This is a genomic window from Syntrophorhabdaceae bacterium (genome assembly GCA_028713955.1).
Lineage (GTDB): Bacteria > Desulfobacterota > Syntrophorhabdia > Syntrophorhabdales > Syntrophorhabdaceae > UBA5609.
In genome coordinates this window covers 1-50,518 of record JAQTNJ010000003.1, presented here as the reverse complement: position 1 = coordinate 50,518, position 50,518 = coordinate 1, and the positions used below count along the sequence as shown (strand labels likewise).

Annotated in this window: 39 protein-coding genes and 1 tRNA gene; 11 read left to right on the top strand and 29 right to left on the bottom strand. The window is 49.6% G+C overall.

Annotation, left to right across the window (positions count from 1 at the left end):
• A partial coding sequence (locus PHU49_00760; GenBank protein MDD5242522.1) for a CoA-binding protein occupies positions 1–2,000 on the bottom strand: 2,000 nt, incomplete at its 3' end.
• 160 nt (positions 2,001–2,160) lie between these two features.
• Here PHU49_00760 and ssb point away from each other — a divergent pair.
• Positions 2,161–2,586: a single-stranded DNA-binding protein gene (gene ssb / locus PHU49_00755; GenBank protein ID MDD5242521.1), complete on the top strand. Its 426-nt coding sequence runs from the start codon at positions 2,161–2,163 to the stop codon at positions 2,584–2,586.
• A gap of 318 nt (positions 2,587–2,904) precedes the next feature.
• Here ssb and mtgA read toward each other — a convergent pair whose 3' ends face one another.
• Positions 2,905–3,741 (bottom strand): monofunctional biosynthetic peptidoglycan transglycosylase, encoded by an 837-nt coding sequence (mtgA, locus tag PHU49_00750; GenBank protein MDD5242520.1) that lies wholly within the window; start codon positions 3,739–3,741, stop codon positions 2,905–2,907.
• 226 nt (positions 3,742–3,967) lie between these two features.
• On the opposite strand from mtgA, the gene gatB reads away from it, so the two are divergent.
• The 3 genes from gatB to PHU49_00735 all read left to right on the top strand — a co-directional run bounded on the left by gatB (position 3,968) and on the right by PHU49_00735 (position 7,604).
• A complete protein-coding gene (gatB, locus tag PHU49_00745) occupies positions 3,968–5,416 on the top strand; it encodes an Asp-tRNA(Asn)/Glu-tRNA(Gln) amidotransferase subunit GatB (protein MDD5242519.1) in 1,449 nt (482 codons plus the stop codon).
• 110 nt (positions 5,417–5,526) lie between these two features.
• Positions 5,527–6,555, top strand: coding sequence for an S-methyl-5-thioribose-1-phosphate isomerase (gene mtnA / locus PHU49_00740; protein MDD5242518.1), 1,029 nt, complete (start codon positions 5,527–5,529; stop codon positions 6,553–6,555).
• 197 nt (positions 6,556–6,752) lie between these two features.
• The gene (locus PHU49_00735; protein MDD5242517.1) at positions 6,753–7,604 is read left to right on the top strand and encodes an SAM-dependent chlorinase/fluorinase; all 852 of its coding nucleotides are present in this window, start codon (positions 6,753–6,755) and stop codon (positions 7,602–7,604) included.
• Between the two features lie 12 nt (positions 7,605–7,616).
• Here PHU49_00735 and rmuC read toward each other — a convergent pair whose 3' ends face one another.
• Positions 7,617–9,002, bottom strand: coding sequence for a DNA recombination protein RmuC (gene rmuC / locus PHU49_00730; protein MDD5242516.1), 1,386 nt, complete (start codon positions 9,000–9,002; stop codon positions 7,617–7,619).
• Between the two features lie 190 nt (positions 9,003–9,192).
• On the opposite strand from rmuC, the gene PHU49_00725 reads away from it, so the two are divergent.
• Positions 9,193–9,268 (top strand) — tRNA-Ala (locus PHU49_00725).
• 254 nt (positions 9,269–9,522) lie between these two features.
• Here PHU49_00725 and PHU49_00720 read toward each other — a convergent pair.
• From PHU49_00720 to PHU49_00610, 23 genes are all read right to left on the bottom strand, one after another.
• The gene (locus tag PHU49_00720) at positions 9,523–10,530 is read right to left on the bottom strand and encodes a (Fe-S)-binding protein (GenBank protein ID MDD5242515.1); all 1,008 of its coding nucleotides are present in this window, start codon (positions 10,528–10,530) and stop codon (positions 9,523–9,525) included.
• Positions 10,531–10,769: 239 nt separating this feature from the next.
• Complete coding sequence (locus PHU49_00715; GenBank protein ID MDD5242514.1) at positions 10,770–12,629, bottom strand: ASKHA domain-containing protein; 1,860 nt, start codon at positions 12,627–12,629, stop codon at positions 10,770–10,772.
• Positions 12,616–13,503 carry a uroporphyrinogen decarboxylase family protein gene (locus PHU49_00710; protein MDD5242513.1) on the bottom strand — a complete coding sequence of 296 codons (888 nt, stop codon included), beginning with the start codon at positions 13,501–13,503 and terminating at the stop codon, positions 12,616–12,618. The genes PHU49_00715 and PHU49_00710 overlap by 14 nt, the downstream gene beginning before the upstream one ends.
• Before the next feature lie 30 nt (positions 13,504–13,533).
• Positions 13,534–14,592: a uroporphyrinogen decarboxylase family protein gene (locus PHU49_00705; protein MDD5242512.1), complete on the bottom strand. Its 1,059-nt coding sequence runs from the start codon at positions 14,590–14,592 to the stop codon at positions 13,534–13,536.
• A 47-nt stretch (positions 14,593–14,639) separates the two neighbouring features.
• A complete protein-coding gene (locus PHU49_00700) occupies positions 14,640–15,299 on the bottom strand; it encodes a corrinoid protein (protein ID MDD5242511.1) in 660 nt (219 codons plus the stop codon).
• A gap of 52 nt (positions 15,300–15,351) precedes the next feature.
• Complete coding sequence (locus PHU49_00695) at positions 15,352–16,464, bottom strand: uroporphyrinogen decarboxylase family protein (protein ID MDD5242510.1); 1,113 nt, start codon at positions 16,462–16,464, stop codon at positions 15,352–15,354.
• 70 nt (positions 16,465–16,534) lie between these two features.
• Complete coding sequence (locus tag PHU49_00690) at positions 16,535–17,251, bottom strand: hypothetical protein (protein MDD5242509.1); 717 nt, start codon at positions 17,249–17,251, stop codon at positions 16,535–16,537.
• A 323-nt stretch (positions 17,252–17,574) separates the two neighbouring features.
• On the bottom strand, positions 17,575–18,918 hold the full coding sequence (locus tag PHU49_00685; GenBank protein ID MDD5242508.1) for a DUF1329 domain-containing protein: 1,344 nt from the start codon (positions 18,916–18,918) through the stop codon (positions 17,575–17,577).
• Between the two features lie 144 nt (positions 18,919–19,062).
• Positions 19,063–20,628 carry a hypothetical protein gene (locus tag PHU49_00680; protein MDD5242507.1) on the bottom strand — a complete coding sequence of 522 codons (1,566 nt, stop codon included), beginning with the start codon at positions 20,626–20,628 and terminating at the stop codon, positions 19,063–19,065.
• Positions 20,629–20,804: 176 nt separating this feature from the next.
• Positions 20,805–23,270, bottom strand: coding sequence for an MMPL family transporter (locus tag PHU49_00675; GenBank protein ID MDD5242506.1), 2,466 nt, complete (start codon positions 23,268–23,270; stop codon positions 20,805–20,807).
• A 34-nt stretch (positions 23,271–23,304) separates the two neighbouring features.
• The gene (locus PHU49_00670; protein MDD5242505.1) at positions 23,305–24,318 is read right to left on the bottom strand and encodes a YCF48-related protein; all 1,014 of its coding nucleotides are present in this window, start codon (positions 24,316–24,318) and stop codon (positions 23,305–23,307) included.
• Positions 24,319–24,608: 290 nt separating this feature from the next.
• Positions 24,609–25,256, bottom strand: coding sequence for a hypothetical protein (locus tag PHU49_00665; protein ID MDD5242504.1), 648 nt, complete (start codon positions 25,254–25,256; stop codon positions 24,609–24,611).
• A 39-nt stretch (positions 25,257–25,295) separates the two neighbouring features.
• On the bottom strand, positions 25,296–26,312 hold the full coding sequence (locus tag PHU49_00660) for a uroporphyrinogen decarboxylase family protein (protein MDD5242503.1): 1,017 nt from the start codon (positions 26,310–26,312) through the stop codon (positions 25,296–25,298).
• Between the two features lie 15 nt (positions 26,313–26,327).
• Complete coding sequence (locus PHU49_00655; protein ID MDD5242502.1) at positions 26,328–27,479, bottom strand: thiolase family protein; 1,152 nt, start codon at positions 27,477–27,479, stop codon at positions 26,328–26,330.
• A gap of 11 nt (positions 27,480–27,490) precedes the next feature.
• Positions 27,491–27,889, bottom strand: a complete 399-nt coding sequence (locus tag PHU49_00650; protein MDD5242501.1) for an OB-fold domain-containing protein — start codon at positions 27,887–27,889, stop codon at positions 27,491–27,493.
• A 20-nt stretch (positions 27,890–27,909) separates the two neighbouring features.
• On the bottom strand, positions 27,910–28,497 hold the full coding sequence (locus tag PHU49_00645) for a TetR/AcrR family transcriptional regulator (GenBank protein ID MDD5242500.1): 588 nt from the start codon (positions 28,495–28,497) through the stop codon (positions 27,910–27,912).
• Between the two features lie 133 nt (positions 28,498–28,630).
• Complete coding sequence (locus PHU49_00640) at positions 28,631–29,674, bottom strand: alcohol dehydrogenase catalytic domain-containing protein (GenBank protein MDD5242499.1); 1,044 nt, start codon at positions 29,672–29,674, stop codon at positions 28,631–28,633.
• Positions 29,675–29,710: 36 nt separating this feature from the next.
• Positions 29,711–31,315, bottom strand: coding sequence for an AMP-binding protein (locus tag PHU49_00635; protein MDD5242498.1), 1,605 nt, complete (start codon positions 31,313–31,315; stop codon positions 29,711–29,713).
• Positions 31,312–31,440, bottom strand: coding sequence for a hypothetical protein (locus PHU49_00630; protein ID MDD5242497.1), 129 nt, complete (start codon positions 31,438–31,440; stop codon positions 31,312–31,314). Before PHU49_00630 ends, PHU49_00635 begins: the two co-directional genes overlap by 4 nt.
• A gap of 40 nt (positions 31,441–31,480) precedes the next feature.
• Positions 31,481–33,523: a hydantoinase B/oxoprolinase family protein gene (locus tag PHU49_00625; GenBank protein ID MDD5242496.1), complete on the bottom strand. Its 2,043-nt coding sequence runs from the start codon at positions 33,521–33,523 to the stop codon at positions 31,481–31,483.
• Between the two features lie 9 nt (positions 33,524–33,532).
• Complete coding sequence (locus tag PHU49_00620; protein MDD5242495.1) at positions 33,533–35,692, bottom strand: hydantoinase/oxoprolinase family protein; 2,160 nt, start codon at positions 35,690–35,692, stop codon at positions 33,533–33,535.
• 8 nt (positions 35,693–35,700) lie between these two features.
• On the bottom strand, positions 35,701–36,084 hold the full coding sequence (locus PHU49_00615) for an acetone carboxylase subunit gamma (protein MDD5242494.1): 384 nt from the start codon (positions 36,082–36,084) through the stop codon (positions 35,701–35,703).
• A gap of 2 nt (positions 36,085–36,086) precedes the next feature.
• On the bottom strand, positions 36,087–38,111 hold the full coding sequence (locus PHU49_00610; GenBank protein ID MDD5242493.1) for a hydantoinase/oxoprolinase family protein: 2,025 nt from the start codon (positions 38,109–38,111) through the stop codon (positions 36,087–36,089).
• 315 nt (positions 38,112–38,426) lie between these two features.
• Between PHU49_00610 and PHU49_00605 the strand changes: the two genes are divergently transcribed.
• From PHU49_00605 to PHU49_00580, 6 genes are all read left to right on the top strand, one after another.
• Positions 38,427–39,404 carry an MBL fold metallo-hydrolase gene (locus PHU49_00605; GenBank protein ID MDD5242492.1) on the top strand — a complete coding sequence of 326 codons (978 nt, stop codon included), beginning with the start codon at positions 38,427–38,429 and terminating at the stop codon, positions 39,402–39,404.
• Between the two features lie 136 nt (positions 39,405–39,540).
• Positions 39,541–40,137: a TetR family transcriptional regulator gene (locus PHU49_00600; GenBank protein ID MDD5242491.1), complete on the top strand. Its 597-nt coding sequence runs from the start codon at positions 39,541–39,543 to the stop codon at positions 40,135–40,137.
• Positions 40,138–40,371: 234 nt separating this feature from the next.
• The gene (locus PHU49_00595) at positions 40,372–42,387 is read left to right on the top strand and encodes an FAD-dependent oxidoreductase (GenBank protein ID MDD5242490.1); all 2,016 of its coding nucleotides are present in this window, start codon (positions 40,372–40,374) and stop codon (positions 42,385–42,387) included.
• A gap of 69 nt (positions 42,388–42,456) precedes the next feature.
• Positions 42,457–43,434 (top strand): electron transfer flavoprotein subunit alpha/FixB family protein, encoded by a 978-nt coding sequence (locus PHU49_00590; GenBank protein ID MDD5242489.1) that lies wholly within the window; start codon positions 42,457–42,459, stop codon positions 43,432–43,434.
• Positions 43,431–44,267, top strand: a complete 837-nt coding sequence (locus PHU49_00585; GenBank protein MDD5242488.1) for a hypothetical protein — start codon at positions 43,431–43,433, stop codon at positions 44,265–44,267. The genes PHU49_00590 and PHU49_00585 overlap by 4 nt, the downstream gene beginning before the upstream one ends.
• A gap of 93 nt (positions 44,268–44,360) precedes the next feature.
• Positions 44,361–46,310, top strand: a complete 1,950-nt coding sequence (locus PHU49_00580) for a heterodisulfide reductase-related iron-sulfur binding cluster (protein ID MDD5242487.1) — start codon at positions 44,361–44,363, stop codon at positions 46,308–46,310.
• A 608-nt stretch (positions 46,311–46,918) separates the two neighbouring features.
• Here PHU49_00580 and PHU49_00575 read toward each other — a convergent pair.
• The 3 genes from PHU49_00575 to PHU49_00565 all read right to left on the bottom strand — a co-directional run.
• Positions 46,919–47,281 carry a PAS domain-containing protein gene (locus PHU49_00575; GenBank protein MDD5242486.1) on the bottom strand — a complete coding sequence of 121 codons (363 nt, stop codon included), beginning with the start codon at positions 47,279–47,281 and terminating at the stop codon, positions 46,919–46,921.
• Positions 47,282–47,335: 54 nt separating this feature from the next.
• A complete protein-coding gene (locus PHU49_00570) occupies positions 47,336–49,402 on the bottom strand; it encodes a molybdopterin-dependent oxidoreductase (protein ID MDD5242485.1) in 2,067 nt (688 codons plus the stop codon).
• A 52-nt stretch (positions 49,403–49,454) separates the two neighbouring features.
• A partial coding sequence (locus tag PHU49_00565) for a TRAP transporter large permease (GenBank protein ID MDD5242484.1) occupies positions 49,455–50,518 on the bottom strand: 1,064 nt, incomplete at its 5' end.

Genomic DNA, 50,518 nt, shown 5'->3' with positions numbered 1-50,518 from the left:
CTGCCGTCGCGGATCTTCCAGGGCATGGTATACCGCGCCGGATAGGGCATGATGACAAGGTGCGGGTATTGAACGATGCCTTTCCGGTAGTCTTTGTCGACCTGGATCGTTGCATGCCTCGCGTAGACCTCCCCGCCGTCCGTCACAACACATTCTATTTCTATCTCGGCGATCTCAGGAAAGTCGCCGATGAGCTTTGCAAAATTTATCAGGACCTCCTCCATGCGTCTCGCCGCGGACCCGCCGGTCGTGGAAAATTCCGCCTCCTCTATCAGGTGCCTTGCAAGCACCCGGTTCAGCGGAGGCAATCCTACGGCAAAACCGCTTCTACCCTTTATCCTGCCGGTCATGGATATCAGGAGGATAGCCGCCCCGAAATCAATGTCTCTCATTGATCTCAATGCCCATTCATCGACAACGTGTCCCTGTGCCGCGGCCTTGTCTCCATGGCCGGTGCCTGTCAGGACGGAGATGCCGTAATCCTTGAGAAGATTGACGGACTCCTCCGGGGTCAGGACGTCCCTCTGCTCCCCGATAGCATTGCGGAGCACGTCTCTCAGGTGGCTGGTCAACATCATCGCGTTTTCAGGCGCCTCCTCCGGCGTCTCATACAAAAGCTCGATGCCCCTGTGGTATCTGAGCATATAGAGGTAGGCCCTGACCGCGTCTTCCGGCGACTCATAGACCGGCACGTTTGCCTCCCTGAAGACCTCAATACCCTCCCGGGAGTATTGACCGCCCATCCAGACGGCGACAACCGGCCTGGCTGTCTTCAACGCACCCTCCACCAGCCTCCTTGCCAGCTCACCGGGGTCGCTGTGGGAAGTGGGTGCATATACGATGAGGACGCCGTCCACACCGTCGTCCTGCAAACATACATCGGTTACCTGTACATATCTCTCCACGTCTGCGTCCCCTGACAGGTCAAGGGGATTGCTCCTGCTCCAGAAGCGGGGCATGATCCGGTCGAGCTTCTCCATGCCGGTCTCCGAGAACCCGGCAAGCCGCCCTTTCTGTTCCGCAAGGGTATCAAGGGCGATGATGCCGATGCCGCTCGAATTGGTGATCACCGCAAGGTTCGGCCCCCTGGGGAGAGACCTCGAAACAAGCACCTTGGCCGTGTCGAAGAAATCATCGGTCTCTTTTACCCTTACTACGCCGGCCCGCCTGAAGGCCGCGTCATAGACCGCGTCGTTTCCCACCTTAAGGCCCGTGTGGGCAATGAGCGCCTCTGTGCTCTCAGGATACCTTCCCGGTTTCAGGACCACGATAGGCTTGTCCCGCGCGAAATAGCGCGAGGCGCTTATGAACTTCTTTGCGTCCTTTATGCGCTCCACGTAGAGCATGATGCTTTTCGTGAAATAATCTTCCTGGAGAAGGTCGATGAGGTCCGGGAAATCCACATCCACCATGGAGCCGAGGGACGCGAACATGCTGAAGCCTATCCGGCTGCCGATCCCCCAATATAACATGGCATTTCCGATGGTGCCGCTCTGGGAGATAAAGGCCGTGCTGCCCGGCAGAGGATTCGCCTTGAGGAACGTGGCGTTGAGGCCGATGTGCGGCAGAATGACGCCGTTGCTGTTTGGTCCGATCACCCTCATGCCGCAACCTTTTCTTATCTCCCATATCCTCCCCTCAAACCCCTTCCTTTCCTCCATGGAACCCTCAGGGCCTGGAGAGACTATGATTGCGCCTTCCACGCCTTTATTTCCGCATTCTTCTGTTACAGAGAGGAGCAGGCCATCGGGTGCGACGATCACGGCAAGATCGATATGCTCATCTATGTCGGATATGGAGGATAAACAATCGAGGTGCAGTACTTTTCTTTTATGCGGGTTGACTGCCCATACCCGCCTCGCGCCTGACGAGAGGAGGTTGTCAAGTATCGATCTTTCGCGAGAACCTTCCCGGTCATCTGCGCCAATAAAGGCAACGGTCTTAGGATCAAGCATCTTTCTCAGGTCACCCATGTTCGCTCCGCAGCGCTTTTCATCCATTCTCCCGTAATTACAGGTATTCTGCAACTGTTTTTCTTTATTTTATCCCCTGGCGGGCACTGCGGAACGTTGACATTTTCCAAGACATACTATATTGTTTAGCAACACAAAAACATTTCGAGAAAATTCTTTATAATGAAAGAATAGGAGGGGGGCAAAGATGTCAAGTTTGAACAAGGTCATTCTCATCGGAAGGCTCGGGGCAGACCCTGAAATGCGGTATACCGCAGACGGTGCGCCTGTCGCCACCTTTAATATGGCTACCTCTGAATCATGGAAAGATAAAAACAGCGGGGCCTGGCAGGAAAAGACCGAGTGGCACAGGGTCGTTGCGTGGAGAAACCTCGCGGAGAGGGCAGAACAGTTAAAGAAAGGGAACCTCGTCTACGTTGAGGGGAAGATCCAGTCCCGCGAATTTGAAGGCAGGGACGGCAATAAACGCAAGATCGTCGAGATCGTTGCCAACACCATGAAGGTCATCATCGGCGAGAGGGGCGAGAGGGACGACCGGAGGTCCTCAGGAGGCCCCCGTGGAGAGGTTGAGGAAGATTTTCCTTCGGAAAAAGATGACGACGTACCTCTTTAGAGGCAGCTCATAGTTCATGGCTGATAGCTGATAGCAATGTATCCGTTAGGCGTAAGGCGTTAGGCGTAAAGAGAATACCCAGACACCTAATAACCAAGCTCCAGATAATATCATAATTCAAATATCGAATGTTCAAAGTGTGTTGTCATCGCGAGGAGCGAAGCAACGTGGCGATCTGTGGTGACCCCTATTGTATGAGATTGCCGCGCTTGCGCTCGCAATGACATGGTTATTTTGTACATTGGAACATTCGTGCTTGTTTAGAATTTAGATATTAGAATTTAGGATTTGGTTTTGCTATGAGCTATGAGCCATGGGCTACTGTGCCGGGTTATCTTCTATCACCGGCAGATTTTCTCCGTTGTCCTTCTGTTGCAGCACCTCATCGTATTCAGGCACCGCTATCCCCCGTCTCACCATGATGTTATAAATGATCTGTGCTCGCTTCTCCACGTACTGCGAAGAACCATCCAACCGGTACTTTCTTGGGTTCGGCAGGATGACTACCAGTTTGGCTGCTTCCTGTGCCGTCAGGAGGGCCGCGGGTTTGCCGAAATAATGGAGTGACGCCGTCTCGGCGCCGAAGATGCCCTCACCCCATTCGACGACATTGAGGTAGAGCTCAAGTATCCTCCGCTTTGAGAGCGTCCGCTCGATCCTCCAGGTGATGACCGCCTCCTTGAATTTCCGTATTGGGTTCTTGTCAGGCGTGAGGTAGAGGTTTTTCGTAAGCTGCTGGCTGATGGTGCTCCCCCCGAACTTGAATTTCCCCTTTTCAACGTTCTTTTCCAGCGCCTTCTGGATGGCGTCGAGATCAAAACCGTGGTGTGACCAGAACTTGTCATCCTCTGATATGATCACCGCCTTGACGAGGTAGGGGGAGATGTCCCTGAGGGAGACCCACTTTTTCTGTATCTTTATCTTCTTGCCCTTCTGTTTCCATTCCTTTTCGCGGTATTCCATAAAGGAGGTCTTGCCCGGGTTCTGCTTTTTCATCTTCGCCACGTTCGGGTACATAAAGTAAAAACCCACAAAACCGATTGCCGCAAGCACTGCAAGGACAAAGATGGTTTTTATAAATCTGCCGAAAAATTCTTTCTTCTTTTTTTGTCTCATAAAAAAATACCGTTCATTGTATATGGTCGTGTCCTGCATATTACCTATAACCTATTTGACCGCCTCTCGACAATTCTTTTGAAAAGGCACGATTCTTGTTGTATATTTCTTGATAACCCGGTGCTCGGTACTGGATGCTCGATACTGGAGGGGGCAAACCCCGAGCCCTTATATTTTGTAGCGAGTTCACGAGCGCGAGGGGGAGGCTCCACGGACTCTGTTCGTGGAGGGGGCGACGTGAGCCCCGGAAAATGAGGTGTATATAATGGATTATGGTGATTACGAAGGCGTCATGGGTCTTGAGGTCCATGCCCATCTTTTAACGGACAGCAAGCTCTTTTGCGGGTGCTCTACAAAATTCGGCGCTGAACCGAACAGTCATACCTGCCCGACATGCATGGGGCTGCCGGGTGCGCTGCCCGTGCTCAACAAAAAGGTGGTAGATTTTGCGATCAAGGTTGGGATCGCGCTCCACTGCGATGTCAACCGGAAGAGCATCTTCGCCCGGAAGAACTACTATTACCCGGACCTTCCAAAAGGTTACCAGATATCCCAATACGAGGAACCCATCTGTGAGAACGGTTACCTCGATGTCTTCATCAACGGCGACAAAAAGAGGATGAGAATAAAGAGGGTCCACATGGAAGAGGACGCGGGGAAGCTCGTTCATGAAGCGACCATTGAAACAAGCACATATAGCCTCGTCGATTACAACCGCTCCAGCATCCCCCTGCTGGAGATCGTCAGTGAGCCTGATATGAGGACACCCGAAGAGGCTGTCCAGTACCTCAAGACGCTCAGGGACATCCTCGTCTACCTTGAGATCTGCGACGGGAACATGGAAGAGGGAAGTTTCAGATGCGACGCCAACGTGTCGGTCAGAAAAAAAGGGGCTCAGGAACTCGGCACAAGGGCAGAGTTGAAAAACCTCAACTCCTTCAAATTTATTGAGAGGTCCCTCGACTACGAGATACAGCGGCAGATCGATGTCATAGGGAAAGGCGGCACAATTGTCCAGGAGACCAGGCTCTTTAATGTCGATGAAGGCATCACCTATTCGATGCGCGGCAAGGAAGAGGCACACGATTACCGGTACTTTCCTGAACCGGACCTCCTTCCCCTTATGGTTGACGATGCATGGATAGAAGAGGTCAGGCAATCCCTGCCTGAACTGCCCGTGGAAAAGACGGAGCGGTTCATGAAGGAATACGGCCTGCCCAGATATGACGTGGAGATCCTCGTCTCTGACAAGGGCCTCGCCCGTTACTTTGAAGAGACCATCGGGCTCTTCCCTGAACCAAAGACAGTGAGCAACTGGATCATGACGGAGCTCCTCCGCGAATTAAAGGATGGGAACGCATCGGCGAAGGATTCGCCGTTGTCTCCGGCTCACCTCGCGGAGCTGCTGTCGCTCATCAAGGACAATACGATAAGCGCCAAAATAGCAAAGGACATCTTCCCGGAACTATACAAAAGCGGTGTCTCCCCGAAACATCTCGTTGAGGAAAAGGGGATGGTCCAGATCTCCGATGAAGACGCGATCATCGCAACCATTGACCAGGTGATCGCCCGCTCCCCGAAAGAGGTGGCAGAGTTTAAGGCGGGCAAAGAGAAGCTCCTCGGGTTCTTCGTCGGCCAGGTCATGAAGGAAACAAAAGGCAAGGCGAACCCGAAACTGCTCAACGAACTGATGCTGAAGAGGCTGAAGGGCTGATGATAGAGGCAGTCGATAGTCGTCAGTAGATAGTCGTCAGTAGACAGTGAAAACAAAAAAGGCTTTGTGCTGATCGCTGATGGCTGACAGCTTTCTTTAAGGGGTTTATCATGACTGACCACATTTACTGGAAAGATGGCTCGCTGTATCTCCTCGACCAGAGGGAGCTGCCGTTCAAGAAGACCTACGTCCGCTGCAGGACTGTAAAGGACGTCGCGGTCGCCATCCGGAATATGACGGTGCGAGGCGCTCCGCTTATCGGGATCGTTGCCGCATACGGCGTGGTCCTGGGAATCCGTGAGGTTATCGTATCGAAAAGGCGCTTCACCAGCAAGGATATGGACAGGATATATCAAAAGCTAAGCGCCACGAGGCCAACGGCCGTGAACCTTTCCTGGGCGTTGAAGAGAATGAAGGACGCATATGGCAGGTCTCACGATGACCTCGATATGCCGGACAGCATGCTCCAGGAGGCCATCTCGGTCCACGTTGAAGACATCGAGAATAACAGGATGCTCTCTCTTTACGGCGCTGAGCTGATCGATGACGGCGACACCATACTCACTCACTGCAACGCAGGCGCCCTCGCAACCGGCGGCTACGGCACTGCCCTCGGTGTCATACGGGCAGCACATGAGTCAGGAAAAAAGATCAAGGTCATCGCGACAGAGACAAGGCCTTACCTCCAGGGCGCCCGCCTCACGGTCTGGGAACTATACCAGGAAGGAATCCCGGTTGAGCTTATCCCCGATAACAACGTGGGGTTTCTCGCCTCCAATAAGGGTATAGATAAGGTCATCACCGGCGCTGACAGGATAGCCTTAAACGGCGACACGGCAAACAAGGTCGGCACCTTCATGATAGCCCTGGCAGCGCACCGGTTCAGGATCCCCTTCTTTATCGCCGCGCCGGTCTCCACCTTCGATCCCAACATCGGAAACGGCACATACATCCCCATAGAAGAGCGGGGCGGGGAAGAGGTCAAGTACCTGAAGAAACAGTTGCTCACTGTCAAGGACGTGAAGGCGCGGTATTATTCTTTCGACATCACCCCCGCGCAGTTGATCACGAACTTCATCACCGAGAAGGGCATCATTGAAAAACCCTTCAAAAAATATATCAGGATGCTTTTTGATTAGGTCAAACCAGGATTTTCCATTAGGACGAGTAACGGTGCCGGAATATCCCCGGCAAACCGTCGTGAGGCGAGGAAGCTCGGTCTTTTGCGCAGCAAAAGTTCCGAAGCCGAACGCGAGCGATTGGAGCCGCTGGAGCGGAATGAGCGTGTTTGCGGGGGATATTCCGGCACCGTTTTTCACAGCGTATCTTATTTAAAATGAAGATCATAACCCTCTTAACCGATTTCGGGACGAAAGACCCCTATGCCGGCATCATGAAAGGGGTCATCCTTTCCATCAATCCCGGCGTGACGATCGTGGATATCACCCACGAGGTGGATCCCCAGGACATCAGGGAAGGCGCGTTCATCGTTGAAGAGTATTACCGGTATTTCCCGGACGACACGGTCCACCTCTGCGTCGTTGACCCTACTGTCGGGAGCAACAGGCGTCCCATTATCGTCACGAAGGACAATCATTTCTTCGTCGGTCCCGACAACGGCATCTTCACCCTCCTTTATAAAAGCGGATACGAGGCATATGAAATCGATACTGTGAGTATAGCGAACATGAGGGGGAGGCTCTGGCAGCTTCCGCTGACGGAGGGGGCGACGCAAGCCCCAGTAATAGAAAGTCCGGAGTTCATGCGCAGGGAGGTTAGCTCCACCTTTCATGGACGGGACATCTTCGCGCCTGCCGCTGCCTACCTGTCAACGGGATTCCATCCATCTGCCTTCGGGAGGATGATACCCGATACGGTTCGGTTTGCAGACATATCCCCTGTCATTGAAGATAACTGCCTTGTCGGCGAGGTTGTACGCTTCGACCGTTTCGGGAACGCGATCACGAACATCCACGTCGACACCCTCGAGCGATTCATCCAGGGCAGATCATTTACGATCAGCATCAATGACCTGTCGTTTACAACCATCTGCAAAAGTTATTACGAAAATGATTATACGTGCCTGACCGGAAGCTCCGGGTATCTTGAGTTCGGGTATTACCGCGGCAATCTCAGAGAGAAGAAGGGGATCCTAAAGGGGCAGGCTGTAACTGTCATTCCAGCATGATAATGCATCTGTTTACACTTTATCATCCTTAATATCTGATGATATTTCTTCGAGGCTTCTTGGCGTGTGGTCTATCTGTTCCAGTGCCGGCACCTCACCGGTTCCCGTTATGCCGAGCTCCTTGAACCTCCTCGCAGAGGGCAGGACCCTTGATTCCAGCGAACCGATGGTCCTGTTATACGCATCGGTAGTCTTTTTAATGGCAGACCCAACATCGTCAAAATGTTTCATCATGGTGCTGATCCGTTCATACAGTTCCTTGCCGAGCTTGCTGATCTCCTGAGCATTTTTTGTTATGCTTTCCTGCTGCCAGCCATATGCTATTGCACGGAGCAATGCAATGAAGGTTGTCGGTGTCGCGATAATAACCTTCCTCTGAATACCATCTTCAATGAGGCTGGCGTCAATATCAAGGGCCGCGCTTAGGAATGATTCTCCCGGGATAAAGAGCACAACAAACTCAGGAGATTTATCGAACTGATTCCAGTACTCCTTCGATGAAAGATTTATCATGTGGGTCCTTACCTGCTGGGCGTGCCTTTCTATTTTTACCCTTTTCTCTTCGTCTGTCTGGACAGATATTGCATCGAGGTATGCCTCGAGGGATACCTTGGAATCAACAACGATCTCCCTCTCCATTGGCAGATGGACTACCATATCAGGCCTGATCCTCCCTTTTTCTGTGTCCACCGATAGCTGTTCGGTAAAATCGCAATGTCCGGACATGCCCGAGAGCTCTGCAACCCGTTTTAGCTGCATCTCGCCCCAGCGACCCCTCACCTGCGGCTTCCTCAACGCGGTAACAAGGTTGCTCGTCTCTTTTTTCAGGTTTTCATTCGTTGCCGCCAGAGTTCTCAATTGCTCCTCAAGGGTACCATACGCCTTTTTTCTCTCCCCCTCCATTACGTTGATCTGATCTTCATACCTCTTCAGTGTTTCCTGGAGCGGTTTTATCATTCCGTCCATTGCTGCCTGATGTTCCCCGAGCTTCCCTTTGGTAGTTTCGATAACCTTACCCATGTGCTCTGCGGCAAGCCTCAGGAAATCCTCACTGCTGCTTTTCAGCGCTGCAGCGGATAGCGCATTAAAGGTGTCGGTCATATCCTTCTTCATTGTCTCAATAAGCTGTTTTTGCTCATCGAGATTTTTCTGAGACGCTTCGAGCTTTGCCGAGGCCTCTGTCTTTGCCTGTCTTGCGAGGTTGAGCTCATTGCGCAGCCCTGTGATTTCTTCATCCTTCTGCTGACCCTGCTTCCCTCGTTCCTCGGCAACGGCCTCGGCTGAGCTTGCACGGCCTTCCAACTCAGCATGTTTTTTATTGTAACGCTGTGAAACAATGACCCAGGCGATGACCGCGCCAATTATGATACCGGCAACCATCCATATTCCTGTATCCATTCGTCCTCCCTTTCATACAAGGCTCAGGATTAGAATACCACAAACAAAAGATATGGCAATTATTTTATGGATCAGGAGGTTTCCGCTTTTTGCGGGGCACATGGTTCACCATGCATGAAAGCTTCATTGGCGCATAACCCATATTTGTTCGTTGACATACGCCATGTATGCTGTTATAAAAATAGACCGTGGGGCTGTAGCTCAGTTGGGAGAGTGCTTGACTGGCAGTCAAGAGGTCGAGGGTTCGATCCCCTTCAGCTCCACCAGTTTTTTCAGTAGGCTACACATCACACCCATCCTCGATACCCTCAAAATTGTATAGTTTTTGTATGGTTCGTTTTGATCGTATGATTTTAGAAATGCTTTTACGGCTATTACTACAACTTATTTTGACTGATAGACCCTTTTTTTCAAGCCCCCTATTTTCACTTATTGTGCAGCCAACCTCTTGCCTCCTTTTTTACGGGGGGGGGGTGTTAGGGGTCTTCTCTCCTTTGTTACCTTATTGTCAGGGAATACCTCAGCTCTGTTCGGGAAAAGGAATTTCCCTCAAGGCCATCCTTGCAAGATCGGCAACAAAGATTGCGGGTAACTGGTACATCTTGCAAGGCTCAGCAAAGGAGTGCCCGCACAAAGGGCACAGATATACGAGAGCATCTGGTTTACAAGATAAAATGTCCTTCATATTCTTCTCAACAACTTCTTCCCCCCGGCCATACTGTCCAAGACCCATAATCGCTGCCCCGCAACACAAAGCGTCCTTTCCATCATATTTCCGCTTTACTCTTTCAACACCTATTAACTCAAAAAATTCCTGCAGCAGCACTTCTATTTCGGGTATCGTCCGAGATGAACAAGGTCGTTGATAGGCAATTTTTTTGTTTATCGGTTTTACGTGTTGCCAATTTTCCTTTAAATAGCTATTAATGTAGCCAAGGATATGTGTAGCCTTGAATGGGATTTTTATTTCCTTCATCATCTTCGTAACCATAGTATGGCATTCATCGTGGAAAAATACGATTTCATCGCTATTTAGATTTATCAAATTCTGTATAAACTTCTTCCCTTTTCCGTTCAGTATACTGGCTTTCCCCGTATGAAGCATGGCATAGTAACAGAAATAGTCCCCTCCTTTCACCTGGGTCATATCCTTGAATAGCTCGCTTTGCAAAAGGTCAGGTCCGATGAATGGTTCAATCGCACACAGAGAAAGGACTGGTTTTGTCGTTCTTCCACGTATAATAATGCTTGGTGTTTCGATGATTTGTTCGAACATACCTAATGTCTGTGGGGTTACAGAAATAGTGCCCCTTTTCTCCTGAAGGTCACTTATTAGTTCAAAAGGGTTGGCACCCTTTTCGCAGTATTCATTACATGCAAAACAGGTTATACAGTCCCGAAGTATCTCCGCCTCACTGTTATCAATGAGCGCTCTCATCTCCTTAAAAGCCTTTTCTCTGGAATAATCAACGTATGCGCACGATACCAAACAGCTTCCGCATAAATCACACTTTTCCTTGTTAAACATTCGTAGCTCCTCCTTTTTTTCATTCTTTTAGTGTTACACGAACCTAAAAGTCAGACGATGAGATGCCAATCTTTGTACGGTATGAGGTTTTTGCCGCATAGCATTCTCTCCTGTTCCGTTTCTTTCCCGTTTTATCCCTATTTGTAAAAGCGCGACGAATGATTTCCACTTAGCTATGGAATTAAAATGTGGCTTGGTCTTACATGTCCTCTATAGCCCCCATTGTTGAGTTCTTTGAATCAAGGTATAGAAAGGGCTTTTACAAACTCATTATGAAACTTTTCCTCCTTGGCCAATTCAACGTGGGTTACAAACTTTGCAATCCTTTCGGCCTCGATCCTTTTTTCCACATCCATGAGGGCAAGATACGCTCCGTGCCCTGCTGCATTTCCGGCAAAATATACATTTTCAGGGTTACAGGGCGGAAAGAACCCAATAGTAAGGGCGCTTTTTTTGTCCACATGCATACCGAAATCACCGGCTATGGTTACATTCTCCACTGTATCAATCCCGAATTTACTCATCAATATCTGGCAGCCCGCACGCACAGCTGCCTTTGCAAGCTGAAGTTGCCTGATGTCATGCTGGGAGATCGCTATAGCCCTGCCCGTTGCTGTCTTATCTCCACTCACTAAAACAAATTCCATAGATCTTTTTAGGTCTGTTCTGAGCCCGTGCGCTCTTGTGTCTTTCGTAAACGCCCCGTTTTGGCCGATGATTCCGGCTGCAAAGAGCTGGGCAAGTGCATCAATCATGCCCGAACCGCATATACCCTTAGGTTTGAGGGCTGCACGCGGCTGTTCGCTTGCCCATCCCTCTTCACCTACCACTTGGTAATCCACATCGAGAGTATCCGGATCAATCCGCACTTTTTCGATGGCTCCAGCTATTCCCCTCATACCGCATGAGATTGTGGCCCCTTCAAGGGCAGTGCCGGTCGCACAGGAACATGAGAGAAGTCTCTCCTTGTTGCCAAGCACAACCTCTCCGTTGGTGCCGATGTCGATGATGAGGGACAGTTGTTCCTCGATGTAAGGCTGCTGTGAGATAAGCACCGCAACATTGTCAGCACCGACAAAACCTGCCTCGACAGGTAGTAAATGAAGGTACGATGTGGGGTTAATTTTTATACCTAAGTCACGGGCCCTCACATCAATTGGGGATAGAATTGAGGGTTCAAAAGGCCAGAATCCCAGGGGATCAGGTGCGACACCGAGAAATATGTGATGCATCACCGTATTCCCAACGGCCGTCATGTCGAGCACATCGCTGTATTTGTATCCCGCCCTTTCCGTGAGATCGTTAATTGCCTCGTTAATGGAACGTATGAGTATCTTTTGCATCCTTTTGACACCTGTTTGCGGGTGGTCCACAGAGTAAGTGATTCGGGAGATTACGTCCGCTCCGAATACAATCTGCGGGTTTGCAAAGAAACCACTTGCAATTACCTCCCCGCTCCTGAGATCACACAGGTAGAGCGCAACAGTGGTACTGCCTATATCCAGCGCTATTCCAAGGGCAGTATGGTTCCACCCTGGCACACTCCTGATGATCTCCTTCTCCATCCACAAAGAAGCAGTGAAATGTACTTCGTTGACGCTCACTGCGTTTTGGACCAAATCCGATGCAGGACCTTCGGCCATCACCCCTTTCAGTCCATACTGATCCTTCAAGGCCGATAGAGCCTGGTCAAGTAGAGCCGATTCGGAATCCACCATTGCGGCAAGATCAAGATTGTAGTTTTGCACGGCAGGTCGCACATCGCTCACCCTGCCGGAGAATTCCTTCCTTGCTGCAGTTCCGGTAAACAAAGACTCTTCAGGGATAAATAGTGTCGAATCGCCTTCTATCCGTGCCGCGCATGCGAGTCGGTACCCGTATTGTCTTTCCTCCTCCCCGATAAAGGCTGACTCCTCCTCTCTGAAATCGCTCAGCCTGCCCTCCGCCACATGGATCTTGCACCTGCCACACTTCATTTTTCCGCCACAAGGTGATTCCATGTAGACACCCGCCTCCCTCGCGATTTCGATAACAGTCTTCCCTTGTTCGGCAATGACCGTCCTCTGTGAAGGAAGGAATCTTATTTTATGTCGGTCCATGTCCCCGTCCTCTCCGGTTTTTGATATCCGGGTAGAGTATTGCCACAGCCTCATCGGATACATCGGAAGCTATACCGCAGGATGAGCCAAGGATAAGCCCGCCATTTCTGAACTCACCTTCTGCCCGTGCTATCTCTGCGCTGATCCGTTTGGGATTCCAGGCTGCAATGTCTATATGCCCCATGAAGGATACCTCTTTGCCGAAGTTCTGCTTCATCTCATACAGATACATCCCTGCCTGTGCATCAACGGGGTGGATGCAGTCGTATCCCTCCTCTATCAAGAACCTGATAATGCCCCTTATGTTGCCGTCCGAATGGAAGAACAGCAGAAGGCCGGCGGACTTCACGGCCTGAGCGATCTGCCTGTATAACGACAGGGCTATGTCCACAAAATCGGCATGGGAAAACAAAAGTCCGCTGTTGGCGGCAATATCATCGGCAACCGCAACTGCGCAGAAACCGTTATCGCGGGCGAGCAGGCACTTTTTTTTTATATCTTTTATTAAAGGTACAGTTAATTCAGCGAGACGATGAGGATTCTTTCTGATAGACGTCATGGCTTCATAAAACCCGAGATGCCCGATCATGTGTGATACCGGTCCTTCAATACACCCCACCGTGAAAAATTGATCAAGCTCTCTAAATCTCTTTTCCACAAGAAGCGGGTACAGTCTCTCTTCCCCGAGGTCGGCCCCCAGCAAAGATAGTCCGAACAATCGGGCGACCGATGCCAGTTGTTTAACGTGCTCACCTTTCTGCTCAGGGAAGTAACTGTCGAGGAGGTCGATCGGCAGAAAAAGTTCGCCCTTCGGTAACACATTGGTACGGAGGTGTCGAAGGGTACTAAGAACTCTTTCTTTATGAGATACCATATTCTCTTATAGCCTGACCGTCATCCAAACCTAATACCATCCGAAGTCATCAACGGCCTTTTTCATCGTGTATATATTGTAAGGGGGAGCATTTACAGGAACCTCGCAGCCCTCCATTAATGCAAACCCTTTCGGGGCGCGTTTCCCTTTTTCAATCGCCTGCCGGCAGAGTTCATATACCTCCTTAGGTGTTCCTGTCTGCAACATTGCAGGCTCAATATTGCCCGCAACAACATACCTATCTCCGAAGTACTTTATGGCTGTACTGATGTCAACTTCCCTGCCTATACTGATAATACCAAAGTCACCCATCGGTATATCCGCCCAAAAGGGCAGATTCTGATTCTGTTCGCCGCAAATATGGCAGAGTATGTGTTTAATACCTATAGAAAGCAACTTCTCGTGAAGTTCTGCCTGGTAGGGAAGCACAAGCTTCTCAAAATGTTTCGGCGAGATGATTTGATTGGAAGCTAAAGGCTCCCATATCTGCATTTTGACCCTCCCCTTGCCAAAGGTCTCTACCCATAATCGCGCAACGTCAAGAACATGGTCGGTAGCCAGACGAAGAAGCCGGTGTACTATTTCCTGTTCCTTTACCACCCATCGGCACAGTGTATCAACAACACAGATATTGCCGGCAATGGTAAAGGGGCCTCCAACGACCACAGATGGCGCGATGCCGTTGGCAACCTGATTCCGGGAGAACTGCATGGCTTGAGGCAGCATGCCCGCGGTCTTGACATCAGGCAACTCCAGCTTTTCTACGTCCTGCTTCTTTTCCACGGCAAAGCGAACGTGTGATGGCGCCTGTTCATATTCACCATCCGGGAGCTTGATCTCTCCGCCGAATTCATACCCTCCAAATGACGCATATCCATAAAACGGGTCGCTGTCATAGCCGTATTGCTCCCTCGTCAGCATCTGTGCTAAAAAACTTTTTTCGGGATCGCTATAAACAGAAGCTACGGGATACCCGACATTCTTTGCACAAAATCCGAGAATAAATGAAAGTCGAGGCACATGGTCTACGGACCTTCCGTTCAGCAATGCGTCCATTCTCTCCACTGACGTCATTTTTTCCTGCCTCATAAATCATCTCCTTGTATATTTTTCGATTTCAACAGAGTATTTGTCTACTACTTTTTGACCCGCTCGAGCATTTCGTTTGCTTCCCGGACCGCCTCTCCTGCGTTATCCGCATATCCATCGGCACCGTAGTGTATGGCAATGTCTCGCGTCAAAGGAGCTCCCCCTACCATAACAGCAACACCCGGGTCTTCGGCTTTAATCATTGCGATCACCTTCGGCATAGCTGTCATACTCGTCGTCATGAGGGCTGAAAGCGCTATGACATCCGAATGCGTTCTGGTCTGTTCCTCGACAAACTTTGACAGTGTTACGTCTTTACCCATGTCATGAACTACCCAACCCGCAGCTTCAAACATTATTCTCACCAGATTCTTACCAATATCATGTATATCACCCTCTACCGTACCGATAATCACCTGTTTTTTCTTCTCATCTCTGCCAAGCTTGATGTGGGGACGTAAAACATTCAGCCCGGCATAAAGCGCATCCGCGCTAAGTAAGAGTTCCGGAACAAAGTATTCACCACTTGAATACAGTTCGCCAACCTTGTCCATTGCCGCCGTCAGTCCATGCATTACAGCATAGTACGCATCGACACCCTCTTCCACAACGGCCTTGCTCAATTCACTTACGGTATCTTCATCCATCTGAACAACTGCATCATATAAACCTCTTACCAGTTCCTGCGTCCTTTCTTCGGTAGCCATTAACAATTTCCTCCTTTTTCTCTTAAAATCAACCAACTGATTTTAATAAGTATTAATACCATCCGAAATCATTGATAGCCTTTGTCATCATCCACAAATTGTAGGCTGGAGCCTTTGGGGGCATTTCACATCCAGAAGAAAAAATGAACCCTCCCGGGATTGTCTTGCCTTTTAAGATAATCTCTTTACTGGCATTATAGACCTGTTCCGGGGTCTCTGTTTGAATCTTGGCCGGCTCAAGATTACCGAATGCAATGTCATCAGGAAAATGCTTCGCCACTGTTTCAAGGCTGATCTCGTGTCCCACGCTAATGATTCCAGGATCGCCCATGTTGACATCTGCCCAAAAAGGCATATTGGCATTCTGTTCACCACATGCATGGAACAGCATGTGTTTATAACCCATCTCCCTGAGTTTGTCGTGCATCTCCTTGACGTAGGGCAGCACAAACTCTTTGAACTGTTTGGGAGATATTATCTGATTGGAACTTGTAGGCCCACCCACCAGAGGCACTAACCTATCAGTACCGAACTTGTCAGCCCACAGTTTAGCATGAGCAATACGGAAATCCGTTAATACCCGTAAGACTTTATGTACTAATTCCGGCTTTTTGATCATCAGTTTACATGTCTTCTCCACCCCTACCACGGCCCCTGCAGCATCCATCGGTGTGGCAAGAATTGGGCTGACAACCACACCTCCAAACTGTAACTGGTAAGCAGTAGCTTTCAGTGTCAACGGTATGCTGCCAATGTTCTCCAGATTATCCGGCACCTGAAGGTTCAGTATGTCCTCATCTTTTTCTACCGGGCGCCGGGCCACCCCCGGCGCCTGGGCATATTCACCGGTCGGGTACGTGACCTCGCCGCCAAACTCTTCGACCGGCGAAGCGCTAAGCGGACCTACTATGCACATCGTGGCCGGCATCCAGCCGTACTGGTCGCTGGTCCAGCGCTGTGCGTCAATACATTTCTTATAATCGGTATATATGTCGTTGATGCTGTACCCCACGTTGAGTGAGGCAAAACCGCCGGCAAACGGAAAAATCGGAACCCTGTCAGGCTTTTGTCTGGCCCATAAGGCCTCTATCCTCTCGTCATCGGTCAGTCGATCTTTCTTCATAGCTCTGAATGTTGTCGTCTCATAATTGTTTTCAGAAACCATTACTGCCTCCTTGGATCGTTTTTTATCGGAAAAATGTCATTATTGATATACTTCCCGGATCTTGCATCCTTCACGATCTGAGCCGGTCAGCGTGGGGCACGGCTGTTTTATTAACGGGACACGGCTGTTTTATTAACGGATGCCCCAAAGGTAATACGATTCTTCCGGCAATAGTGTTGATTAAACCCGCAAACCCAATGTAAAGCATGGCAATACCGCACGCGAGAAACAGCCAGCCACTGATTTTAATAATGGGGTTACTTATAGGAAGCGAAGGGTCTGTTATGCCCGGACTGCCCATCATCATCCATGCCCCTGTAAATCCCAAAGCAATAGAAAAACTTACCATCCATACAACCAATAACGAACTCATCCTGAGAGCGATAATTGCCATGAAAAGCATAACCACAGCAGCGGGTAGTACAATCCATCCGTTGGCATGCGATGGAATCTTCGCCACAGGTGCTATGAGCGCCCCGTTTGATACACTTCCAAGAAAATAGGGAATTACATATTGAGCAAGCCCGGACGAACTTAACCCAATTGCGAAAATCGTGCCAAAAACAAAATTAAGAGTACCGCCCATTATGTCACCGTTCTTGAAAGAAATTATTGCGATTATCAATAAAGTGATGCCTACCATAATGCTGTTAACCATCACTAATGGGGTGCATGAGGAAGGCACAAAACCTACAAACAGCGCGCCTGTTGCTATCAAAAGACATGCGATAAGCAACGACCCCGCTGGATTAGGATCAGCCCATTTTGGTTCCATTTTTCCTGACACTTTACCCCTCCTTATCCTTACTTTTTGGTTTTGTCAAGAAGCCTCAAGCCGGCATACTTTTTCATGTTCATACTCTCACAGCTTATTCGCTGCTCTTTCTAAAAAGGTTTTACAATATCATTTGGACTAAGGGAAAATGCGGAACCTCTTTTTTTACACAAATACAACCTTTTATAGCCTCCCAATCCATTGTCGGCGGGATGTCTGAACGGCTAATGCCGACATTTTCCACACGCTCATCTAAGGGAGGGCAGCAGCCATAAGTATTGCAAGGCAGGAGGGTACGGCTGCTGCCCGTCTGGTGGTCAGAGTCACTTTATTTCTTACTTGACAGCTCCACGTGCTAAACCACGGAGGCTGATCTGCTCTCGTCCGGCCCATGCCGCAGGATAGATGAAGGTCCGGCTCGCAAGGCTATGGAGATCTAAGTAATCCCTCTGGGTATGGATTTCAGAGCCAATCAAACCCAGGTCCTCATAGAAGTAAGTGATATTCTCGCAGGTCCTGTAAAGTCTCCCTTTCTGGTCATAGTTCTCGATGAAATGCAGCATAAATGTTTCCTTGTCAATATACATGGTCCTCCTGCTGTATATGAAGTTTGAGTCCTGCTGCTGGAGTTCGATTACATATATCGGCCTTCGCTCAAAATTAACGTTCTTTATCTCCCCCTTCTTGGTATAATAGGAGGAACCGTCCGGAGGGACAAAAGGTATCAGGTACTCTCTCTCAGCGACTACCTTATATTTATAAGGGTACCGTTTCGGGGTAAGCTGCTGATTGAATCCCTCAAAATCCTCGTAGATCACGTCCTGCCCCACGGCCGCATCCTGAGCGTCGGTAGCGGAAAGTCTCCGCAGTCTTCTCAGGGAATTGACATAGAGAAAAAAGAGGTCAAACTTGTTGGGGTCCAGGTAGTTCAGGATGCTTACAACGTTTCCGTATATATCCCTCGGCGCAAGCATACCGAAATAAAAGCAACGGTGTTCGGCGTTCTTCTCGGCCCGCTCGTCGAGCCATCCATAGGGCTCCTGATAGACCCTTCCGTGGGTCCGGATAGTGTAGAAATCATAGAGTCCGTCAAAATCAGGAACAAGGTTTTTATTAAACCCCGTACCGATCTGGAGCCCGTGTTGACTATCACCCTGCAGGTAACGCTTCACCCAGTTGTAGACAACCTGTTGCGCCTTGTGCGGTCCCGAGGGTTTCGGAAATGGAAATCCACCTTTATAGGAGTCCGGAACCAGGTATCCCTGGGAGTCCAGTCGTGCGCTTGAAAGCTTCGTGGCCTCGCCGATTCTGGTGTGATAGTACTGTTGTCGCGTCGGTACCACAGTGATTTCGGAGAAGTTCCCCACATGAGGCGGCGCCTGGGGCGCAAAACGCAGATAATGCTGCGGGATCAGCAAGTCCTTGAAGGGCAATCTGTCTTTATCTTTGTACGTGTATTGCCCGGGCTTGATCTCCGGTGCAATTTTTCCCACCACATCCGGCGCCTTGAAGCCGACGACCTGAGACCACACCTTCTTCATCTCCTCGGGATCTGCCGAAAGCTTCGCATACACCTCGGGAGGCATGATCTTTTTCATGCTCAGTACATTCCGGTAAGGCCGCGGGTCATCGAACAAGGCCTTCTGTTTCTCCAGATCATCGATACTCAGCTTGTACATCGGTCCTCCAGCCCATGCGAGAGGTCCTCCTGCGCCAAGTATAAAAAAAGCTGCCAAAAGACAATAAAAAAATCGCATCAAACCACCCATTTTCTCCTCCTCATATCTGTGTATGGTTGTGTTTGTTTTTCTTTGAACATATTATTAACCCCATCTGTAGGTCAACTTCAAGTATAGTTGGTCTTTGTGGTCATAAAACTCGAAGCTGTTGTTCATGACGCCGTTATTCATGTTATCCTTACCCCCAAGAAACAAGGCTCCCACCGTATAGCGCCAGTTGTCGCTGTAATCATACTGAACCTGGTACCGGAACATGTCGGCCCTTCGGTTGATGTCCCTCATCCAGAAAAAGGAGGGCGTGAGCTTGTTGTTCATATAGGAAGTGAATATCATCAACGTTGTCATGTAGTTGTCGGGATCAATGAGCGCCTGGTTGTCGTGATCAATAAGACTCTTCCCGTTCGGATAGTTGAGGATCTTCCTGTGGTAGAACTGAGGCATGATGGTGATCCCTGAGCGGGGATTGATGAACGGAAGCCTTATCTTCCAGTCTACGCCGAGCGCCCACCGTACCTCATCTGTGTGGTGGAGCATGCCCCTCGATGTGGTATCCGTCGCGGCAAGCGTGTTCCCGAAGAGGTAGAACGCTTCAAGCCGGATCACCGGGGCAACACCTCCGAGGGCAGAACTCTTCACAAAAGGAATATCCCTGCTGAAGGTCCCGCCTGCGAAACGAAGCAGGTCGTAGCGACCCTGAAAGTTAGGATGGAGAAGCATCTTTCCATCAGAGGCCATTTCGATACGGTTGGGGATAGGCATGTTCCAGACTGTGGGTGAGTTGTCAAGACCGTAGAAGTAATTGAGAGTAACAATGGCATCATTCACAATGCCCTTGACCTTGAAGCCGTACTCGAACCCCTTGCTGCTTAGTGATCTCGGCTTGTCAACGTCGTAGGTATCTGCAGATCCCAGATGAATCTCTCCGCCCGGAACAAAGGGATTGTCAATCCTCGCATTGGGCGACCAGATGCCGCTCACGTCGTTTCCCGGCTGAATGGTCTTGTTGGGGATAAATGAAATGTTTGGATTAAAGACAAACTCAAATCCCATATCCTGCAGCCACCCCGTCTCGACCTTCGGATAATATTCTGCCTTGAGAAGCCATATGGGAATGATCGTGTTCTCGAATTCCACATCCGAAAAACCACGGCTCTGATCCATGGGATTGATCTGGTCCATTAACCTGAAACCGTCTGTTTCGCCCCAGGCCACCACCTGTTTCCCAAAGCGGAAGTTGAAATCTCCCGGTGACCAGGTGACGTGTGCCTCCTTGAGTACTTGCCAGTAATCGTTATCCATATATAGGTTCTTGCGGGACTTGTCAAAAAGCTGATCATTCCATTCTTGATTATTGGACTTCGCGTCGTACACCCAGTCGGCGGTGAACATCCCTGCCCCATATACCCTGAGATTGTTCTTGAAACTGTAATCACCTTCAACAAAGACGTTGGTGAGCAACGACTGGACATCGCGAGCCGTATCATAATATCCTTTGTGGTTCAGGCTGAGAGTCGCACCCTGACTGACGTAGCCCGCAAGGTTGAGCGGTTTCCCGTAGAGGGAGTACTGCTCCGCTTCAGCCACCTGTACGGTACACACCGTTGTGAATAGGAGCAAAAAAACCAGAATCGCCAAACTTCTATCCTTCATAATTGTTACCTCCCTTTTTCTGACATAACGTTCCAAACAGTCCTGTTCGTCCCACATCCTGACATTGACCAATACTGAAACTTACATCTCATCTCTTCCACCGGAGAAACCCCTGTTTTTCACCCGGCTTGCCTTGGGCAGATCAGGTGTCGATATTCTTTCACCACCCGTTGCTTTCACCCCCTTTCATGAGTGTCTTGTATCTTTTCGCCTGTATCAATCCTGTTGCCATTCAGCCCCAGAGAATGCTCCTCGGCCTTTGAAACCTCCGCTTCCACCCCGATCCCTCCCCTCGTGATGAATTTGGGCTTGAAAAAATAAAGCATAAGAGGGTGAACCGTCAGCGTCAGAAGCACGTTCACACCCAGAACAACTGCCAGGAAGATTCCCATCTGCGCCTGAAACTTGAGACCTGACATGAAGTACCAGGGCAAGAGGGCTGCAAACATGGTAAGTCCCGTATAAACCACCGCCTTCCCCGTGGTACGCACACCCATGAGGATGGTCTTTGTCCAGTCCGCCTCATTGACAAACTCGTCGCGGCAGCGACTGTAAAAATAGATCGCAAAATCCACACCCATGCCTGCACCGATGGCCGTAACCGGCAGGGTGTTGATGGAAAGACCGATATTGTTCATAGCCATATAAGCCACCGCGACCAGGTTGGCAAATATAAGGGGGACCGTGAGCATGACCCCGCCGACTATAGATAAAAAGGAGATGATGCAGAGAACGAGGATCGCACCATATACGATACTGTCCATCTCCAGATGCCGTTTCTTCATCTCGTCGTTCAGAGCGATCTCCATGCCTACCCTTCCTCCCGCCAGCATGAACTCTCCGTTCTCAAGCTTCATGGGTCGGTTCTTAAAAAAGTCATACGCCGCATCCCGGACTCGCAACAGGTTATCCGATGTATGGTCGGGGAAATATATGGTCATCTGAGCCCTTTGTAGCATGCGATCTATGAACCTGCTGAGTGTGCCCATATCGGTGTTGCTTTTCACATAACCCATCAGGCCGTAAAGTAACTCGGGGTTTTTTGGCAACTGGTACCATAGTTGATCTCCATCGTGCAGCGTGGCATTCACCATCTTTACGATGCTGATGACGGAGCTGGAAGACTTGTATATGTCCGGCAGCTTCTGCTTCATGTGGCGTGAGAAGGCCTCAAAGGTGGTGAGCACGGTAGGATCATAGACAGATCCGACCTTTCCCTCGTAGAAGAGCATAAAATTGTCTGACGATGCGTCAAACTCCGTATTCATCAAGGCCTGGTCCTGGTTGTACTTGTGATTGGGCCACAGAAGAGGAGATCCTGGTGTGGGGTCTCCCACCTTTATTCCTACCGACAGCCAAACAGCAAGCGCCAGGATCACCACGGTAGCTCCGAATATCACAGCCTTACCGCGACCTATAGAAAACCGCGTAATAGCCACAATCATCTTGTCCATCCTGTCCAGCTTTCCGCGCTCGGAAGACCACTTATCGCTTGCCCCCCTCATAGGCATAAAGCTGCATATTATGGGTGTGAGGACGGAGGTTAAGACGATGCTTGTCATCCAAAGACTCATAACAAGGGCAAGCTGCTTCATTAAGGCTATCTTTGCAAGTCCCAATACAAGAAATCCCGCGGCATCCGTAGTCACAGCGGCAAACGCGGGGATCACCATGGATCTCATGGTCATATAACATGCCTGTTTGCTGTCGTTGTTGGCGGCGTGAAGTTCTTCAAGATATCTGTACGTTGACTGTACCGAATGGCTTATCATCATAGCGCCTACGAGGAAGGCAAGGACGTAAAGAAGCGGACTGAAATTGAAACCCGTAAAACCCATAATACCGAGACCAACAACGGTGAAGAAAAGACTCGTTACAACAGGGACAAACATGCCCACCCTATTCCTGAAAATCAGGAATAGGGTAATAATCATGAGTATCATGCTCACCATAAAGATCTGATAGATCTGGTGCTTGAAGCTGTAGATCCACCCCATGAGCACGGGATATCCTACAAGATGGATGGAGGTGTTGGCGTCGGAATACTTTTCGGCTATCTCCCTGAGAAGACTGAATGCCCTTTCGTAAGAAATGTTCTCCTTGAATTCCGTGAAGAGAAGCGCTGCCGTTCCGTCCTGCGATACTAACACCCCATTGTAGGCAGGACTGGCAAATATGCTTGTTTTCAGATCCTCCATCTCAGTAGGGGCCTCGGGAACGTTTGGCCACATAAGCGGTTCTATCTTGATCTCACCCTTCTTCAGGGTAGTCACCTTCTTTATGGAACGACTCGCTATGGAAACCGTGAGTATTCTATATACCTCTTCCCACATCTCCACTTCGTTTGTTATCTTTTGTAACTTTGTCAGCGTCTCTTTATTAAATATGTCTCCGTTTTTTACTTTGACGATGATGACGCCTCCGGACCCACCACTCCCGAAGACCTGGGAAAACTTCGCATGAAGCTTGAGATACGGGTGGTCGTAAGGCAGCATGTCTTGCAGGATTACTTCCCCTCTGATCTTCAGGGCTCCGTATACGAACACGGCAAAAACAATCAACACCACCAGCAGCACAGCCACCTTGTGGCTTGCCATGAACCATGCAAACCGATCCATAAATCTCTGTTTATCGTTAGACATGACTGCACCTCTCGTGTTGGATAGCATCCATATATTAAAAGACTATTTTCTCCCAGGCCCCTGAAGTACTGCTATAAATAACACCCTCTTTTCCGACAGCTATAAAACTGGACCCCTTTCGCCAAACAATTCCGTAGATCCAGCTATACTTGATCGGTGGCTTGAACTCAATTGCTCTCCATGCTTTTCCTCCATCAATGGAGGAAAAGCAGTTACCAGTCCCACCGATTACAAAAGCATTTTGTCTGTCAGAAGAAATTGAGAAGAACGGGGCTTTCAAGCCCTTGACAGGCACCTGCTGCCATGTCTTTCCACCGTCGATCGTCTTTGTAACATAACCATCTATTCCTACGGCCCAAACTGTTAACGGGTTCACCGCGATCACGTCAAAGAGATAAGTGCCGCCAATCAGTTCCCCTGTTTCTTCAGAGAGATCAGAAAACCCTGCCTGCTGCTCCCACGTATCCCCTCCATCCCTGGTCCGATAGATGTAGCCAAATTCTCCTACTACCCAACCGTTCCTGGCGTCACAGAAGGAGATGGCCTTGAGGATATAGTCAAGGTCTTTGAACTGTATCTTCCAGGTCTTACCCCCGTCATTCGTCGAGAGGATGTGCGTACGCTCGCCTACAATAAACCCTTTTGTAGGCGTCAGGAAGTGGACGTCCATGAGGAAAAGGTTTACCGGGCTCTTTTGCCTTCCCCACGTCTTGCCTCCGTCGTTTGTATGTATAATAATCCCTTCTTCCCCGACGGCCCAACCATTTTTCGAATCTATGAAGTGGATGGCGCTCAAAGTATACTCCGTCCCAGTTTCCTGGCGACTCCACGTCTTGCCTCCGTCTGAAGTGTGCAATATTGTGCCATAGCGTCCACTGATCCACCCCTCGTTTTCATTGGGGAACGTTATGGAGAACAGGTCGTCCTGTGATCGACCCGACTGTGCATGCAGCATCATGGGAACTACGAGCAAAAACACTATCAACCCCAAGATCAACGGATTCAATACGGGTGTCAATCTATTAATTAAATGAGGATATACTTTCATGGAGCCTCCTAAGATCAAGGAATCGAATATACGGCTGCTTAATGCATCAGCCTCTTTAATGTCCTGCATTATTTACCGTCCGTTCAATCAAAATTAATTGATCGTTCAATTAATTCTATGCAAACAGATTTTTTTTGTCAAGCCAATTTTACGCCTCACTCGTCACAACTCCAATTTAGCGATTTACTTTGCGAGCAAAAAAATAGTCCTTGAAACCTCCCTGTTTCCTAAGGCTGGATGCAGGGATCAAGACAAGTTAACCGGAAAATACGGTCAACTTGATCCTCATGTTACAGCCTAACCCAACGATTCTCACCAAACCTCTCCGTGCAGCGAAGCATTCGACTCCTGTAATTCACCACATACTCCCGCCTCAATTTATCTGTTACTCGCCTGAAATCCTGATGGTTAAGTAAACGCCCTATGTCCAAGGGATCCTTGAGGGTGAACTCTACAATGACCTCGCACAGGTCACCAAAAATCACATTCCACCCACCGGTCGCTTCCACGTAGTCGATTGTCCGTATTGCCGGTAAATGTTCATTGAGCACGAAATCTATATATTGCTTCTTGGCGCCGGGCCGCAGATCATAATACTGGTTGAACTTCCACACCTGTTTCTGAATGACATACTTTTCATGCTCCAAATTTCCCGTCGGCGCCAGAACATAACTGCCGTAATCGTAAACAAATGCCTTTAACCGGACCGTGAGATTTTCGAACCTCTCTGTTGTTACAACGCGGGCAAGGTCCGGTGCGTCTTTCGCAGAGAGCACTGCAATGATTCGAGGCCCGAACCCCATTTCTACGTAGTATCCGCCTACCGAGATAAGATCCATGGTCGTGGTTTCGGGAATATACGTTTCGGTGATAAACCTGGCATACTCATCTTCAAAACCCGGGACAACATCCCAGTTCTGAATGAATAACACGGGCATGAACCCTCCTTTTACTACTCTTCAGCAGTCAATATCATCTTAGCCTTTTACCCTTTCCACAATAGCGTTGATCAAGTCAATCGGGGTATTGAGAGGCACTTCGTGGCAAGTAGACAGGAATACCCCATGACCCAAATCCTTGACGAAGTCTACAAGATTACCCAGTCGGTCATTGGCCTCAAGGGTTTCAGGGTAAGGGCATCCCAAACCAACAGGTTTGCCGTACTTTTCTACCCATTCTGCTACACGCGAAAGCGGGATCTTATCCGCTTTAGATCCGCCGAGGAAAACTGCATCAGCACCAAGATCAAAATAATTATCTACTATGCTTGGCTCATAGTCATGAAAACCCATCACGCTTTTTACATCATAGTACTGAGTAACATTCCAAAAGGTATTGTAGATAGGCTTCAGCCACCCCAGATCTTCCGGCGTGATGAACGTCCAGTCTTCCTCTATCAGCCACACTGCGTCGACCCGATGATTACAGTATGCTTTAATGTAATCCAGCACAAACGCCTGGGCATCATTCAAGGCCTCTCGCAATTCTTCGGGATGACCGCCCCAGGAATCGTACTTTCCCTCGGTAATCATCCTCACCAGTGTAACGGGGCTGTTCAGGACCCCGATCACGGGAATTTCCCTCCCCACTATTTCGCATACATGAGCGACAGCCTCGTAAATGACCGGCAGTTGACCAATCTCATCAAAGGACTCTAAGGCCCTGCCGGTGATACAACTCTTTCTTTTTTTTGCGAGAAAATCACTAAGAACATCCTTCCGCACCCATTCCAGCGATCTCTCCAGGCTCCCCAGTTCCAGATATGGGTCATAGTTGCTGACTATAGCATCATATTCAAAAAGTTCCTGAGCCATTATCAGGCTTCTCGATAAGGCCACCGGGTCCTTCACCATCGCTTCCGGAGACATCTTGCTCACCTTTGAGGCATACCTGTAGATTAGCGGAATGAAGAGAGGACGGGATATTTCCTTAAGATCAAATAGATCCTTCAATAACTTTTTTGGGGATTTCTCTTGCCGCAAAGATTGCGCCATAGATTCCACCTCATTTTAGTTGTTCATAAGGATATTCGCAGTACAGCTTCTCGCATCTCCATCCTTGTCGCCACCCATGCACTGTGCCAGGAAAACCCTCGCCCCCTCAGTTTGGCGAGCACCAGCCTCCCCCCTCAATTGTCGCGCCCCCTCCACTAATTGAGCAACCGCCGTTGCACCTACCGGGTGGCCTTTGGAGAGTAGACCACCAGACGGGTTTACCGGGATACGTCCGCCGAGACTCGTAGCACCCATCTCTACAAGTCTTCCGCCTTCGCCTGCCGGACAAAGCAGCATCGCTTCATAATGTAGTATCTCGGAAATAGTAAAAGCGTCATGGCACTCCACAACATCGAGGTCATCCGGTCCTAATCCGGCTATCTCATATGCCTTTTTGCACGCCCTGTAGTCTGTCTCCCAGGGGACCAGGTCGATGGGATTTTCGTAACTCCCTGTAACCAGTACTGAGGCTGCCACGCGAACCGGTTTTGCGGTAAACCTTCTGGATCTCCCTGCGGCGGATAACACCACTGCTGCAGCGCCGTCCGCATTGGGGCAACAGCTAAGCCGCGTCAAAGGATCGCAAATCATAGGAGAGTTCAGCACGTCCTCCACGGTAATAGGGTCCCTGAACTGGGAAAGCTGATTCAAGCTTGCATGGCGTCTGTTTTTTACCGCCACCAGCGCCAGTTGTTTTGCTGTGGTTCCGTATTTCTCCATATGGCAAAGGGCGCGCATGGCAAAGCTTGCAGGTGTCACCAAGCCTTCCAACGTATCGATTTCTGTATCGCCTGAGCTGATCAGTCCAAGATTGGGGACCATCATCTTTTCAACGCCTACCACGATTGCCGTATCGAACTGCCCTGAAGCTATTCCCATCCAGGCCAGATGGAACGCCGTGGATCCGGAGGTACAGGCGTTCTCTACATTAACTATGGGAACCCGACTGATCCCTGCATGCCACAGGATCGTCTGCCCGGCCGTCACGGCACCGAACAGCTTCCCGGCGAGCGCATATGAGCAGAAGCCTGCTTCCACCTGGGATGGTTTGATGTTTGCATCCTTGAGGGCCTCCAGGATGGGCGGCACGGCCAACTCGATGAAGGATTTGTCTTGATGTTTCCCAAAGCTGGTCATCCCAATACCAATAATATCGACTTTTCTCATTCTGTCTCCTTTCACGCCGGCGTGAAGTAGTACCGTAAGCAAGGCTGTCCGCCGGCGTCCACACCCAGTGGCACCACCATGAGATGAACGTCTTTCCCGATAGCCAACTCCCCGGTCTTTGAAGGATCGAGAAGGGTCACTATGCGAAGACCATCTTCGACCAGATCGACAAATCCTACCGGGTAGGGCTGTGGTAAACCGAATGGTGGTTTTACCCGGATAATGCTAAAACTGTATATCACACCTTTCCTTGAAAGCGGTGTGGCCTCTACAGGTCCCAGGCAATAGGGACATACAAGAGGTTTAGGAAAAAACTTTCTCTTGCAGTCAGAACAATGTCCTCCGATTAATCTTGGATTCTTGCTGTCCTCAAAGATGCCTGGAAATACATGTCTTAAAGGTTCATCCATTCGTGCTCCTTTCCTGATAATTATTCACTTTTGTCCTTCAATATGCCATGCAGTACAAGGTTAAGAAGGTTCTGGGCTATCTCCTCAGGAGACAGCGCCCCTTCTTCCCGGTACCACCTCTGAAACCAGTTGATTATCCCGAAAAGGCTGAAGTCGAGGACCACGAGGTTTAGGTCGTTCATCTTTCCTGTAGCCGCCAATTCCTTTAACCTCTTCATATAAAGGTCAAAGAGCTTCCGTTCGTAGTTCTTCATCACCTCTTTCCGTTTACCTGTAAGCCACGCATTTTCCTCTACCACGATCTTCGATTCCTTGCGGCTCCTGAGGCCGAACCTGACTGCATGCTCCACGATCATCTCTTTCAGGCATTCCATGGGATCAGCCACTCTCTGGTCGACCTCCTCCAGGGTTTTGAGCAGGTTTTCGGAGGTTTTGATGATGATTTGAAAAAGTATCTCTTCTTTGTTCTTAAAATAATGATAGAGAAGCGAGTTGCTCACCCCAGCCTTATGACCTACCTCACGTATTGAAGTACCCGAATATCCCTTTTTATAGAACAGTTCGGTGGCCGCCCGTAACAATATTTCCTGAGTATCTCTTGTAGCCACGGCAATTACCTCCTTAATTTAGAATCTTTCCTATTTACTATAATAGGACAATTGTGTCTCCGTGTCATGAGATTCTTCTCCGTTCAGCCTTCGAATTCTTCATCCCTACGAGACCCATCGTTCTCCTAACCCATCAAGGTTTTATCAAGACCTTGAGGCATTTGCCTTTCTGATTCTCGAACAGATCATAAGCTTCCAACGCATCATCGAGGCAAAAAGTATGTGTTGCCATGGCACCAAGATCTACACGTCCGGATTCGAGAAGACCCATAAGCTGACTCATACAGGATGGATCACCAAGACCCATGCTTATACGAACGCCATAAAATCCCATCTCATGAAGGGGAAACTCAATGGGGCCGGGAAAAAGACCAACCACCGAAACGGATCCCCCCCTTCTCACGGACCGGAGCGCTTGCATAAATGCATCGGGGCTCCCTATGGCCTCTATCGCCACATCAACTCCTTCGCCTCCTGTTGCCTGCCGCACCTTCTCCACAACATTTTCGGATTTCGCATCGATCGTCGTTGCACCATACAACCGTGCCAGGGCAAGGCGATTCTCCAGCATGTCAACGGCAAAAACTTGCCTGGGTCCAAACTGCCAGGCCGAAATGATCGCACCGAGCCCTATCGGACCGCAGCCGTATACGACAACAGTGTCCCCTGTCTGAATATACCCTCTGTGGGCGCCACTATACCCCGTAGCAAAAACATCTCCCACGAATACCGCCTGTATGTCTTCCACGTTGTCCGGGATCGGAATAAGGCAGTTGTCTGCGAAAGGGACCTGTATATAATCAGTTTGGGCACCCCTTAACCCCCGTCCGAAAATCTCACCGCCGCCCCACACGCCACCTCTTATGCAGTGCTGGGGTTCTCCTCTTTTACAGGGCCGGCAAACGCCGCACCATGTAATAGGTGCAGCGGCCACGCGATCACCCGGCTTGAACTCGAGCACATCGTCACCTGTTTCTTCCACCACACCAACAAATTCGTGACCCATAACGGTCCCTGGTGTGTAACCCGGGATCAAACCATGTTTTGCGTGTACGTCGGAACCGCAAATAGCCGCTGTGGTAACTCTTACCAGGGCATCACCGGTTGATTTCAGTTCGGGCTTCGGAATATCTTCCAATGCGAATCTATTGCCGGCCTGCAACACTACTGCTTTCATATTATTACCCCCTTTACCTCCGATCTACGCCGGGCTTCATCTCTTCACCTTGTAACCAGCCTTTTCACGATCCCACGTTTCCGCTGTAATCCCTTGTTCTCTCAGGATGTTTTTCTGTACGCGCTGCGTTGGCGTTTTAGGCATCTCAGCCATAAAACGGAGGTATCGAGGCACCATGAAATATGCCATCCTCTCCTCACAATAGGCCAGAAGTTCTTCAGGCTTCAGGCTTTGGCCCGGCTTTATTGTAAGAACCACCATCACCTCATCTTCTCCCAGATCCGACTTTGCCGCTATTGCCGCAGATTCCAGCACAGCAGGATGAGAATTAATAACCTTTTCCACTTCGTAGGATGATATGTTCTCTCCCCTCCGTCTCAGCGCATCCTTCTTGCGATCTATGAAGTGAAAATAGCCGCTATCGTCATAATAGAGATAATCGCCTGTATGGAACCAGAGGTCCGCACAGGCTTCGGCTGTTTTCTCCGGCATCTTATAGTATTCCAGAAAAATACAGTACGGCTTCTGTGGACGCAGCAAGAGCTCTCCCGGAACGTTCGGCCCCACTTCGTTATTGTTATCATCCACAAGCTTCACGACATAGTCCGGTCTCGGCTTCCCGCATGTTCCGGGAATACGCTCCTTCAGTGTATTCATCAGCGGTATGCCGGTCTCGCTCATACCGTAACCTTCCAGGAGAGTCAACCCGAATCTCTTCTCGATAGCGTTAAAGATATCCATGGGCGCCCCGGCCCCTACCATTATCCTCAGGGGATTGTCGGCGTCATCAGGCCCCGGATCCGCTTTGTACAGAATAGGGAGTATACCGCCTATGTAATTGAATTCAGTACAACCGTATTTTTTTATATCGCTCCAGAATGCGCCGGCAGAAAAACGCTCCTTCAGTACCATGCGGGCGCCGCTCATCAATGCAGGGAATGCTGACAACAACTGGGCATTGCCATGAAAGAGAGGCAGGGCATTATACAGGCAGTCTTTTTCGTTGTAATCGGCAATCTCACAGATTACCTCCCCCATATAAATCCCATAATTATGCGGCATCAGCGATCCCTTTGAGGGCCCGGTCGTTCCTGACGTGTACATAATGGTGAAGGGATCCGACCACCGTACATCCACGTGTCGGTAATCACCCGAATTATCGATCAAACTGTTCCAGCTAAAAATTGGTCTATCGAGTTTCGGCATTCCGCTTCCCTGGTTGTCCAGGACAACGATGTCCCTCAGCTTCGGAAGATTGGGAAGCACACGTTCCAAGCGATCCAGATACTTGCTGTCCAGCACAAGGGTTCTGGTGTCCGACTGGTCCAGCATGTAGGTAAGGATATCGCCTTTGTGGGCAGTATTGAGCGGTACTTCAATGGCTCCTGCCTTGGATATGCCGAACCAGGTAAAGAGATACTCGGGGCTGTTATCCATCATGATCGCCACCTTATCACCTTTTACAATCCCCAGCCCCTGGAGACCTGAGGCAACCCGGTTTGCGCTTTCGTTGAATATTCTGTAACTAAACTCCTTTTCGCCAAAGTAGAAAAAAGTACGGTCACCATATTTTTCTGTCTGACGTTCCAAAAATACGTGAATGACTCGCTCTCTACTCTGATCACTCCCGCCATCATTCATGCCCGTTCCTCCTCCCATCTGTTATAGTCTTTCATAAAATTCCCCCTTGTAACGCAGGGTGCATTGTCTTTCCTTTTTGCCTGCATTGTGTTGCACGGTCCTTCGTATACTTCCTCGCTAACCATAATATCGTCTTTGCCGCCATCAGCCTTGTCGTTCTAATGCCTATGCCTTCGAGGGGTTTGGATAAGCACCATAATATTTGAGGATATCCTGAGGAGGTCTTTTCGCAAGCCACTCTTTCTCGAAGTCTTTGTATGGAACTCCTTTGGTAAGCCGCTCCCTTTTCTCGGCCTCTCTCAGTTCTCTTGTTGCTTTCTCGTCAACACGCAGTGTCTTTTCATCGTACACTACCCTGTATACGTTTTTCGCCTGCCACTGTGTAATGAGCGAAAGTCTCAGGTCTTCTATAACAAGCGCGGGCTCCCTTTCCAGCACATCTCCATAACCCGCGCCTCCTCCAGCGGCTATAAACACCGCATCTCCTTCCATCATTGGACCCACAGGAGTAGTTATCTGGGTCATATTTCTCTGCCCTTCAAGCGGTTTGGTGGTATACAGCTCAAGCATGTTCGAAGGAATCGCCTCGCTGTTCGTAGCCTGAAGCTCTTTCATGTTTGAACTCCTCAGAAACTGGACTGAACTGGTCGATGCTGCATAGCCTCCGAATATACCCACAGTGGCAGGGAATTTTGACCCGTATCCGAGTGTCCCTATCCCTATCCACGGCACTTTATGGACAAATATACCGTACCCCGTGCCATTGCCGCCCCGGTACTTGCCTGGACCGTGATTTTGAAAGAAATTCCGGAAAAGATACACGAAGGGTTTGTCCGCTTCGGTGGTCTCTACGTCGCTGCAATCACTCATGATGGCAAAGAAAGAACCGGACACATCTAAACCGTCAGCGTCGGGCCTTGCGCCGCTGCCGGTTGCATTCATCTCTCCTGTTATATCGGCAAAAGGCTCACCCCACTGGTTAAACCCGCCATATACACCAAAACCGAAGCCATGATACCATGGTGCCACGGCCCGCAATGGGTCGTAGTTATATGTCAATTTTGCGCCGATATGAAACATGGACTGGCAGAAAGCAACCTGCGGGAAAGGGGCATTGGCTGTTGGTATATCACCTGATGCATTTACCAATGCATCAGGTGGGAATTCCCACTCCAGCACTTCAAGAAGCGCATTGTTTGCCGGAAGATTATAAAAAAACCAGCCGCAAAGATATACCATGGTCAGACCGATAATACCCTGGAAATATGTGTTCATGGGTCGGTCGGGGATCATTGGTGACGTATCCTTCAAATTGAGCTTAAGGGTATCGCCTTTCTTTTCTACTTCAACATTCATTTTTATGAGACTGGATTCAGGTCCGACCGTGTCCATGAAAACGGGGTGCCGGAATGTCCCGTCAGGTAATTCCATTACCTTCCTTCTGGCTGCCTTGGCCGTCTCAACCATGACCTTCCTTAGTCCTCCGAGAAAGAAATCAACACCCTTTTTCTCAACCACATCGAGAATCCTTCTCTGTGCGATTCTGCATGCCGCGAGGCGTGCCTTGATATCAAGAACAAGGGTTCTGGGATCCCGTACAAAGTTTGTCAACATAGTCATTATGTCTTCTTTAAGCGCATAACCTTCGCCAATCTTCAGAGGCGGGATGAGAAAACCTTCATCGTATCTCGACCTTGATGTAGATGGATTACCACCGGGTTCCGTGGCACCGTTTTCGCCAGAATGTACAACCGCCCCGGTAAAACATATGAGTTTATCTTTATAAAACACGGGAACAGCAAGCCCCATATCCGCTCCATGGACGCCGCAATAGAAGGGATCGTTGAAGAAAAAGGAATCGCCTTCCTTTACCCCCACCGATGGATCCCCGGCCCAATGCTTTACTATATATTTGATAGGGATCTGACCCAGGGCTGCGTGAAACCAGATACCGGTAGCGCAGATTGCGAGATCCCCCTGAGCCGTGTAGATACCAAACGCCACATCACCCCAACGCATACCCGCGCTCGCCCCAAGTTTCTGGGTCGTTTCCTTGCCCTCTAATCCTATCATATTCATTTTGTGGTTAAAGATTTCAAAATCCGTTGGGTCCAGATTTTCCATGGCCCGCGCCTCCTCAGGGGTGATCGGCTCCGGTTTCAGTCTTTGAACCACCTCAAAGTCTCTTCCGTAAGTGATATTGCTCATGTCCCCTCCTTATAATTCTGCGGTTTTATGTTCAACCTGCTCAAGCAGACACTGGCGGTACTTGTCCATGACAAACCGCCATCCCGGATTAATTACACAGGTAGTATCTTCGGCTTCTATGACCGCGGGACCGAAGATCACGTTTCCAGGCTGAAGCGTCTCAAAGGCGTATATTTTGGTATCGAGGGACTTACCTGCATTCACAAAATAGACCGACCTGGTCCCCTTGAGGGCATCCGGACCTGGTGTTTCGCCGGACAGTTCATGGGTCATCAGCTCAACGTGTTTGCTTGGTACCGAGGCCTTGAGGAAAAAATTCTCAATATTGATGCCGCCCTGTGGAAACGCAGCCTCCGGAGTGTAAATCTGGGCATAGGTTTTCTCAAAACATCTACAGATATCCATAACATCCTGAGGCGAATGAAGTTCCAGGTGGGGTGACTCAACCTTGGTGAAGTTGTACTGCATTCCGTAGCGCATCTCTAATTCGAGCGTGAACTTTACATCCTCCGGTTGATATCCTTCCATCTGGAGGTCTCTGAGTGCCAGATCCGTCAGTTCCTTCACAATGCCGTTGAAGGTTTCATATTCTTCCGTATAGGCTTGAGTAGCATATTGAAAGAGCTTTATCATCCGCGACCGGTCGAAGACCTGCATGATATCTATCGTTGAAGCGCCGAAGGCCCCGAAAACAGGCGAGAAGGGTGACACCACAACCTTTTTCACCTCCATGTATGGTGCGATATCAAGTGCGTGTGAGGGTCCTGCCCCACCACAGGCAAAAACGACAAACTCTCTCGGATCGTAGCCCTTTAAAACAACCTCATTGAAGACTTCCTGTCCCATCTTCGCATCTATGATCCGGCGAATACGTACTGCAGCCTCCATTAAGTCAATGCCGAGAGGTTCGGCAATCTTTTCCCGGATAGCCTTTTCGGCAAGGCTCCTCTTGAGCTTCATTTTACCGCCCAGGTAGTTATCCGGATTCAGATAACCTAACACCAGATCAGCGTCTGTTACCGTCGGTTCCGTGCCCCCCTGATCGTAACAAGCAGGACCAGGCATTGATCCCGCCGATTGAGGCCCAACCTCAAGTCTGTTACCGAACAGCCTGTTTATCCATGCGATGGAGCCGCCACCCGCTCCTATCGACTTCACCTCTATGGCAGGGATATTCGTACGCCATCTGTCGATGACCGGAATAAAGTCGTATGTTCGGATCTGACCATCGGAAACAATTCCGATATCGTAGGATGTCCCTCCCATATCCGTAAAAATGATATTCTTCATTCCATAAAGGTCGCCGAGATAACGACTTCCGTAAAGGCCTGAAACAGGACCGGCGTTGTAAGTAAGGATAGCTCTCGTCCGGGTTACCTTCTTCATTCCGCCCACATTCTGGACCAGTATCAATGGGCGGGCATATCCATTGTCTTTTAACTCCCAGATAAGGCGGGATAGTTCCTCTGCCATGACGCTGTGTATGTATGCATTCACGACAGCAGAGGTGAACCTGGTGTACTCGCCCATCTTTGGCGATATGTTATGAGAAAGAAAAACCGGCATGCTGCCGAGGTAGTCCTCAGGATACTCATCCTCGATAATCTCCTTGACCATCATCTCGTGGCCGGGATTATAGTAGGATGATATCAGGCAGATAATATAACCCATAGCTCCTTTCTCGACCAGGTACTGAAGTTTCTCGAGGACATCGTCCTTCCTGATAGGCAACACCACATTTCCAGACGAGTCTATTCGCTCATGCACTCCAACGATCATGTCTCTTGGAACCAACGGGGTCGGTTTCATGATTCGCGCGAGGTCTTTATTTTCCATTCCCGATACACCATCGGCCCAGGAACGGGCGCGTCCGATTGCAACGGTATCTTCGAATCCGGCCGTTGTTATAATTCCAAGTTTGGGCCCCGTTCGCTCGATGAGTGCATTGGTGCCCAGCGTCGTGCAATAGTGGATGGCATCGCATTCGGACAGAAATCTCTTGAGCGGTGTGTTGAAGCTCCTGGCAAGCTCCTTCAGGCCTCTTAGAAACCCCACCGACAGATCATAATGAGTTGTCGGAGTTTTTGTCATCGTGATCTGACCCCCATATTGCGCACCACAAAAATCGGTAAATGTCCCGCCAATATCTACATCGACTGTGTAACCCATGTCTCCTCCTACATAGTCCCCATTGTTTTTGTTTTGGTTTTGGTTTTTGTTTTGGTTTTAGTGTTAATTCCATACCGCCGTTTCATGCCATCGATGTCAAGCTCTATGTCATGGGTAACCGGATGTCCTGGCGGTAAGTATTCATTATCAATCATAAGGCCGCATTGCGGGCAATAGAATTCGATTATTCGGCACCATTCAGGGTCCGGTGCAAAGGAAAAAGGTGAGTTCTCAACGAGAGGATTGTGCACCTCCACAGGCATCCGCTCCCTCACTAAACACCCTTTCTTGTAATTCTCCCGTGCGAAAATCAACTCTTTGCCGCAGCGATTGCAACACCATTTTTCTGCTTCCAGATCCAGATCAAGCGCTTCAGTGATCCGTATCTTCATAATTACACCTCCTCAAATATCCCGTTGAGATACTCATCCACTCTATATGTCCAGCCCTTACGGACCACATAGGTTGTATCGAGCGCTTCAACGATAGCCGGACCTTCGACCAGGTTGCCGGGCAACAGTTTTGACCTATTGTATATGGATGTTTCAACCATGCCTGCTCCCTTCTCCCAGCATACCGGTCGTGCTCCAATGAGAGCCTTTGAGGATTCTGTACCGGCCATGTCGAACCGGCTGGTCTCATAATGAGGGATCTGCGCAGTAGCATGCATAAATACCAGGGGTCCATAGATGTCAGGACCCTCATAGAGTTTCGGGGTCTGCTTCTTGAGCGCGTTATCGAGTACTCCTGACCAGTCTTTGCCGTTAACGATCACGCGGCCCTCGGGCACGTCGCCGCCCCTGCTCAGGAAAAACTCCACGTGGTTCAGTACCTGATCTTCCCTGAAGCCCTCGCCCCGCATATCTCTCGAGGCCTCGTCATACATTGATCTAACCAGGCTTTCTGCTCGGTCCTGATCAATCACCATGCGACCATCTTTCTTGAGCCACATACCTAAGCGCCGGGAATAGATATGCCAGATATCCATACTGGACAGGGAACATGCTGAGAAGACCGAAGCGTACAAAGGGGCTATGATCTTCTTGATGCCAGCATATTTTGCGAGCCCGCAACAGTGAGCAGAACCTGCGCCGCCGTATATGATCAGGGCAGGCTTGAAACTGGATCCCGTTGCTTCGATGACCTCTTTTAACGCGATACCCATATTGAAATCCACCTTGTCTCTTATAACAAGGGCCGCCTCAAGGGTCTCACATCTCAACTGGGAAGCCACCTTCGCCTCTATTACTTCAGTAGCCTTAGAACCATCCAGCTGCATCTTGCCCCCCAGGTAATAGCCGGGATCAATGTATCCAAGCGCTACATCGGCATCTGTGACAGTTGCCTGGGTGCCGCCCAGATTGAAGCAAGCAGGTCCGGGAAGGGCACCGGCAGATTGCGGGCCCACCTGGAGTTCACCCTTTCGTACGGTGGCGATTGAGCCGCCGCCTGCCCCAATGGGTCGTATAGCAACCATCGGGACACTGAGATCCAGACCTTCGACGTTTGGCCGCAGCGTGAAGTTTGGCTGACCGTTTCTCACTACGCCGATATCAAAGGAAGTCCCGCCCATGTCCCCTGAGACTAAATGCTTTGTTTCGTAAAGTTTTCCGAGCGACATCACACCCATTAAGCCGGCAGCAGGTCCGGAATTATAGGTGTTGATCGCTTTTGTGTTTGCCACCCTTGCAACCCCGCCTGTTGCATGAACGATAAGCAGGGGCCTGGTAAAAAACCTCTTTCTCAGGTCCTCACCGGCCTTGTAAAGGAACTTTACGAGTCTTGCGTGTATGTAGGCGTTGACAACCGCAGTATTTATCCTTTCCTGATCACCCGGCAGATTCGTGGTATCAGAGGATAGAAAAACAGGTACCGATCCAAGATAGTCCCTTGGATACTCCCCTTTGAGCCAGGTACGGACCTGTCGTTCATGCACAGGGTTAAAGACGGAGTTCTTGAGGGAGACAACGAGACAACGCGCACCGAGGTCGAGCAGTTCCTGACCCGCTCTCAGCACCTCTTCTCTTTTCAATGCTTCAACCTCTTCTCCGTTTTTTCCTATCTGACCCCCCAGGGTCCTGACCATCTCCGAATATACGAGGGGAGACTCCTCTTCTTCGTTTACAACCTGGAGTTCCTTTTCTTCTCCCCTGCTCACCATAAGTCCGATTTTTGTTCCATTTCTCTCAATCAGCGTGTTTGTCCCGATTGTGGAGGAAAAACGTATTACTTCCGTGTCCGTCAACATATCCTCCAGGGAGACCCCAAACTGACCGGCCCCTGCTTTGATGCATTCGAGAAAACAGACCGTGAGGTCATGGTGTGTTGTTGGTACCTTCACCGTTTCAACGCGAGTGCCATTAACGAAAAAACCATCTGTGAAGGTTCCGCCGGTGTCAATGTCAATTGTGTAACTCATTTCCTCCTCCCATGATCACCATGTTTTTTTTGCTTCCAAAACCCCTTTGATTGACTAATTGCTCAATATTTCCAATAAGTATATCGCTCATAGAATACTACCAAATAATCCTTTATGCCATATAATTGGTCGATCGCTCAATTAAGAATACAAGAAAGTCTATTTCTTGTCAAACAAATTTTTTAAAAAATTATTGACGTTAATTTCTCAGTATTTACGTTCCTTTCAACGGGCTCACCCGGACACCGAAGCAGGCCAAAGGGTGAAAATCCTTGACACGTTAGAGGCTGTAAGTTAAGAAAAGTCGGTGAACGAATGAAGACAAATTATGGAGTACATCAGCTGAAGATACCCTTGCCGTTTCCGGTGGCAAGCGTCAATAGCTACTTCTTCCCTGAACCGGTTCCCACCCTGCTCGACGTACCACCCATGGGTGACTACTTCATGGAAAAGTTAGAAAAAGGACTGAATGCAGTCGGCTCCTCTCTTGCAGAGATCAGGCGGATCATTATCACTCACCCGCACATCGATCATTTTGGTTCAGCACGGGACATTGCCGAGAAGGGAGGGGTTGAAATATGGATACACGAGGCCGCGGCACAAGCCCTGGAAGAATACGAAGAGGACTTTCTTGATACAAATCGCTTCTTCGAATCACTGCTCAGAAAATCAGGGATCCCGGAGGAACTCCTGGGACAAACCACCCGATTTTTCAATTGGCTCAAAGGGTTCGCATGCAGGGTAGTACCTACCAGACTTCTGAAAAACGGGGACGAATTCCGGCTGTCGTCAATGAACCTGAGGGCAGTTCACGTTCCCGGGCATACTCCTTACTGTATGCTTTTCTGGGAACCGGACAGAAAAATAGCATTCACCGGGGACTTTCTCCTAAAGGACATATCTTCAAACCCCCTCTTGCAGCGCCCCTGGGTCGTCCCCCGTGGCTACCGCAGCGTGACCAGCTATGCCCGCTCCCTGGAAAATGTGAGGGGCATGAAGCTTAAAGCCGCCTTCCCGGGCCATGGGGAACCCATATACAGGCCTTCTGAACGAATTACAGAGCTTCTTCGTTTCATGACCCGCAGGAAAAAACAGATCCGGCATATCCTTTCGACCGGCGCCACCACGCCTTTTCAGATAATCCTGCGCCTTTTTCCAGGATTACCTCCTGACCAGCTTTTGCTGGCCCTTTCTGAAGTAATCGGATACCTGGAGACCTTTGAAGACGAAGGACTTGTGGAGCGTCACGAAACCGGGCACGAGCTTTCATTCCGCCTCATGGACCGGCAGTGATACTGCATCCCCTTATCTGTCCTACCCCGCAGCGCTGCAAGGCCCCGTTGATAATGTATCTAAGAGTTGCTATATTGACTACGCTGAGGATTTATTGTTATGTTCATACTCTGTTTAGACGTTCAAGGTAAAATTAATGAGTAACAATCTCGACACCCGCGAAAAGCTTATTTCCATTGCCATTGAGCTCTTTTCCGCCAGCGGCTACAAAGGGACGTCCATCCGTGACATCGCATGCGTCATGGGCATGAGCATCTCTAGCATTTACCACTATTTTGGGAGCAAAGAGGCGCTCTTCACTACTATCCTCAGTGAGGCCGGGGCGCGGCTCATCAATAGCCTCCAGGAGGTTGCGGTGCTCGACATGGATCCGCTGGAACGTCTTGAGCTTCTGATAAGAACCCATCTTCGTCAATGTACCGGAACTGTAAAAGAGGCACGGATATTCTTCACCGATGAAGAGCATATACCATCTGAAGCAACTAAGATAAATAATCAGATTCAGCGTCAGATCCTGGACCTGTACCGTACGGAACTCCAACGGATCCAGGCAACAGGACGCGTCCGGTACAGCAGCATGACGGTGCTTGCCCTCAACATCCTGGGCGTCATCAACTGGTACCTCCTGTGGTTTCGACCGGGAGGGCCTCTGAGTGTAGATCAAATCACAGAGGAAATAGTTACTTTTATAATGCATGGGGTTCTCGCTCCATTCTGCCGGGAAAAAACATAACGCCTTCTTAAACCGGTATGGGATATAACTCTTTAACCGGGTTATGTATCGATCGATCGATATTTTTTTCTTGACAATTTATCGGTCGTTCAATATATTTTTATCATTAGAGCAAGGAACAGTAAGGGCTTAAGCCTGATAAGCCGCAATTGGTAATTAAAATTACCTGCTTATGGGTAAGCGGTTACTGTCCCTGAGAGGCTTACATTAAAAAAATTAAGGAGGGTTCGGGCTATGGCAGAGTATAAACACCTTTTTACACCAATCAAGTTGGGATCGCTCATTCTCAAAAACCGGATTGTGAGCGCACCCAGTGGATCTCAAGTCGCCGATCCGGTAACCTTTATGGTCACTGACCGGGCAAAGGCCTATTACGAGGAGAAGGCTTGCGGCGGTGCAGCCCTCGTCGGTCTCGTTACCTCAAGCGTGGACGAGAAGGCTGACTATTTCCCTGCAAACAATTTTGCATTATGGACGGACGATATCATCCCCGGGTTGAAGGAACTCACTGAAGTATGCCATAAGCACGATTCCAAGTTCATGGTCCAGATCAGCCATCCCGGAATACACAGCCTCTGTCATGTTCAGGTGGACGAGGTCCCTGTTGCACCATCACAAATTCCAGCAATTGAAGTGCCGAACCAGATATCGAAAGAACTAACAAAGAAAGAAATATGGGAGATCCAGGATAAGTTCGCACGGGCTGCAGAGAGATGTGTAAAGGCCGGGGTCGATGCCGTCGAAATTATGTGTGCCCACGACAAGCTCGGCAGTGCTTTCTTTTCACCTCTGAGTAACAAAAGAACGGATGAGTACGGTGGTTCTGTTGAAAACAGGGTTCGATTTGCAATGGAAGTGTTTGCGAAGGTAAGAGATGCTGTTGGGAGAGATTTCCCCATAGGCGCCAGAATGAATGTCATGGAGCTCGAGCCAGGGGGACTAACTCTTGAGGATGGTATCGAGATGGCAAGAATGCTTGAAGCGGCAGGCTACATTGATTGGCTTGGCACCGTTATGGCCACATACAAATCTATTGCGTTCGAATGTAGCCCATTCTGTGCGAATCTGGAACCAGGTTGGGCAGGTGAGTTTTCAAGAAAAGTAAAAGCAGCAGTAAAAGTTCCCGTCTCTGTTTCGGCAAAGATCAACGATCCAGGTCTTGCTGACCGGATGATTGCGGAGGGCAAATGTGACTATGTCTATCTCGCCAGGACCCTGATAGCAGATCCTCACTTCCCGCGAAAGGCCCTCGAAGGCAAGGAAGAGGATATCGCTCCCTGCATTTACTGCAACCAGGGTTGTGTGGCAAGATCCTTTAACCGCGCTACAACCAATGGCATACGGTGTACGGTGAATCCCGCGGCAGGTGAAGAGATGCGCTGGGGCAGCTGGACATTCCAGAAGGCCTCGCACCGCAGGAATGTGCTCATCGTAGGTGCCGGTCCGGCTGGTATGCAGTGTGCTGTAACGGCAGCCCAGAGGGGGCATAATGTCCTTGTGTACGAAAAAAATGATGAAGTCGGAGGACAGGCACGGCTGATCAAGAAAATTCTCAATCATAATTTACCCCAAACCTTTCTCGACTATCTCGACCGGCAGATGCAAAAATTTGATGTGAAAGTCAAATTTAACGCGGAAATCACTGCAGAAAACATTGACGATATCCTTTCAAAAGAAAAACCCGATATAGTGGTTCTCGCCTCGGGCTCCAGACCCGCCAGGGATGGCAGAGGCGCCGTTACTACGGAGCCGATCCCCGGCTGGGACCGGAAAAATGTATTTACCTACGAAGATGTCCTTTTAGGCCAGGCTCAAATTGGCCAGACAGTGCTTATCGTCGATGAACTCGCAGACCGGATCACTCCGGGGTTGGCAGAGATGCTGGCGGAACAGGGAAAGACCGTGGAAGTCCTGACCAGATGGTCGCACCTTTCTCCGAATCTCCATATATGGCTCGATGAACACTTTGCCATGGGACAGCTCGATCTCTTAGGCGTAAAGATCATGCCATATTCCTGGGTAAAGGAGATCACTGACTCCGGGGCTGACTGCTACAACATCCACTCCGGCAGAGAGTTCGATATCAAGGCAAACACCATTGTTCTTGCTACGATGAAGTACTCTAATACCGCGCTGCAGGAGTTGTTCGAGAACCGCGGCGTTGAATGCCACCTGATAGGCGATGCAAGGGCCCCCCGCTGGATCATGAACGCCACTCACGATGGCTATAAACTCGGCAGGGAGCTCTAATTTGGCAAACATAAGGGATCGGCGACAATACGCCGGTCCCTTACAAAACCGGTCTGGAGCAACATCTTTATGACAGGAGAAGTCTGGTCTTTTTTAGAGGTGGAAAAAGGGCATCTCGCCGATACGGCCTTTAAAGCAGCAGCCGAAGCAAGCAGGACCGCCAGGACTTTTGGTCTGGACCCATGCGGCATCCTCTTTGGCATTGACGACCCGGAAAATGTTGAATCTCTGCATATGTCCGGATTGAAAAGGCTCTATCTATTCAAAGCTAAGGAGGCGCTTACCGCTGAGATTATTGCCCATTCCATTGCCAGGTATGCGGACGCGAAACATCCCGAGTTTCTTCTTTTCGCCCATACGCCGCTGGGGGCTGAAATCGGGGCTCGTGTTGCCGTCTCCCTCCATAGGGGTCTGATTACAAACTGCACCGACTTAGAGATAGAGGCCGATGGACCCGTGGCTCGAAAACCTATCTGTGGCGGCAAGGCTGATGTGATCATGGCGTGGGACACCCCTCCGCCCCGCCTTGCAACGATAAATCTTTCGGCGCTCGAAGACGTCAGAACAAAACAGGCCGTTAAGCCGGAAATAATCACAGAGCATGTCAACATGACAGTCCCGAGATTAGAATTTATCAGGGAATGGGAGGTCGATCCCGCGGAGCTGGACCTCGCAGAAGCCAGGATTGTCATAGGCGTGGGCAAAGGGGTCAAGCCTGATTACATGGATACTGTTCATAAACTTGCACGGCTCTTGAAGGCCGTGGTAGGAGGCACGAGGATCGCGGTTTTCGCCGGGATGATTCCCCCGCAAAGGCTTATCGGGACTACGGGGAAGTGGCTGTCTTCCGATCTGTATATCGCGATTGGTATCTCCGGAGCCCCACAGCATGTGATGGGGATCAAGGGGGCAAAAAGGATCATCGCCGTGGATATATCTAAGGACGCATCCATTTTCCAGCACGTGAAGCTGGGCATCCTTGCGGATCTTTATGAGGTTATTCCGCAATTAATCGATCTTATCGAAAAAGAGAAGGATAAAGCATGAGAGTAATAGCCTGCCTCGCGCCTGTCATTGATTCAGAATTGGTAGAATACGACCTGGCGAACGATAGATTGTGCAATATCTATCTGGATTCCGACCCGATAGCATGGCAAGTCCTTGAGGAAGCCCTCAGGCTCAAAGAGAATGGAACCTGTAACGTCACTGCCCTGAGCGTCTCTCCCGACAACGGCATTGAGGTGCTCCGGCAATTCCTGCTTCAGGGGGCCGATCGTGCCATCCGGGTATGGCAGGAGCAATTCGGGGAAGTCGATGCGTGGACCGTCGCGGAGGCGATGGGACAAGTCATAGAAAAGATCGGATTTGACCTGGTGCTATGTGGCACCCGAAGCAGTGATTACGCAAGTGAGCTCATAGGGTTTGCCCTGGCCGGCATCCTCGGTATCCCGTGCATCACGGGCGTAATCGGACTCAAACTTGAACAAGGGAACAAACTGACCGTCCACAAGAAGATCCAGATGGGCAGACGGGTTACTTACCGGATTAGTCTCCCGGCCGTCCTGGGGCTGGAGGACGGTATAAACGAACCAAGGTATGTGGCTCCTTTCAGCAAATCATACAGAATAGGCCTTGGGAAAGACGTGGAATACATAGAGGCAGAGGTCGACCAGCGTTCTGCAGTTCCGCTGCTGAAGACGTTACGTCTCGCTCCTTCCCGCCCAAGGGTCAAGGTAGGACTGGACGTATCGGCCATGTCCATGCAGCAAAGGCTCAAGATGATGCGCGGAGATCTGGGCAGGAAAAAGGAGATATACCACGGGGGTGCAGGCGAGGCGGCAAAAAAGATTCTGAGCGAGATCAAGGATGCCCTTGCGTAGGCATTCTCTATAGTTCCCGGCATGTCCATAGTCGGGACGAGGCAGCATCAAGCAAAGAGGTAAACGCTTTACCGACAAACGAAGGATGAATATATGATCGAAATGGACCTGACGGAACGGCTTGTCTTCTGGTTGTTATTCCTGATCGCCCTGGGCATGGCCGGATGGAGATATGCCTCTTTCTTCCGCTTGCTGAAAAAGGGCAGGGGCGGACCGCCGACAACCCAACTGCTGACCAGGTTCAAAGGATTGATACTGTATGTGGCGGCACAATGGTCTTGTCTCAAAAACACCTCTCGCAATGACCTTGCGGGGGTCGGCCACTTCTTCATATTCTGGGGGACCCTTGTCCTCGCCGTTATCTTTATATTTCACCTGTTTATCGGAGATGGTCTCGGTATCGGAGAGGCCGTCAGGGACACTCAATTCTCCCGGGTGATGCTGTGGCTATCCGAGGTGTCCGGCATCCTGCTGTTCATATCCATTCTGGCGGCTGTTTTCCGCCGAGCCATATTAAAGCCAAAAAGGCTTGGTCCCAATTTTGATACAGGGGTCTTTCTGGCAGTTGCCTGCGGCATATTTTTGCTCCTTATCTGCTACTTCTCCGGAGAGGCCTTGCGCATCAAACTTGGAATAGCAGATTTTCGTACCCCTCTCACAGGGTTTCTTGCCGACGTTTTTTCGGAGTTTTCTCTAAGCGCGCAGACCCTTTCTATGCTTCTCAGGATAGTCTGGTGGGTCCAGTATCTCATTCTGCTTGCCTTCATCGTCTATGCGCCACATTCTCATCACAAACATCCTTTTTTTAGTCCTATTAATATCTTCTTCAAATCTTTCAGCCCCACCGGCAGGATTGAGCCTGTCGACTTCTCAAGGGAAGAACGGTTCGGCACGGCAAAGACAGAGGATTTCACCTGGAGTCAGCTCATGTACGGGTTCGCCTGTGCCCACTGCGGGCGCTGTCAGGATAGCTGTCCTGCATACCTCTCAGGCAAGTCGTTGTCTCCAAAACAGATCATCCTCGATACGAACACGAAGTTGCTCCGGTTCCCCTCGGGCGAACAGCCCCTGCTGCCTGACATGGAAACGCTTCTTTCATGTACAACCTGTGGCGCATGTGTAGACGTATGCCCGGTTTTCAACCGGCCGTTGGATTGCGTGACCGCCATGAGACGAAATTTAGTCTACGAAGGCATCTTTGATAACGGACATCGGTCAGTCCTCAGAAGAGTTGCCCAGGACTTCAACCCATGGGGTGCAAAATGGACGTTCAGGGGCAAAAATATCGACGCGGAACAAGCCAGGGAAGGAGAAAAGTACGACTGCATATACTGGCTCGGCTGTGCGGCTGCCTTTGATGATCGCGCCCGTCAGATAGCCAACGCCACTATAGCTGTCCTGAAGGCCTCTGGTCTGAGATATGCCATTCTCGGAACTAAGGAAAAATGTTGCGGAGATTTTCCCAGAAGGATCGGCGATGAGGGCTTATTCCAACATCTCGCCTTCGAAAACATTGAGATTTTGTCAAAATTCACCTTCGATTTTATCCTCACACACTGTCCTCATTGCCTTAATACATTAAGCAACGAATACCGTGATTTCGGATCAGCATTCAGGGTTCGCCATCACAGCGAGTTAATTTCTGAACTTCTCGAACAGGGCCGGGTTCGGTTACAGGAGCCCCGTCCTTTGGAAGACATCATCTATCATGATCCCTGTTATCTGGGGAGGTATCAGGGCATCTATGAACAGCCAAGAAAGGTCCTGACTGAGGTTTTCGGAAGACCCCTGGAGTTTCCCAGACATCACGTAAAGACTTTTTGTTGCGGAGCAGGAGGAGGTCACATGTGGAAAGAACAAGAGTCCGGCTCAAGGATCAGTGTCATGAGACTCCAGGAGGCCCTTGCTTTGGATCCAAAGATCGTTGCCACTTCCTGTCCTTTCTGTCTATTGATGTTTGAGGAGGCGCTCCAGATCGAAGGCAAAGGCCATCTTATAAAGGTCAGGGATATCGCAGAGGTTGTTCAACAATTTCTTCACTGACGTACAAACGATTACGCCTTCTTTATATCCTTCCCCATCGTCTTTCAGAACATCTCTTCCATTTCAGGGGTCAGGTGCGCGGTCCCCTCTTCCTCCATCGTCTTGATCCGCATGTCATATATGAGGTAAGATGCTTTTAGTGGACACCAAAGGTAAGGTACGATAATGCGGGGGCAGGTCATTCCAGTTTGGCAATCTTCTTGCGCATTGCCGCCAACTCACTGACAAGCTGGCTTTTTGTCATATCCTCATCTTTCATATCTATTGACATCCCACATATGCAAGTGATTGCCAATAAAAATATACACTATTGCAAAAAATTAACATCTGGGGATTGCAGGAAGGTACCAATCGTTTACGCTCTTTCATCTTTCCGCTGTCTAGTTTTCGTATAGTAAACATGGCAATCGGAAACCATGCACAACACCTCACCTCAAAGAGCCATTAAAAATGTAAGCATCCATAACGAAAAGGGAGAAATCGGCAACACCTGAAGTGGGTTATTTTGGTATCTGGCAGTCAAGAGGTCGAGGGTTCGATCCCCTTCAGCTCCACCAGTTTTATCAGTAGGCTGCTCCACGGAATTATGACTTCTGATCAAGAAAGTTTCAAGGTTTTTTCACGACTGCTTGCACGTAACCGGCAAAGCGGCCGTCAATCGTAAGGGGCGCCACGGTTACTATTAAGGGCGTGCCGTATGGATTCGCCTCATATCGGATCTGCTTTGACCTGCCGCTTTTGATGTCGTCCAGTATCTCGGCAAGGCGGGCCTTGCTATCCGGTGTCGTATGGCAGAGATGGACATCCCGGCCGATATACTCCGGTTTTCTGTTCAGAAGCTCACCCGCATAGGCATTGTAGTACACAATACGATCGTCAGCATCAAAAACGGTCAACGCTACAGGAAGTTGATCAAGAAAATCCTTTGTCATCGCGTTGACATCAAATGTGTCGGATCCCTCGTATACCATAATATCCCCCGTTCAGAAGACTACCCTGAGAGCGGCCCGGGTAGAGGCCCTCCTTTATCCCTCTGCTTTTACCTTGCTTATCCTGCAAAGAAGTGATTTAAAGGCAGGGTACCCCGTAATCGGGTCCCTTCCTTCGTAGCTGGTCAACGTATTCACATTTGACTTTTCCCACCCCAGCGGTATGGAAACTACATCGGGGCGGATATGCTTGTTGATTGTGGCTTTAATCATAATTGATCCTCTCAGTGTTTCAACGTTGACCTCATCACCTTCTTTTATACCCAGTCTTTGTGCCGTACCGTCATTCATCTCTACGAGAGGTTCCGGGTAAAGCTTTGCCGGTCCCGGCAGACTTCGAAAGGAAGACTGCCAGTAGTATACAATTCTGACGCCGGTAAGAAGGCAGAGAGGATATGCCTTAGACAATTCAGGATTGCTCAAGGGGCTCTCCAAGGGTTCTTTATGGTCTGGCAATGGATCATAACCATACTGTGCGAGCCGCTCAGAGTAAAGTTCGACTTTGCCGGAGGGGGTATTGAACCCCTGGTCAAGGTAGCGTTGTGTTGTATTCTGCGCATAAAATATACCGGCGGGATTTTCTTTTAATTGAGCTACGGTAATACCTGAAGGTTGGAGAACAAAGTCGATCATCTCTTCATTGTCCTCCCAGGGAAAATGCTCTTTGTAGCCCATTGCCTTCGCCAGCTCCAACCAGAATTTCCAGTCCGGATAGGTGTCAGGAAGCGGCTCAAAGATCTTATTTCTCATGGCAAGTATTGGAATTCCCTGAACGTATCCATAATCGCATAATTCCGTCCGTTCCATAAAGGTCGATGCAGGAAACACAAGATCGGCCATTTTTGCAGCTTTGGTCATAAAGAGGTCCACTACCACAAGAAAATCGAGCTTCTGGAGCGCTTCTTCTGTTTTGGCAGTTTCTGGCCATGTAAGTAACGGGTTGGAGCCGTTCAGTATCATGGCCTTGATCGGGTATGGTTTGCCGGAGAGCAGAGTGTTCGCAAATTCCATGCCCTGGGCCTGGTTAGTGAACTTGACAAACGCGGGGTATTTTTCGATTCCAATAGTTTTAGGGCTCATCTCTTGTATGGCCCTTGTATTGTTCGTTTTGTATAACGGCGGCAGTTTGTCGCCGCCGGTTACGTCGATATTCCCCGTTATAGACGCAAGGGTATAAATGGCGCGTATTGTTTGAAACCCATTGATGCCGTGATCTATTGCAATATGCTGTGGGATACACGCAGGCCGGTTCTGAGCATAGGTCCTCGCTGCATTATAGATCACATCCACTGACACCCCGCAGATTTGAGCAACTTTTTCAGGGGGATAATCCTTTACCCGTTCTTTAAGCTGTTCAAACCCTATCGTCCATTGATCAACGAACTCTTTATCATAGAGATTCTCATCGATGATGATCCCTATCATCCCGAGGGCTAACGCACAGTCTGTCTGAGGCCTTATGGGCACATAGACATCCGCCTTTCTTGCCAAGGGAATGCAACGAGGGTCAACCACGATCAGCTTGGTGCCTTTCTTCATTGCGGTAATAATATCATTATACTCAGGCACACTGGAATCGAATGGGTTTGTCCCCCATACCATAATACATTTTGAATTGGCCTCATCGGGAACCGGATAGCCGCCAACGGTATAATCTGTAGCCATAGCTCTTGACCAGTGGCAGAGGGAATCTACGGAGGAATAGTTCGGCGTGCCATAGACATCGCAGAACCTCATGGCAAAACGTTTCGCATCACGCAACCCCACAGAGTTTCCCAGGTAGACAGCAAGGGCCTCAGGCCCCCAGTTAGATTTGATATCACTAAGTTTTTTTGCGGCAGTGTCAAGCGCTTCGGCCCATGAGATCTTTTTCCACGTATTACCCTGTCTCAAAAGAGGGGTCGTCAGACGATCTTTGCTAACTTCCAGCTCCCCGGCAAACCTTGCTTTCGCGCACACCACACCGTGGGTCGTAAGATGTTCTTTCATGCCTCTTACATCGACAATCTTTCCATTTCTCAAATAGACATCAATACCACAGGATTTTGAACACATCCCGCACATTGTTTTTTTTACAACGTCTGCTTTACTGGTTTGCACCATTTTTAGTCCTCCTTCATTTCTCAACATCAAAGGATTGGCAATCAAATGCCTTTTATCGTGCCATCAGACGAGGTACGAAGAGCACAAGGTCGGGAAATGCTATTAACAATGCAATAAGCAGGAGTTCCACTATAGCGAACCAGAAAACGCTTCGGAAAATCAGCATGAGATCAATCTCAGGAACAGCCGCCTTCAACACATACACATTCAGTCCGACCGGTGGTGTAATCAGACTAAGTTCGACCATAATAATGACAAGTATGCCATACCATACCCCATCAACACCCATTTTCTCTAACACCGGGTAAGTAATCGGCAGGGTAAGAAGAAGCATACTCATTGGCTCAAAGAACATCCCCAGGGGTATGTACATGAGTAAGAAAAGAATCACCATGGTTGTAGCTGAAACATCCAGATTAAGTGCCAGGCCGACAAAACGGTCTGCGAACCCTGCCCTTGTGAGAAAGAGGGTAAAAATCTGCGCACCGATAGCTATAGTTAAAATCATTGTTCCTGTTTTTATAGTATCAAAGAGGGCAGACTTGATATTTGGCCAATTAAAGTTTCCTGTCACAAGGGCGAGGAACATTGCACAAAGACAACCTATCGCACCCGCCTCGGTAGGTGTGGTAATACCCGTATAGATCACGCCCATAAAGGTACCAAAAAGCACTACTGTGCCCCAAATCCCCTTCAAAGAACGAAAAGAATCCTTCCATGTTATTCCGTGTGCCCTCGGCCCAAGACTCGGGTTTATTGATGTCCTCAATAATATCATGATAACAAATCCAAGGGCGTTCAGTATGCCTGGAATAAAGCCGGCAATGAGCACCTTCCCTACCGAAACTTCAGTGATAATCGCATAGATAACAGCGATGATGCTGGGCGGTATGAGTATACCCAAAGTCCCCGCACCGGCTATTGAACCAAGGCTTAAATCCCTCCTGTACCCATAACGGTCCATCTCCGGGAGGGCAATCTTTGACATAGCTGCCACCATCCCCACACTCGAACCCGTGCAGGCTGCAAAACCCGCACAGGCAAATACAGTGGAAATGGCAAGCCCACCTGGTAAACGGCCAAACCATTTGTACCCGGTATCATAGAGGTCTTTTG

Excerpts from the sequence above, each read along its gene's own strand:
- PHU49_00720 (MDD5242515.1), bottom strand. The coding sequence starts at position 10,530 with ATGTTTAACAAGGAAAAGTGTGATTTATGCGGAAGCTGTTTGGTATCG.
- PHU49_00620 (MDD5242495.1), bottom strand. The coding sequence starts at position 35,692 with ATGGGTTACACAGTCGATGTAGATATTGGCGGGACATTTACCGATTTT.
- mtgA (MDD5242520.1), bottom strand. The coding sequence starts at position 3,741 with ATGCAGGACACGACCATATACAATGAACGGTATTTTTTTATGAGACAA.
- PHU49_00595 (MDD5242490.1), top strand. The coding sequence starts at position 40,372 with ATGGCAGAGTATAAACACCTTTTTACACCAATCAAGTTGGGATCGCTC.
- PHU49_00710 (MDD5242513.1), bottom strand. The coding sequence starts at position 13,503 with ATGGTATCTCATAAAGAAAGAGTTCTTAGTACCCTTCGACACCTCCGT.
- PHU49_00655 (MDD5242502.1), bottom strand. The coding sequence starts at position 27,479 with ATGAGAAAAGTCGATATTATTGGTATTGGGATGACCAGCTTTGGGAAA.
- PHU49_00735 (MDD5242517.1), top strand. The coding sequence starts at position 6,753 with ATGAAGATCATAACCCTCTTAACCGATTTCGGGACGAAAGACCCCTAT.
- PHU49_00705 (MDD5242512.1), bottom strand. The coding sequence starts at position 14,592 with ATGAGGCAGGAAAAAATGACGTCAGTGGAGAGAATGGACGCATTGCTG.
- ssb (MDD5242521.1), top strand. The coding sequence starts at position 2,161 with ATGTCAAGTTTGAACAAGGTCATTCTCATCGGAAGGCTCGGGGCAGAC.
- PHU49_00650 (MDD5242501.1), bottom strand. The coding sequence starts at position 27,889 with ATGGATGAACCTTTAAGACATGTATTTCCAGGCATCTTTGAGGACAGC.
- PHU49_00700 (MDD5242511.1), bottom strand. The coding sequence starts at position 15,299 with ATGGCTACCGAAGAAAGGACGCAGGAACTGGTAAGAGGTTTATATGAT.
- gatB (MDD5242519.1), top strand. The coding sequence starts at position 3,968 with ATGGATTATGGTGATTACGAAGGCGTCATGGGTCTTGAGGTCCATGCC.
- PHU49_00600 (MDD5242491.1), top strand. The coding sequence starts at position 39,541 with ATGAGTAACAATCTCGACACCCGCGAAAAGCTTATTTCCATTGCCATT.
- PHU49_00610 (MDD5242493.1), bottom strand. The coding sequence starts at position 38,111 with ATGAGTTACACAATTGACATTGACACCGGCGGAACCTTCACAGATGGT.
- PHU49_00615 (MDD5242494.1), bottom strand. The coding sequence starts at position 36,084 with ATGAAGATACGGATCACTGAAGCGCTTGATCTGGATCTGGAAGCAGAA.
- PHU49_00570 (MDD5242485.1), bottom strand. The coding sequence starts at position 49,402 with ATGGTGCAAACCAGTAAAGCAGACGTTGTAAAAAAAACAATGTGCGGG.
- PHU49_00695 (MDD5242510.1), bottom strand. The coding sequence starts at position 16,464 with ATGGTTTCTGAAAACAATTATGAGACGACAACATTCAGAGCTATGAAG.
- PHU49_00625 (MDD5242496.1), bottom strand. The coding sequence starts at position 33,523 with ATGAGCAATATCACTTACGGAAGAGACTTTGAGGTGGTTCAAAGACTG.
- mtnA (MDD5242518.1), top strand. The coding sequence starts at position 5,527 with ATGACTGACCACATTTACTGGAAAGATGGCTCGCTGTATCTCCTCGAC.
- PHU49_00665 (MDD5242504.1), bottom strand. The coding sequence starts at position 25,256 with ATGCCCGTGTTATTCATTCAGAACTGGGATGTTGTCCCGGGTTTTGAA.
- PHU49_00670 (MDD5242505.1), bottom strand. The coding sequence starts at position 24,318 with ATGAAAGTATATCCTCATTTAATTAATAGATTGACACCCGTATTGAAT.
- PHU49_00680 (MDD5242507.1), bottom strand. The coding sequence starts at position 20,628 with ATGAAGGATAGAAGTTTGGCGATTCTGGTTTTTTTGCTCCTATTCACA.
- PHU49_00575 (MDD5242486.1), bottom strand. The coding sequence starts at position 47,281 with ATGGTATACGAGGGATCCGACACATTTGATGTCAACGCGATGACAAAG.
- PHU49_00660 (MDD5242503.1), bottom strand. The coding sequence starts at position 26,312 with ATGGCGCAATCTTTGCGGCAAGAGAAATCCCCAAAAAAGTTATTGAAG.
- PHU49_00580 (MDD5242487.1), top strand. The coding sequence starts at position 44,361 with ATGATCGAAATGGACCTGACGGAACGGCTTGTCTTCTGGTTGTTATTC.
- PHU49_00635 (MDD5242498.1), bottom strand. The coding sequence starts at position 31,315 with ATGAATGATGGCGGGAGTGATCAGAGTAGAGAGCGAGTCATTCACGTA.
- PHU49_00675 (MDD5242506.1), bottom strand. The coding sequence starts at position 23,270 with ATGTCTAACGATAAACAGAGATTTATGGATCGGTTTGCATGGTTCATG.
- rmuC (MDD5242516.1), bottom strand. The coding sequence starts at position 9,002 with ATGGATACAGGAATATGGATGGTTGCCGGTATCATAATTGGCGCGGTC.
- PHU49_00585 (MDD5242488.1), top strand. The coding sequence starts at position 43,431 with ATGAGAGTAATAGCCTGCCTCGCGCCTGTCATTGATTCAGAATTGGTA.
- PHU49_00685 (MDD5242508.1), bottom strand. The coding sequence starts at position 18,918 with ATGTACAAGCTGAGTATCGATGATCTGGAGAAACAGAAGGCCTTGTTC.
- PHU49_00590 (MDD5242489.1), top strand. The coding sequence starts at position 42,457 with ATGACAGGAGAAGTCTGGTCTTTTTTAGAGGTGGAAAAAGGGCATCTC.
- PHU49_00715 (MDD5242514.1), bottom strand. The coding sequence starts at position 12,629 with ATGGACCGACATAAAATAAGATTCCTTCCTTCACAGAGGACGGTCATT.
- PHU49_00630 (MDD5242497.1), bottom strand. The coding sequence starts at position 31,440 with ATGGTTAGCGAGGAAGTATACGAAGGACCGTGCAACACAATGCAGGCA.
- PHU49_00640 (MDD5242499.1), bottom strand. The coding sequence starts at position 29,674 with ATGAAAGCAGTAGTGTTGCAGGCCGGCAATAGATTCGCATTGGAAGAT.
- PHU49_00605 (MDD5242492.1), top strand. The coding sequence starts at position 38,427 with ATGAAGACAAATTATGGAGTACATCAGCTGAAGATACCCTTGCCGTTT.